48 protein-coding genes (1 of these 48 only partly in view) are annotated in these 57671 nt (G+C 70.4%); 34 read left to right on the plus strand and 14 right to left on the minus strand.

Features of this window, described 5'->3' with window-relative positions; all coding sequences use genetic code 11:
* The first annotated feature begins 17 nt into the window (after positions 1–17).
* Complete coding sequence (gene hflX, locus EDD93_RS22870) at positions 18–1538, plus strand: GTPase HflX (protein WP_123526931.1); 1521 nt, start codon at positions 18–20, stop codon at positions 1536–1538.
* Between the two features lie 79 nt (positions 1539–1617).
* Here the strand turns inward: hflX and EDD93_RS22875 are convergent, their stop codons facing one another.
* The gene (locus EDD93_RS22875) at positions 1618–2784 is read right to left on the minus strand and encodes a serine protease (RefSeq protein ID WP_123526932.1); all 1167 of its coding nucleotides are present in this window, start codon (positions 2782–2784) and stop codon (positions 1618–1620) included.
* Between the two features lie 233 nt (positions 2785–3017).
* Entirely contained in the window at positions 3018–4244 is a 1227-nt protein-coding gene (locus EDD93_RS22880) for a serine protease (RefSeq protein ID WP_185092407.1), read from the minus strand.
* Positions 4245–4615: 371 nt separating this feature from the next.
* Between EDD93_RS22880 and EDD93_RS22885 the strand changes: the two genes are divergently transcribed.
* The 5 genes from EDD93_RS22885 (at position 4616) to EDD93_RS22905 (ending at position 12658) form a co-directional block, all read left to right on the plus strand.
* Complete coding sequence (locus EDD93_RS22885; RefSeq protein ID WP_123526934.1) at positions 4616–5995, plus strand: diaminobutyrate--2-oxoglutarate transaminase family protein; 1380 nt, start codon at positions 4616–4618, stop codon at positions 5993–5995.
* A 29-nt stretch (positions 5996–6024) separates the two neighbouring features.
* Positions 6025–7917, plus strand: coding sequence for an IucA/IucC family siderophore biosynthesis protein (locus EDD93_RS22890; protein WP_123526935.1), 1893 nt, complete (start codon positions 6025–6027; stop codon positions 7915–7917).
* A 65-nt stretch (positions 7918–7982) separates the two neighbouring features.
* A complete protein-coding gene (locus EDD93_RS22895; RefSeq protein ID WP_123527925.1) occupies positions 7983–8681 on the plus strand; it encodes a GNAT family N-acetyltransferase in 699 nt (232 codons plus the stop codon).
* 60 nt (positions 8682–8741) lie between these two features.
* Positions 8742–10637: an IucA/IucC family siderophore biosynthesis protein gene (locus EDD93_RS22900; RefSeq protein WP_123526936.1), complete on the plus strand. Its 1896-nt coding sequence runs from the start codon at positions 8742–8744 to the stop codon at positions 10635–10637.
* 50 nt (positions 10638–10687) lie between these two features.
* Positions 10688–12658, plus strand: coding sequence for an ATP-dependent DNA helicase (locus EDD93_RS22905; protein ID WP_123526937.1), 1971 nt, complete (start codon positions 10688–10690; stop codon positions 12656–12658).
* A 132-nt stretch (positions 12659–12790) separates the two neighbouring features.
* Here EDD93_RS22905 and lexA read toward each other — a convergent pair whose 3' ends face one another.
* Positions 12791–13585 (minus strand): transcriptional repressor LexA, encoded by a 795-nt coding sequence (gene lexA, locus EDD93_RS22910; RefSeq protein WP_123526938.1) that lies wholly within the window; start codon positions 13583–13585, stop codon positions 12791–12793.
* 522 nt (positions 13586–14107) lie between these two features.
* Here lexA and nrdR point away from each other — a divergent pair.
* Both nrdR and EDD93_RS22920 read left to right on the plus strand, forming a co-directional pair.
* Complete coding sequence (nrdR, locus tag EDD93_RS22915) at positions 14108–14620, plus strand: transcriptional regulator NrdR (RefSeq protein WP_123526939.1); 513 nt, start codon at positions 14108–14110, stop codon at positions 14618–14620.
* 159 nt (positions 14621–14779) lie between these two features.
* Positions 14780–17686 (plus strand): vitamin B12-dependent ribonucleotide reductase, encoded by a 2907-nt coding sequence (locus EDD93_RS22920; protein ID WP_123527926.1) that lies wholly within the window; start codon positions 14780–14782, stop codon positions 17684–17686.
* 103 nt (positions 17687–17789) lie between these two features.
* On the opposite strand, the gene EDD93_RS22925 is transcribed toward EDD93_RS22920, so the two are convergent.
* Entirely contained in the window at positions 17790–18326 is a 537-nt protein-coding gene (locus tag EDD93_RS22925; protein ID WP_123526940.1) for a TerD family protein, read from the minus strand.
* A 229-nt stretch (positions 18327–18555) separates the two neighbouring features.
* Between EDD93_RS22925 and EDD93_RS22930 the strand changes: the two genes are divergently transcribed.
* The 4 genes from EDD93_RS22930 to EDD93_RS22945 all read left to right on the plus strand — a co-directional run bounded on the left by EDD93_RS22930 (position 18556) and on the right by EDD93_RS22945 (position 22816).
* The gene (locus tag EDD93_RS22930; RefSeq protein WP_123526941.1) at positions 18556–19161 is read left to right on the plus strand and encodes a YdbC family protein; all 606 of its coding nucleotides are present in this window, start codon (positions 18556–18558) and stop codon (positions 19159–19161) included.
* A 117-nt stretch (positions 19162–19278) separates the two neighbouring features.
* The gene (locus tag EDD93_RS22935) at positions 19279–19938 is read left to right on the plus strand and encodes a histidine phosphatase family protein (RefSeq protein WP_123526942.1); all 660 of its coding nucleotides are present in this window, start codon (positions 19279–19281) and stop codon (positions 19936–19938) included.
* A 10-nt stretch (positions 19939–19948) separates the two neighbouring features.
* Positions 19949–20845 (plus strand): ADP-ribosylglycohydrolase family protein, encoded by an 897-nt coding sequence (locus EDD93_RS22940; protein ID WP_123527927.1) that lies wholly within the window; start codon positions 19949–19951, stop codon positions 20843–20845.
* Between the two features lie 195 nt (positions 20846–21040).
* A complete protein-coding gene (locus EDD93_RS22945; RefSeq protein WP_185092408.1) occupies positions 21041–22816 on the plus strand; it encodes a DUF4153 domain-containing protein in 1776 nt (591 codons plus the stop codon).
* A 111-nt stretch (positions 22817–22927) separates the two neighbouring features.
* Here EDD93_RS22945 and EDD93_RS22950 read toward each other — a convergent pair whose 3' ends face one another.
* Entirely contained in the window at positions 22928–24481 is a 1554-nt protein-coding gene (locus EDD93_RS22950; RefSeq protein WP_123526943.1) for an MFS transporter, read from the minus strand.
* A 235-nt stretch (positions 24482–24716) separates the two neighbouring features.
* On the opposite strand from EDD93_RS22950, the gene EDD93_RS22955 reads away from it, so the two are divergent.
* The 3 genes from EDD93_RS22955 to EDD93_RS22965 all read left to right on the plus strand — a co-directional run bounded on the left by EDD93_RS22955 (position 24717) and on the right by EDD93_RS22965 (position 26878).
* Positions 24717–25343, plus strand: coding sequence for a TetR/AcrR family transcriptional regulator (locus EDD93_RS22955; RefSeq protein WP_123526944.1), 627 nt, complete (start codon positions 24717–24719; stop codon positions 25341–25343).
* A 140-nt stretch (positions 25344–25483) separates the two neighbouring features.
* Entirely contained in the window at positions 25484–26194 is a 711-nt protein-coding gene (locus EDD93_RS22960; protein WP_123526945.1) for a ribonuclease HII, read from the plus strand.
* Between the two features lie 60 nt (positions 26195–26254).
* On the plus strand, positions 26255–26878 hold the full coding sequence (locus EDD93_RS22965; RefSeq protein ID WP_123526946.1) for a hypothetical protein: 624 nt from the start codon (positions 26255–26257) through the stop codon (positions 26876–26878).
* A 145-nt stretch (positions 26879–27023) separates the two neighbouring features.
* Here the strand turns inward: EDD93_RS22965 and EDD93_RS22970 are convergent, their stop codons facing one another.
* Positions 27024–27653, minus strand: a complete 630-nt coding sequence (locus tag EDD93_RS22970; protein ID WP_123526947.1) for a hypothetical protein — start codon at positions 27651–27653, stop codon at positions 27024–27026.
* Between the two features lie 469 nt (positions 27654–28122).
* Between EDD93_RS22970 and EDD93_RS22975 the strand changes: the two genes are divergently transcribed.
* Positions 28123–30282: a RecQ family ATP-dependent DNA helicase gene (locus tag EDD93_RS22975; protein ID WP_123526948.1), complete on the plus strand. Its 2160-nt coding sequence runs from the start codon at positions 28123–28125 to the stop codon at positions 30280–30282.
* A gap of 139 nt (positions 30283–30421) precedes the next feature.
* Here EDD93_RS22975 and EDD93_RS22980 read toward each other — a convergent pair whose 3' ends face one another.
* The 4 genes from EDD93_RS22980 to EDD93_RS40325 all read right to left on the minus strand — a co-directional run bounded on the left by EDD93_RS22980 (position 30422) and on the right by EDD93_RS40325 (position 33071).
* Entirely contained in the window at positions 30422–32035 is a 1614-nt protein-coding gene (locus EDD93_RS22980; protein WP_123526949.1) for an MFS transporter, read from the minus strand.
* A 115-nt stretch (positions 32036–32150) separates the two neighbouring features.
* Positions 32151–32393 carry a hypothetical protein gene (locus EDD93_RS40315; protein WP_260255817.1) on the minus strand — a complete coding sequence of 81 codons (243 nt, stop codon included), beginning with the start codon at positions 32391–32393 and terminating at the stop codon, positions 32151–32153.
* 94 nt (positions 32394–32487) lie between these two features.
* The gene (locus EDD93_RS40320; protein WP_260255819.1) at positions 32488–32676 is read right to left on the minus strand and encodes a hypothetical protein; all 189 of its coding nucleotides are present in this window, start codon (positions 32674–32676) and stop codon (positions 32488–32490) included.
* A 17-nt stretch (positions 32677–32693) separates the two neighbouring features.
* Positions 32694–33071 carry an FAD-binding protein gene (locus EDD93_RS40325; RefSeq protein WP_260255820.1) on the minus strand — a complete coding sequence of 126 codons (378 nt, stop codon included), beginning with the start codon at positions 33069–33071 and terminating at the stop codon, positions 32694–32696.
* A 92-nt stretch (positions 33072–33163) separates the two neighbouring features.
* Here EDD93_RS40325 and EDD93_RS22990 point away from each other — a divergent pair, with 92 nt between their 5' ends.
* A complete protein-coding gene (locus EDD93_RS22990) occupies positions 33164–33778 on the plus strand; it encodes an XRE family transcriptional regulator (protein WP_123526950.1) in 615 nt (204 codons plus the stop codon).
* 113 nt (positions 33779–33891) lie between these two features.
* On the opposite strand, the gene EDD93_RS22995 is transcribed toward EDD93_RS22990, so the two are convergent.
* Positions 33892–34302, minus strand: a complete 411-nt coding sequence (locus EDD93_RS22995; RefSeq protein WP_123526951.1) for a hypothetical protein — start codon at positions 34300–34302, stop codon at positions 33892–33894.
* A 174-nt stretch (positions 34303–34476) separates the two neighbouring features.
* Positions 34477–35034 (minus strand): DUF3291 domain-containing protein, encoded by a 558-nt coding sequence (locus tag EDD93_RS23000; RefSeq protein ID WP_123526952.1) that lies wholly within the window; start codon positions 35032–35034, stop codon positions 34477–34479.
* 469 nt (positions 35035–35503) lie between these two features.
* On the opposite strand from EDD93_RS23000, the gene EDD93_RS23005 reads away from it, so the two are divergent.
* The 8 genes from EDD93_RS23005 to EDD93_RS23040 all read left to right on the plus strand — a co-directional run bounded on the left by EDD93_RS23005 (position 35504) and on the right by EDD93_RS23040 (position 45206).
* Positions 35504–35857, plus strand: coding sequence for a PadR family transcriptional regulator (locus EDD93_RS23005; RefSeq protein WP_123527929.1), 354 nt, complete (start codon positions 35504–35506; stop codon positions 35855–35857).
* Positions 35854–36675, plus strand: coding sequence for a hypothetical protein (locus EDD93_RS23010; protein WP_123526953.1), 822 nt, complete (start codon positions 35854–35856; stop codon positions 36673–36675). Before EDD93_RS23005 ends, EDD93_RS23010 begins: the two co-directional genes overlap by 4 nt.
* 336 nt (positions 36676–37011) lie before the next feature.
* Positions 37012–38322 carry a DUF4192 domain-containing protein gene (locus EDD93_RS23015; protein WP_123526954.1) on the plus strand — a complete coding sequence of 437 codons (1311 nt, stop codon included), beginning with the start codon at positions 37012–37014 and terminating at the stop codon, positions 38320–38322.
* A gap of 153 nt (positions 38323–38475) precedes the next feature.
* Positions 38476–39240: an NUDIX domain-containing protein gene (locus tag EDD93_RS23020; RefSeq protein ID WP_123526955.1), complete on the plus strand. Its 765-nt coding sequence runs from the start codon at positions 38476–38478 to the stop codon at positions 39238–39240.
* A 212-nt stretch (positions 39241–39452) separates the two neighbouring features.
* Positions 39453–41312: an ATP-binding cassette domain-containing protein gene (locus EDD93_RS23025; RefSeq protein WP_123526956.1), complete on the plus strand. Its 1860-nt coding sequence runs from the start codon at positions 39453–39455 to the stop codon at positions 41310–41312.
* Positions 41313–41493: 181 nt separating this feature from the next.
* Positions 41494–42375 carry a FadR/GntR family transcriptional regulator gene (locus EDD93_RS23030; protein ID WP_311318336.1) on the plus strand — a complete coding sequence of 294 codons (882 nt, stop codon included), beginning with the start codon at positions 41494–41496 and terminating at the stop codon, positions 42373–42375.
* Positions 42376–42697: 322 nt separating this feature from the next.
* Positions 42698–44245 carry an RNA polymerase sigma factor gene (locus EDD93_RS23035; RefSeq protein ID WP_123527930.1) on the plus strand — a complete coding sequence of 516 codons (1548 nt, stop codon included), beginning with the start codon at positions 42698–42700 and terminating at the stop codon, positions 44243–44245.
* 130 nt (positions 44246–44375) lie between these two features.
* Complete coding sequence (locus EDD93_RS23040) at positions 44376–45206, plus strand: trypsin-like serine protease (protein ID WP_123526958.1); 831 nt, start codon at positions 44376–44378, stop codon at positions 45204–45206.
* Between the two features lie 103 nt (positions 45207–45309).
* On the opposite strand, the gene EDD93_RS23045 is transcribed toward EDD93_RS23040, so the two are convergent.
* Positions 45310–45543, minus strand: a complete 234-nt coding sequence (locus tag EDD93_RS23045; RefSeq protein ID WP_024489001.1) for a hypothetical protein — start codon at positions 45541–45543, stop codon at positions 45310–45312.
* Between the two features lie 438 nt (positions 45544–45981).
* Here EDD93_RS23045 and EDD93_RS23050 point away from each other — a divergent pair, with 438 nt between their 5' ends.
* The 7 genes from EDD93_RS23050 to EDD93_RS23080 all read left to right on the plus strand — a co-directional run bounded on the left by EDD93_RS23050 (position 45982) and on the right by EDD93_RS23080 (position 54110).
* Positions 45982–48102: a type IIA DNA topoisomerase subunit B gene (locus EDD93_RS23050; RefSeq protein ID WP_123526959.1), complete on the plus strand. Its 2121-nt coding sequence runs from the start codon at positions 45982–45984 to the stop codon at positions 48100–48102.
* A 164-nt stretch (positions 48103–48266) separates the two neighbouring features.
* Positions 48267–48785 (plus strand): CcdC protein domain-containing protein, encoded by a 519-nt coding sequence (locus EDD93_RS23055; RefSeq protein ID WP_123526960.1) that lies wholly within the window; start codon positions 48267–48269, stop codon positions 48783–48785.
* A complete protein-coding gene (locus EDD93_RS23060) occupies positions 48782–49945 on the plus strand; it encodes a sensor histidine kinase (protein ID WP_123526961.1) in 1164 nt (387 codons plus the stop codon). Before EDD93_RS23055 ends, EDD93_RS23060 begins: the two co-directional genes overlap by 4 nt.
* Entirely contained in the window at positions 49942–50619 is a 678-nt protein-coding gene (locus tag EDD93_RS23065) for a response regulator transcription factor (protein WP_123526962.1), read from the plus strand. Before EDD93_RS23060 ends, EDD93_RS23065 begins: the two co-directional genes overlap by 4 nt.
* Before the next feature lie 98 nt (positions 50620–50717).
* Positions 50718–51194, plus strand: a complete 477-nt coding sequence (locus EDD93_RS23070) for a DUF485 domain-containing protein (RefSeq protein ID WP_123526963.1) — start codon at positions 50718–50720, stop codon at positions 51192–51194.
* Positions 51191–52783, plus strand: coding sequence for a cation acetate symporter (locus tag EDD93_RS23075; protein ID WP_123526964.1), 1593 nt, complete (start codon positions 51191–51193; stop codon positions 52781–52783). The genes EDD93_RS23070 and EDD93_RS23075 overlap by 4 nt, the downstream gene beginning before the upstream one ends.
* A gap of 307 nt (positions 52784–53090) precedes the next feature.
* Positions 53091–54110 (plus strand): LacI family DNA-binding transcriptional regulator, encoded by a 1020-nt coding sequence (locus tag EDD93_RS23080; RefSeq protein WP_123526965.1) that lies wholly within the window; start codon positions 53091–53093, stop codon positions 54108–54110.
* Positions 54111–54139: 29 nt separating this feature from the next.
* Here EDD93_RS23080 and EDD93_RS23085 read toward each other — a convergent pair whose 3' ends face one another.
* Complete coding sequence (locus EDD93_RS23085; protein ID WP_123527931.1) at positions 54140–55453, minus strand: citrate synthase; 1314 nt, start codon at positions 55451–55453, stop codon at positions 54140–54142.
* 112 nt (positions 55454–55565) lie between these two features.
* Here EDD93_RS23085 and EDD93_RS23090 point away from each other — a divergent pair, with 112 nt between their 5' ends.
* Positions 55566–56726, plus strand: coding sequence for a citrate synthase/methylcitrate synthase (locus EDD93_RS23090; RefSeq protein WP_123526966.1), 1161 nt, complete (start codon positions 55566–55568; stop codon positions 56724–56726).
* 18 nt (positions 56727–56744) lie between these two features.
* Positions 56745–57671, plus strand: the 5' portion of a protein-coding gene (locus tag EDD93_RS23095) for a GTP-binding protein (protein WP_123526967.1). Its footprint extends 159 nt past the window's final position; 927 of the gene's 1086 nt are visible here — the first part of the coding sequence; it begins with the start codon at positions 56745–56747; its stop codon lies off the right edge, out of view.

Below are 57671 nucleotides of genomic sequence, written 5' to 3' on the forward strand. Positions count from 1 at the left end.
ACCGACGTAAGGATCCAATGACCTCCTCTTCTTCCCTTCCCCAGGACGCGCAGGATGCGCAGAGCGCCACGGAGAACGTGACCGAGAGCCTCACCGAGCCCCTTCGGGCCGACGCCCTGATGGAAGAGGACGTCGCCTGGAGCCACGAGATCGACGGAGAGCGCGACGGCGAACAGCTCGACCGCTCCGAGCGCGCCGCGCTGCGGCGAGTGGCGGGCCTCTCCACCGAGCTCGAGGACGTCACCGAGGTCGAGTACCGGCAGCTGCGCCTCGAGCGTGTGGTGCTGGTCGGTGTCTGGACCTCGGGCACCGTGCACGACGCGGAGATCTCGCTCGCAGAGCTCGCGGCCCTGGCCGAGACGGCCGGAGCCCAGGTGCTCGACGCGGTCTTCCAGCGTCGCGACAAGCCCGACGCGGCCACGTACATCGGTTCCGGCAAGGCCCTGGAGCTGCGCGACATCGTCCTCGAAACCGGGGCCGACACCGTCGTCTGTGACGGTGAGCTCAGCCCCGGCCAGCTGATCCACCTGGAAGATGTCGTCAAGGTCAAGGTGGTCGACCGGACCGCCCTGATTCTCGACATCTTCGCCCAGCACGCCAAGTCCCGAGAGGGCAAGGCGCAGGTCTCGCTGGCGCAGATGCAGTACATGCTGCCCAGGCTGCGCGGCTGGGGCGCCTCGCTGTCCCGTCAGATGGGCGGTGGCGGTTCCAGCGGCGGTGGCGGAATGGCGACCCGTGGCCCCGGTGAGACCAAGATCGAGACGGACCGGCGCCGGATCCGCGAGAAGATGGCGAAGATGCGCCGGGAGATCGCGGAGATGAAGACGGGCCGCGAGATCAAGCGCCAGGAGCGCAAGCGCAACAAGGTGCCTTCGGTCGCCATCGCGGGCTACACCAACGCCGGCAAGTCCTCCCTCCTGAACCGGCTGACCGGTGCGGGCGTGCTGGTGGAGAACTCCCTGTTCGCCACCCTCGACCCGACCGTGCGCCGGGCCGAGACGCCGAGCGGCCGGGTCTACACGCTGGCCGACACCGTCGGGTTCGTACGGCATCTGCCGCACCACCTGGTCGAGGCGTTCCGTTCCACCATGGAGGAGGTCGGTGAGTCCGACCTGATCCTGCACGTGGTGGACGGCTCGCACCCGGTGCCGGAGGAGCAGCTGGCCGCAGTGCGCGAAGTGATCCGCGAGGTGGGCGCGGTGGACGTGCCCGAGATCGTGGTGATCAACAAGGCGGACGCCGCAGACCCGCTGGTGCTCCAGCGGCTGCTGCGCATCGAGAAGCACGCGATCGCGGTATCGGCCCGGACCGGCGCCGGCATCGACGAGCTGCTCGCGCTCATCGACGCCGAACTGCCGCGCCCCTCGGTCGAGATCGAGGCGCTCGTTCCGTACACCCAGGGCGCAGTCGTCTCCCGGGTGCACGCCGAGGGCGAGGTGATCTCCGAGGAGCACACTCAGGAGGGCACCCTGCTCAAGGCGCTGGTGCACGAGGAACTGGCTGCGGAGCTCTCCACGTTCGTACCCGCGGTGCACTGACCGCAGCGCCGCACTGCACAGGCCGACGGCCCGCCCCCTGCGAAGGGGGCGGGCCGTCGGCCTGTGAGGTGCGCGGTCGTTACCGACCGGCGAACTTGTCGCTCATCATCGTGAAGATCTGCTCGGCGCCCTGGCCCAGGTGGGGTCCGGCCAGCCAGCCCGAGGTCACCGGGCCGATGGAGGTGTTGGAGACCAGCGCCAGCTTGCCGTCATCGCCCTCGCTGAACCAGCCGCCGCCGGACGAACCGCCGGTCATGGTGCAGCCGATGCGGTACATGGTGGGGGTGCTGGGGCTGATGGAGAGCCGGCCGGGACGGTCGACGCACTTGTGCATGATCAGGCCGTTGTAGGGCGGGGCCGCCGGGTAGCCCCAGGCGCCCATCGCGCTGATCTGCTTGGCCTCGGGGGCGTCGAAGTCGACCGCGAGGGCGTTGCCCACGGTCTCCTCCAGGGACTTGGTGCCGTTCTCCGGCTTCACGTGCAGCACCGCGTAGTCGTACGGCGCGCCCTCACCGCCGGTGGGGCCGCCGTCGGCCAGCCACTCGCCCGAGGTGGTGGCCCAGTCGGCCCAGTAGGCGCCGTACGGGGCGATCTCCTGGGGCTGCGCGTTCTGCAGGGCGGCGGCGCCCTTGCCCTTGTCGTTGTACGCGGGGACGAAGACGATGTTGCGGTACCAGCCGCCCTTCGAGCCGGCGTGGACGCAGTGGCCGGCGGTCCACACCAGATTGGACCTGCCCGGGTTCTTCGGGTCCTTCACGACCGTGCCCGAGCAGACCATGTGGCCCTCGGGGGAGTCGAAGAAGACCTTGCCGACCGGGGCCGCGTAGTCGTGGTACGGCGTCTTCTCGCGCTCGGCGGTGACCGGCTTCGGCTCGGGGTCGCTGACGCCCTGGCCACCGGAGAGGTCACCGGCGGACATGGTCTTGGCCGGGTCCTTGGCGGACTTCATCCGGTCGGGCTTCCACAGCCCGTCGATGACCGGGTTCACGAAGTCCTTGGCCTCACGCAGCCACGTGTCCTTGTCCCAGTTCTTCCACTCGCCGTCCTTCCACTTCTCCGGGTCGACACCGTGCTTCTTCAGCGTGTCGGCCAGACCGGCGGACAGGCCGCCGTCCCCGGTACTCGCGGACTCGGTGGCGGCGGGCTTGTCGTCAGCCTTGTCCTCGCTCGGACCGCAGGCCGTTGCTGTCAGCGCCAGTGCGGCGACGAGTCCGGTGGCCGCCAGCAGCGGACGTATGGATCGCATGGAAAGAGAGTCCCCCTGAAACCTGTAATTGGCATGAACGTGTCACATGGCATGACCGTGTCATGCGTAACGCCGGTCGTCCCGGCTGTCGGAGATGATGCGGACCACTCTATGGCGGCCCCCTCTGGCGGCCCGGACCGAGGCCCTGCCCCGGTCCGGGCACTGATCGTTGCGAGGGGGCCGTCACCCGCGCCTGTGCGGGGGACGGCCCCCTCGCTACCGACCCGCGTACGTCACTGTCCCGCGTACTTCTTGCTGACCGAGTCGTAGACGCCCTTGGCCTCCTTGCCGAGGCGCGGTCCGGCCAGCCAGCCGGCCGTCACCGGGCCGATGGAGGTGTTCGAGACCAGTGCGGGCTTGCCGTCCTGGCCCGCGGCGACCCAACCGCCACCGGAGGAACCGCCGGTCATGGAGCAGCCGATGCGGTACATCGTCGGGTCGTCCTTGGTGAGCGAGAGCCGGCCCGGCTTGTCCTTGCACTGGAACAGCTGCTGGCCGTCGTACGGCGGGGCGGCGGGGAAGCCGGTGGCCGTCATGTCGGCGATCTTCGGCACGGCCGGGGCGTTGAAGTCGACCGGCAGCGCCGAACCGACCGTCTCCTCGAGGGACTTTCCGTCCGAGCCCTTCTCCGGCGTCACGTGCAGCACCGCGAAGTCGTACGGAGCGCCCAGCCCGCCGACCGAGGCACCCTGGTCGATCCACTGGTCGGAAGTCTGCGCCCACGCGCCCCACCACACGCCGTACGGGGCGACCTTCTCCTTGGGCGGGTTGTTGCGGAGCTCGTCCGCGGACAGGCCGCTGTCGTTGTAGGACGGCACGAAGGCGATGTTGCGGTACCAGCCGCCCTTCTTGCCGGCGTGGACACAGTGGCCGGCGGTCCACACCATGTTGGACTTGCCGGGGTGTGCCGGGTCCTTCACCACGGTCGCCGAACAGACCATGGAGCCCTCGGGGCCGTCGAAGAACAGCTTCCCGGACTCGGCGGCGTTGGCGTGGAACGGCGTCTTCACGCCCACGGCCCGGACCGGCGCCGGGGTCGGGTCGGTCACTCCCTCGTCACCGGAGATGTCGTTGTCGACGGGCTTCTCGGGCGACTTGTCGGCGTCCCGCATCCGGTCCGGGTCCCAGAGGCCCGCGATGATCGGATTGACGAAGTCCTTGGCCTCACGGAGCCACTTGTCCTTGTCCCAGTTCTTCCAGTCGCCGTTCTTCCACTGGTCGAGGTCGATCCCGTGCTCCTTGAGCCGGTCCTTCACATCGTCCGGGACGGTGATCTTGTTGTCCGACGTCTGTCCGGCGGAGCTGCCGCTCGGCTCGGCGCTCGCACCGTCGTCGTCCGGCCCGCAGGCGGTCGCGGTGAGTGCGAGGACGGCGGCGACCGCCGCCGTCGCGAGCACGGGAGAGGGGCGGCGGGCGCGCCCCCCACGGCGTGCGGTGGCTGCTGGTCGAATGAGTCGCATCTGGTGATCCCCCTGGGACTTCGTAACTCAACGCTTCTGTACTGCACTTCCGCACGGCGCACCGCACTTCGTCACGGCACACCGGTTCACTGCCCGGATGGCGCTCCGGGACTGCGTCGGAGGCGCCGCGGCCGCCGGGGAGCTGTCCCGGAGGCTCGGCGCGGCCCCCACTATGCCGGTGCCGGTGTTGACGGTGTACGGCAGGGGCATGGTTCCGCTCCGCAAGGATCTTCGGACTTGCCCGTGATCCTCCGTGTCCGGCGTCGTTGGTACGTACGGGGGACACAGGGACAGAGTTCACCCCCGCAGCCCGTCCCTGCGCAATCGTGCTGACGTGCAACGCAACTGTTACAGCGGGAGGATCAAGAGCCGTGGCCGTGACCGAACCAGCTCCGGCGGCACCGCCCGCGGCGTACGAGGGAATCCTGCGCCGCCAGGCAATGCGCGAATCGGCCGCCCGCACCTACGCCAGGTCGCTGCCGATCGTCCCGGTACGTGCCCGCGGGCTGACCATCGAGGGCGCTGACGGCCGACGCTACCTCGACTGCCTTTCCGGAGCCGGGACGTTGGCCCTCGGGCACAACCACCCGGTCGTCCTGGAGGCGATCAAGAAGGTCCTGGATTCGGGCGCACCCCTGCATGTGCTCGACCTGGCCACCCCGGTCAAGGACGCGTTCACCACGGAGCTGTTCGCCACGCTGCCGCGTGAGTTCGCGGACAACGCGCGGATCCAGTTCTGCGGGCCGGCCGGTACGGACGCCGTGGAGGCGGCGTTCAAACTGGTCCGCGCCGCCACCGGTCGCAGCGGTCTGCTCGCCTTCACCGGCGCGTACCACGGCATGACGGCGGGTGCGCTCGCGGCGTCCGGTGGCGCCGAGGACGTTCGGGTGACCCGCCTCCCGTTCCCGCAGGACTACCGCTGCCCCTTCGGGATCGGCGGCGAGCGCGGCGCACGGATCGCGGCACGGTGGACCGAGACGGTGCTGGACGACCCCAAGAGCGGAACACCAGCGCCGGCCGGAATGATCCTCGAACCCGTACAGGGGGAGGGCGGCGTCAACCCCGCCCCGGACGGCTGGCTGCGCCGGATGCGGGACATCACCGAGGCACGGTCCATCCCCCTGATCGCTGATGAGGTCCAGACCGGCGTCGGCAGGACCGGTGCCTTCTGGGCCGTCGAACACAGCGGGGTCGTTCCCGATGTGATGGTGCTGTCCAAGGCCATCGGCGGCTCCCTCCCGCTCGCCGTCATCGTCTACCGCTCCGAACTGGACACCTGGAAGCCCGGCGCCCACGCGGGGACCTTCCGGGGCAACCAGCTCGCCATGGCGGCGGGCACGGCCACCCTCGCCCACGTCCGGGAGAACCGGCTGGCCGAACGGGCCGCGACCCTCGGCGCCAGGATGCTGGCCTCCCTGCGCGCACTCGCCTCGCACCACCCGTGCATCGGCGACGTCCGGGGCCGGGGCCTGATGATCGGTGTGGAGCTCGTCGACCCCGAGGCCGCCCCGGTGGACGGAGGGAGCGAGGCCCCGCCCGACCCCCTACTCGCCCTCGCCGTACAGCAGGAGTGCCTGCGACGAGGCCTCATCGTCGAACTGGGCGGCCGTCACTCCACGGTCGTGCGTCTGCTACCTCCTCTCACGCTCACCGACGAACAGGCAACCGCGGTCGTCGACCGCCTCGCCGATGCCATGGCAGCAGCGGAGCGCTCACCGCACCGACGGACCCCGACCGGGTCGATCCGCTGACCCCGGACACCATCACAGGAAAGACCGCCGTGAACCCCACCCCCGCGCCCGAGGCCGACGGCCCTCCCTCCGCCCACCACCGAGGAGAGACCGCAACAGCCGGTCACCTCGCCGTCGAGCCGCCCACCGTGCCGCGCCAGATGGAGAAGCCGCACGGTCACTGGCACGCCTCCAGGGCAACGCCCGCCTGCCCGGCACCGGCCGCCGACCCCCTGGACCACCCGGACCCGCTCCAGGCAGCGGACGCCGCCGGCATCGAGAACCTGCTGCGCTGCTGGGTCCGCGAATGCGACCTGCCCCGCCCCGACGGGGAGACCCTCCGCATCCCGCTGCCCGCAAGCGGCACCGCCCTCCTCGTCCCCGTCCGCCACTGGTCCGCCACGGGCTGGCACCGCTTCGGCGCACCCGTCCTGGCGCAGGCCCCCGACGCGGCGCCCACAGCCGACGCCGTCACCGTCGCCGCACTCCTCGGCCGCGAGGCCGACCACAACGAGGGCGCGGACATGGTGGGCCGGGTGGCCGACTCGGTACGGCGAACCGCCGTGTTCATCGAGACACGACGCCGCCGTCCAACGGCACCCGCCGAGGCCGACCTCTTCCTCGGCGCGGAGCAGTCACTGCTCCTGGGGCACCCGCTGCACCCCTCTCCCAAGAGCCGCGAAGGCCTCTCCGACTCCGAAGCACGCCTCTACTCACCCGAGTTGCACGGCTCCTTCCCCCTCCACTGGATGGCCGTCGACCGGTCCGTACTGGCAGCGGACTCCGCATGGACCGACCAGGGCCGTCCGGTACCGGCGACGGAACTCGTGGCCCGGCACGCCAAGGGGCTGCGATTCCCCGAGCACACCGCGCCGATCCCACTGCACCCCTGGCAGGCCAGGGAGCTGGCGAACCGGCCCGAGGTCGCCGCCCTCCTCGACGCCGGACTCGTGCACGACCTGGGTCCGTACGGAGAGCGCTGGCACCCCACCTCCTCGGTGCGCACCGTGCAGCGGCCCGGCGTCGACACCATGCTGAAACTCTCCCTCGGCCTGCGCATCACCAACTCCCGCCGTGAGAACCTCCGCAAGGAACTCCACCGGGGGGTGGAGGTCCACCGTCTGCTGCGCAGCGGGCTCGCCACCCAGTTGCACCTGGCCCACCCCGGCTTCGACATCGTCCGGGACCCGGCATGGCTCGCGGTCGACTCCCCGGACGGCGAGCCCGTCCACGGCTTCGACGTCATGCTGCGCCACAACCCGTTCGGCCGGCACGACGACGCGGTCTGCGTCGCCGGACTCACCGCGCCGCGCCCCTGGCCGGACCGGGCGGGCATGCACTCACGCCTCGCGGACATCGTCTGCCGCCTCGCCGCCGCCACCGGACGGACCACGACCGCCGTCGCCGCCGAGTGGTTCCTGCGCTACCTCGACCGCGTTGTCCGGCCGGTGCTCTGGCTCGACGCGCACGCAGGGGTCGCACTCGAAGCCCATCAGCAGAACACCCTGGTGGTACTCGACGCCGAAGGCTGGCCGGTCGGTGGCCGCTACCGCGACAATCAGGGCTACTACTTCCGTGAGTCGCACCGCGCGGCCCTTGAGCGCCGGCTCCCCGGCATCGGATCGGTCAGCGACACCTTCGTCTCCGACCCCGTCACCGACGAGCGCTTCGCGTACTACCTCGGTATCAACAACGTGTTCGGACTGATCGGAGCGTTCGGTGCCCAGCAGCTCGCGGACGAACAGATGCTCCTCGCCGCCTTCCGCCGGTTCCTGGCAGCGGCAACCGGGCTGGGCTCCCCGCTTCCCGCACATCTGCTGGAGACACCGCGGCTGCGCTGCAAGGCCAACATGCTGACCAGGCTGCACGGCCTCGACGAACTCGTCGGTCCCGTCGACACCCAGTCCGTCTACGTCACCGTCGCCAACCCCCTCCGAGGCTGAAGGAACCCCGCCGGGTGCCCGAAGGAACCTCGTCGTCCGAATTGCTGAGAGAGGAGAGCACCACCGTGCCTCCCGCCGATGCGCACGCCGAACCCGGTACCGGCCCAGCCCCCAGGGCCGGTACGGGTGCCGGGAAAACCCGGGATCCACAGCTCACCGATGAACTCCACGCCTTCCTGGCGCGGGAGATATCCGGCGCGCCCCGCACCACGGCCGGATGGGGACCCGCCACCACGGCGGCCGGTCTGTTCCAGCTCGTCCCCGTGCGACTGGAGCGCGACCTCGCGGTGATCAGCCGCTGGATGAACGACCCTGCCGTCGCGGCCTTCTGGGAACTCGCCGGAGCCGAAACCGTCACGGCGGACCACCTGAGGTCCCAGCTCGACGGCGACGGACGCAGCCTCCCCTGTCTGGGGGTGCTGTCAGGCGTCCCCATGAGCTACTGGGAGATCTACCGCGCCGACCTCGACCCGTTGGCCCGTCACTATCCGGCCCGCCCGCACGACACCGGAATCCATCTCCTCCTCGGTGAAGCCGACGACCGAGGACGCGGAGTCGGCGCCACGCTGCTCCGGGCCGCCTGCGACCTCGTACTCGACAACCGCCCGCTGTGCACGCGAGTCGTCGCCGAACCGGACCTTCGTAACACCCCTTCCGTCTCCGCCTTCCTCAACGCCGGATTCCGCTTCTCCGCGGAGGTGGAACTCCCCCAGAAGCGGGCCGCGTTGATGATCCGCGACCGAGCCCACCGTGCCCTGCTGTGAACCAACTGCCGCCTTGTCTCCACCGCTCGAAGCCCATCGGTTCCATCCCGAGGAGTCCCCGTGCCCACATATCCCGCGAGCCATGATTCAGCGGAGTCGCCCGCGCTGCTCAGCACTCCAGAACTGAACCGGGCGGTGTGGGACCGAGCCGCCGCCCGGATGCTTGCGAAGATGCTCGGCGAATTCGCCTACGAAGAAGTCATCGAGCCGGTCGCGCGGACCGCCGGGGGCGATACGTACACCCTCGTGCTGGACGACGGCGGCAGCCTGGTCTTCACCGCCGGCCGCGGGGTCTACGGCAGCTGGCGGGTCGCCCCCGACTCGATCCGCGAGGTGAGCACCGCCGAGACCGAGGCGCACGCCCTCGGTGAACCCCCCGCCGCTCATCCAGCGCCCGCCGCGACAGAAGCCCCCCTCGGCAACCCCTTCCGCGACCCGCTGCTCTTCCTCGCCCGCGCCCGGCGACTGCTCGGGATCGACGGCGCCACGCTCGGGCACCTGGTCCGCGAGCTCACCACCACGCTCACCGCCGACGCCCGCCTCGATCACAGCGCGCTCACCGTCTTTGAACTGGCCGGCCTCGACTACGCCGAACTCGAAGGACACCAGACCGGCCACCCCTGGATCGTCGCGAACAAAGGGCGCCTCGGATTCTCCGCCACCGACGCGTCCCTCTTCACTCCCGAGGCTCGCAAGCCGGTCAGGCTGCCGTGGATCGCGGTCTCCTCCCGGATCGCCGCCTACCGGGGCGTGAACTCCCTCGCCACCGCCGAGCAGCTCTACGCCACGGAGCTCGACCCGGCGGTCCGCGAGTCCTTCGCGGCGGCCCTGCGCACCCGGGGCCTCGCCCCCGACGACTACTACTGTCTGCCCGTCCATCCCTGGCAGTGGGACGAATGGATCGTGCCGCTGTTCGCCCCGGCCATCGCCGCGGGCGACATCGTCCCCCTGCACGCCGACCCGGACCTGCGGCTGCCCCAGCAGTCCATCCGTACCTTCGCCAACCTGGAACGGCCCGACCGCCACACCGTCAAGCTGCCGCTGTCGATCCTCAACACACTGGTCTGGCGCGGACTCCCGACCGAACGCACCCTCGCCGCCCCCGCCGTCACCGGCTGGGTCCAGGGACTGCGCGACAACGACCCCTTCCTGCGTGACACCTGCGGCGTCATCCTGCTGGGAGAGGTGGCGTCGGTCACGGTCGAGCACCCGCTGTACGACCACCTCCCCGAGACTCCGTACCAGTTCAAGGAGATCCTCGGCGCGATCTGGCGCGAACCGCTCCTCCCGCGGCTGGCGCCCGGCGAGCGCGCCCGCACCCTCGCCTCGCTGCTGCTCACCGACCCGCAGGGCCGCGCCTTCACCGCCGAGCTGGTCGCCCGGTCGGGGCTGACCCCCACCGCGTGGCTGAGCCGGCTGTTCGCGGCGCTGCTCCCGCCGCTGCTGCACTTCCTCTACCGCTACGGCACCGTTTTCTCGCCGCACGGCGAGAACGCCATCGTCGTCTTCGACGGCCAGGACGTCCCTGTCCGGCTGGCGATCAAGGACTTCGTGGACGACGTGAACATCAGTGCCAGACCGCTGCCCGAGCACGACAGCATGCCGGACGACGTGCGCCGTGTCCTGCTGACCGAGGAGCCCGGCTTCCTCACCCAGTTCATCCACTCCGGGCTGTTCACCGGAGTCTTCCGGTTCCTCTCTCCGCTCTGCGAGGAGCAGCTGGGCGTCCCGGAGACCGAATTCTGGTCACTCGTCCGGGCGGAGATCCTGCGCCACCACGCCCGCTTTCCCGAGCTGAAGGAGAGGTTCGAGATGTTCGACATGCTGACGCCGCGCATCGAACGCCTCTGTCTGAACCGCAACCGCCTGCATCAGGACGGATACCGGGACCGGCCCGAGCGACCGCACGCGGCGATCCACGGCACCGTGGCCAACCCGCTCCACCCCTCCGCGTGAGGCCGGGAGTGACCGCCGCTGTCAGTGGCGCCCCGTAGGCTGGTCGGGCTATGACGAAGCCATCCCTCCCCGAGCTCCTGCACGCCGCCGTGACCGCCGTCGGCGGTACGGAGCGACCTGGTCAGGCCGCCATGGCCGACGCCGTCGCCACGGCCGTGGACGACCGATCCCACCTGCTCGTCCAGGCTGGCACCGGCACCGGCAAGTCGCTGGGCTACCTGGTGCCCGCTCTGGCGCACGGCGAGCGTGTCGTGGTGGCCACGGCGACCCTGGCCCTCCAGCGCCAGCTGGTGGAGCGGGACCTGCCGCGTACGGTCGACGCCCTGCATCCGCTGCTGCGCCGCCGCCCCCAGTTCGCGATGCTCAAGGGCCGGTCGAACTACCTCTGTCTGCACCGCCTCCACGAAGGGGTGCCGCAGGACGAGGAGGAGGGCCTCTTCGACCAGTTCGAGGCCGCGGCACCGTCGAGCAAGCTCGGCCAGGACCTCCTGCGGATGCGGGACTGGTCGGACGAGACGGAGACCGGCGACCGTGACGACCTGACGCCGGGGGTCTCCGACCGGGCCTGGGCGCAGATCTCCGTGTCCTCGCGCGAGTGTCTGGGCGCCACCAAGTGCGCGTACGGGGCGGAGTGCTTCGCGGAGCAGGCCCGTGAGCGGGCGAAGCTCGCCGATGTGGTGGTCACCAATCACGCGCTCCTCGCCATCGACGCCATCGAGGGCGCTCCGGTGCTCCCGCAGCACGAGGTGCTGATCGTCGACGAGGCCCACGAGCTGGTCTCCAGGGTCACCGGTGTGGCCACCGGCGAGCTCACCCCCGGCCAGGTCGGCCGCGCGGTGCGGCGCGCCGCGAAGCTGGTCAACGAGAAGGCCGCAGACGCGCTGCAGAGCGCGTCGGAGGGTTTCGAGCGCGTGATGGAGCTGGCGCTTCCCGGCCGTCTGGAGGAGGTGCCGGAGGATCTGGGGTACGCGCTGATGGCCCTGCGCGACGCCGCGCGCACGGTGATCTCCGCCCTGGGCTCCACCCGGGACAAGTCCGTCCAGGACGAGGACGCCGTGCGCAAGCAGGCACTGGCCTCGGTGGAGACCATCCACGGCGTGGCCGAGCGCATCACCCAGGGGTCCGAGTACGACGTCGTCTGGTACGAGCGCCATGACCGCTTCGGTGCCTCCGTACGGGTCGCCCCGCTCTCCGTCTCCGGACTACTGCGCGAGAAGCTCTTCGCGGACCGTTCCGTCGTCCTCACGTCGGCCACGCTGAAGCTGGGCGGCGATTTCAACGGGGTCGGCGCGTCACTCGGGCTCGCCCCCGAGGGCACCGCCGGTGACGACATCCCGCAGTGGAAGGGGCTCGACGTCGGCTCGCCCTTCGACTACCCCAAGCAGGGGATCCTGTACGTCGCCCGGCATCTGGCGACGCCCGGCCGGGAGGGCTCCCGCACCGACATGCTGGACGAGCTGGCCGAGCTGGTGGAGGCCGCGGGCGGCCGGACGCTCGGGCTGTTCTCCTCCATGCGGGCCGCCCAGGCGGCGGCCGAGGAGCTGCGGGGCCGGCTGGACAGGCCGATCCTGCTCCAGGGCGAGGAGACGCTGGGGGAGCTGATCAAGAATTTCGCGGCCTCCCCGGAGACCTGTCTCTTCGGCACGCTCTCGCTCTGGCAGGGGGTGGACGTTCCGGGCGCGAGCTGTCAGCTGGTGGTCATGGACCGCATTCCCTTCCCGCGCCCGGACGACCCGCTGATGAGCGCACGCCAGAAGGCGGTCGAGGAAGCGGGGGGCAACGGCTTCATGGCGGTCGCGGCGACACATGCCGCACTGCTGATGGCACAAGGCGCCGGCCGGCTCGTCCGTGCCACGGGAGACAAGGGCGTCGTCGCGGTCCTCGATCCGCGTCTCGCCAACGCGCGGTACGGAAGCTATCTGCGCGCCTCGCTCCCCGACTTCTGGTATACGACCGACCGCAATCAGACGCGTCGCTCGCTGGCGGCGATCGACGCCGCCGCGAAGGCCGAGGAGAAGTAGCCCCGCACGGTACCCGTCCGAGCCCCGGACGTACGGGTACACCCCCGGGACGTACGGATGGGGCTCGGAGACCGGCTGTACCGGTCTCCGAGCCCCATCCGTGAGCTCCCATCCATTGGTGCGGTGGAGGCGTCACACCCGCCGCAGCACCGCCACGACCTTGCCGAGGATGGTCGCCTCGTCGCCGGGAATCGGCTGGTACGCGGAGTTGTGAGGGAGCAGCCAGACATGACCGTCCTCCCGCTTGAAGCGCTTGACCGTGGCCTCGCCCTCCAGCATCGCCGCCACGATGTCGCCGTTCTCCGCGACGGGCTGGCGCCGGACGGTGACCCAGTCCCCGTCGCAGATCGCCGCTTCGATCATCGAGTCACCGACGACCTTGAGGACGAAGAGCTCTCCGTCACCGACCAGCTGGCGGGGGAGCGGAAAGACGTCCTCCACGGATTCCTCGGCGAGAATCGGGCCACCGGCCGCGATCCGGCCGACCAGCGGCACATACGAGGCCGCAGGCTTCCCTGTGGTGTCCGTGGGCTGCGTGCTGGGCTGGTCCGAACCGCGCACCTCGTACGCCCGGGGGCGGTGGGGGTCGCGGCGCAGGAAGCCCTTGCGTTCCAGAGCCATCAGCTGGTGCGCGACGGAGGACGTACTGGAAAGGCCCACCGCCTGACCGATCTCCCGCATGGACGGGGGATATCCCCGTCGCTGCACGGAGTCCCGGATGACCTCGATCACTCGCCGCTGCCGGTCCGTGAGCCCCGAGCTGTCCGCCCGGATTCCAGGAGGACGCCCGGGAAGCGAGCGCGCTGGGCGCGCCGGCTCGGGCCCCTCCGCGTTCGTGACTGAGTCATTCATGGCATGCACCGGCTCGAGTCGGCTCTGGGAGCGGTCCTGGGCAGTGATGATGGCACTGTCTGCGGTGGTGGTCACGTCGGCCCCTCTCGAATGGTCTCCCTAGCTGCACAACGGTAGTAGCTTTCGAAAGGTTGCGCCAAACACACGTTCGAGTGAAAAACAAATAAAAGTCCGCTGGGTGTTCGTTACTGGGTGTATGAGCGAAGCCGGTAGGTGCGCTGCCCGCTGTCGGGTCGAACGGCAATTCGGACTATTACGGTAGCGGGCGCTGCCTCGCAGCTACCGCGCGGGGGTCGGCGCCCGGCCCTCCGCGCACCCCCGGAAGCCGCCGCCCCGCGATCGGCGGCGCCGCATGCTTCCCGTACCCTCTTGCTCGGTCGTACGCTGCCTTCCGGCCACCCGCGATGCGCGACACGCGCTAGGGCCGAATGCGCGGCCAAACCCAAGATCTAGTGGTTGGATTGTCGCGACCGCCCAGAAGTTGTGGTCCCCGTCCATCGGGGGTGTGGTCATCGCCTATGCTTGAGATCGCTTCGAGGGCCCGTCACCGGGCCTGAAGAGGCTATTCAGTCGTGCTGTGAAGGAGGGTTGGGAGCCATGCACTGCCCCTTCTGCAGGCACCCCGACAGCCGGGTCGTCGACAGTCGCACCACCGACGACGGGACCTCGATCCGCCGGCGTCGCCAGTGCCCCGACTGCTCCCGCCGTTTCACGACGGTGGAGACCTGCTCGCTCATGGTGGTCAAGCGCAGCGGAGTCACCGAGCCCTTCAGCCGCACCAAGGTCATCTCCGGCGTGCGCAAGGCCTGCCAGGGGCGGCCGGTCACCGAGGACGCCCTCGCCAAGCTCGGCCAGCGGGTCGAGGAGGCGGTGCGCGCCACCGGCAGCGCCGAGCTGACCACGCACGATGTGGGCCTGGCCATTCTCGGCCCCCTGCAGGAGCTCGACCTGGTCGCGTACCTGCGGTTCGCGTCCGTGTACCGGGCGTTCAACAGCCTCGAGGACTTCGAGGCCGCCATCGTGGAACTCCGCGAGCGGCAGCCTCCGGTAGAAGAATGCGGGACCGGCGAGACCCTCGAGGTCCCCGTTCCCGCCGTCGCCGCCGACTGAGCGGCGCAGGCCGGCCGCCGCCGGTCCACGGACCGGCGGCCGGGTGGCACACAGACCTGCTCCGGATGCCCCGCGCGGCGTCCGAAGTACCAGACACACACTGTGCCCGGGGAAGTTCTCGGCACTTCAGGGCGTTTTTGCCCACATATGGGAGGCGGCATGACAGAGACGGCGAGCGGCCCGGCACGAGGTTCCCGCAACAAGGGAGCCAAGTCGACTGCGACCAAGCAGGGCCTGCGTATCGAGCGCATTCACACCACCCCCGGCGTGCATCCGTACGACGAGGTGGCGTGGGAGCGCCGTGACGTCGTCATGACCAACTGGCGCGACGGCTCGATCAACTTCGAGCAGCGTGGCGTCGAGTTCCCCGACTTCTGGTCGGTGAACGCGGTCAACATCGTCACCAGCAAGTACTTCCGCGGGGCCGTAGGCACCCCGCAGCGCGAGACCGGTCTGCGACAGCTCATCGACCGGATCGTGAAGACCTACCGGAAGGCCGGCGAGGACTTCAACTACTTCACCTCCCCGGCGGACGCGGAGATCTTCGAGCACGAGCTGGCGTACGCCCTCCTGCACCAGATCTTCAGCTTCAACTCGCCGGTCTGGTTCAACGTGGGCACGCCCCAGCCGCAGCAGGTCTCCGCCTGCTTCATCCTGGCCGTCGACGACTCCATGGAGTCGATCCTCGACTGGTACAAGGAAGAGGGGATGATCTTCAAGGGCGGTTCCGGCGCAGGCCTGAACCTCTCCCGCATCCGCTCCTCCAAGGAGCTCCTCTCCTCCGGCGGCAACGCCTCCGGTCCGGTCTCCTTCATGCGGGGCGCCGACGCCTCCGCCGGAACGATCAAGTCCGGTGGCGCCACCCGCCGCGCGGCCAAGATGGTCATCCTCGACGTCGACCACCCCGACATCGAGAACTTCATCGAGACCAAGGTGAAGGAGGAGGAGAAGATCCGCGCCCTGCGTGACGCGGGCTTCGACATGGACCTGGGCGGCGACGACATCACGTCGGTCCAGTACCAGAACGCCAACAACTCGGTCCGCGTGAACGACGAGTTCATGAAGGCCGTCGAGGCCGGCGGGAAGTTCGGGCTGCGCGCCCGGATGACCGGTGACGTCATCGAAGAGGTCGAGGCCAAGTCCCTCTTCCGCAAGATGGCCGAGGCCGCCTGGGCCTGTGCCGACCCCGGCATCCAGTACGACGACACGATCAACCAGTGGCACACCTGCCCCGAGTCCGGCCGGATCAACGGCTCGAACCCGTGCAGCGAGTACATGCACCTGGACAACACCTCGTGCAACCTCGCCTCGCTGAACCTGATGAAGTTCCTCAAGGACGACGGCAAGGGCAACCAGTCCTTCGAGTCCGAGCGCTTCGCCAAGGTCGTCGAGCTGGTCATCACCGCGATGGACATCTCCATCTGCTTCGCGGACTTCCCGACCGAGAAGATCGGTGAGAACACCCGCGCGTTCCGTCAGCTGGGCATCGGCTACGCCAACCTCGGCGCCCTGCTGATGGCGACCGGCCACGCCTACGACAGCGACGGCGGCCGCGCGCTCGCCGGCGCCATCACCTCGCTGATGACCGGCACCTCCTACCGTCGCTCCGCGGAGCTGGCGGCGGTCGTCGGCCCGTACGACGGCTACGCCCGCAACGCCGAGCCGCACCAGCGCGTCATGAAGCAGCACGCCGACGCCAACGCGGTGGCCGTCCACGCGGACGACCTCGACAACCAGATCTGGGCCGCCGCCACGGAGGCCTGGCAGGACGTCATCCGCCTCGGCGCGAAGAACGGTTTCCGTAACGCGCAGGCCTCGGTCATCGCGCCCACCGGCACCATCGGTCTCGCGATGTCCTGCGACACCACCGGCCTCGAGCCCGACCTCGCCCTGGTCAAGTTCAAGAAGCTGGTCGGCGGCGGCTCGATGCAGATCGTCAACGGCACCGTGCCGCAGGCGCTGCGCCGCATGGGGTACCAGGAAGAGCAGATCGAGGCGGTCGTCGCCCACATCGCCGAGAACGGCAACGTGATCGACGCGCCCGGCCTGAAGCCCGAGCACTACGAGGTCTTCGACTGCGCGATGGGCGAGCGTTCCATCTCTGCGATGGGCCACGTGCGCATGATGGCGGCCATCCAGCCGTGGATCTCCGGCGCGCTCTCCAAGACGGTGAACCTGCCGGAGACGGCCACCGTCGAGGACGTCGAAGAGGTCTACTTCGAGGCGTGGAAGCTGGGCGTCAAGGCGCTCGCGATCTACCGCGACAACTGCAAGGTCGGCCAGCCCCTCTCCGCGAAGACCAAGGAGAAGGAGAAGGAGGCGGTCACCGCCAAGGCCGAGGACACCATCCGTACCGCGGTCGAGAAGGTCATCGAGTACCGCCCGGTCCGCAAGCGTCTGCCCAAGGGCCGTCCCGGCATCACCACCTCCTTCACGGTGGGCGGCGCCGAGGGTTACATGACGGCGAACTCCTACCCGGACGACGGTCTCGGTGAGGTCTTCCTGAAGATGTCCAAGCAGGGTTCGACCCTCGCGGGCATGATGGACGCCTTCTCCATCGCCGTCTCGGTCGGTCTGCAGTACGGCGTCCCGCTGGAGACGTACGTCTCGAAGTTCACCAACATGCGCTTCGAGCCGGCCGGTATGACGGACGACCCGGACGTGCGGATGGCGCAGTCGATCGTCGACTACATCTTCCGGCGCCTGGCGCTCGACTTCCTGCCGTTCGAGACCCGCTCGGCGCTCGGCATCCACTCGGCCGACGAGCGCCAGCGCCACCTCGACACCGGTTCGTACGAGGCCTCGCTGGAGGACGACGAGCTGGACATCGACAGCCTGACCCAGTCCGCCCCCGTGCGGCCGGAGCCGCTGAAGGCGGTCGCCCCCGTGCAGGAGGAGGCCGGTACCCCGGCTCCGAAGACGGCGCACACCTCGGCGGAGCTCGTCGAGATGCAGCTGGGCATCAGCGCCGACGCCCCGCTCTGCTTCTCCTGCGGTACGAAGATGCAGCGCGCCGGATCCTGCTACATCTGCGAGGGCTGCGGCTCGACCAGCGGCTGCAGCTGATCCGGACGGCATGAGGCACGACGGCTGAGCCGCGGACAGCGGCCGGCCTCGGGGCGGGAGGATCTCTTCGGAGGTCTTCCCGCCCCGGCCCGTATCCGGAGGGTTACGCTCCGGACGGGCGGTTCCCCATCGTCGCGGCGAACGAGTCGGCGTCCCCGTCGAAGCCCCGTACCGCGTCGTGGAACTGCCAGGCCCCCGTGGTGTCCCGGACGAACTCGGCGACCACGGCCGCGGTCGCGCCGCCGACCGAGGAGAAGTCGTTCTCGGACAGGATGTCGTAGCCCTCGCGGACCTGTACGGCGGTGTTCTCCACGGCGCCGAAGGTCTTGTGGCCGTCGCGCTGCTGTATCGCCACACCCACGATGACCCGGGTGTACGACTCCGAGAGCCGGTCCAGCTCCAGCGTCATCACCTCGTCGTACCCCAGCCCCTGACCGGTCCGGCTGTCCCGGTCGAGCGTGATCGTGCCGTCGGGCGCGCGGCTGTCGAAGTGGACGTGATAGGCGGGGCTGCCGAACGGCTCCTCGGTCGAGTAGGTCGCCGCGATGATGTCGAGGTCATTGGGGGATTCGCCCTGAGGGCTGGGGTCCCACTTGACCCTCACCTCCACCTTCTCGATGTCCTTGTTGGGCGTGCTCATCGGACTTCCCTCCTTCGCCCGCCGGGCCGTCGCCCCGGCTCTGTCACCAGATCATCTCCGTAACTGTCGGTGAAACCAACCGGCTTGGCCAGGGGCGGCGGAATCGGGCCACCGCCGGAACCGGGCACCCCGGTACGCAACCCCCTGTGGCCGACCGCGCCTCGGCCGGTTCCGGCGCACTCCGCGAGAGCGTGACCCACGCCACGTCCGGCACCCGTACGATTGGGCCGTGCTGGTCAAGTGGATTCGCTGCAATGTGGTCGACCGTCGCGGTTTCGAGCGGGGGCAGCGCAAATGGGCGGGGCTGCTGGGGGAGCCGGGGTTCAGGGGGCAGGGCGGTGGCTGGAGCCGTGGCCGGCCGGAGGTGGCGCACGTCTTCGCGTTCTGGGAGAACCGGGTCTTCTACGACTCGTTCATGGCACGCGGGCACGATGCCCTGGCCGCAGCGCAGTCGGGTACGTGCAACGACATACAGGTCAAGCTCTTCGAGTACCGCTTCGACGTGAAGACCGGCTTCGAACCCGGGTTCACCGACGCGGACGTGGTCAGGGTGGCGCACAGCAAGGTGCACGAGGACCGGGTCGAGCACTTCGCGCTGATGCAGCAGCGGGTGTGGAATCCGGCGATGGCCGGATCGCCCGGGATGCTGCGAGGCGTCTTCGGAGAGGCGCCGGGCCACGAATTCCTGGTGCTCTCCATGTGGCAGTCGAGCGCCGAACGCGGCAAGTACCGTGCGGGGAGTGTCGACCGGCTCGCGCAGCGTGCGCAGACCGAGGACGATGTCGCGGCGCTCTCCGGTGACGTCGTGCAGCTCGAACCGTCGTGGACGGTGTGAACGGACCCGGCACCCGGCCCGGCTGTTTCCGTTCGGCGCGACGGCAGTCACTGGAAGACCGGTTTCCGGCCAATCGCTCGAACGCGGCGACCGGGGGACAGCGCTTAGGGTCGGTACATGGCAAGACCGCAACGCATTGTCCTCGTCCGCCACGGCGAGTCCGAGGGAAATGCCGATGACACGGTGTACGAACGTGAGCCCGACCATGCGCTGAGGCTGACCTCGACAGGGCTGCGGCAGGCGCGCGAGACCGGGGCGCGGCTGCGCCGGCTCTTCGACGGCGAGCAGGTCAGCGTGTATGTCTCGCCCTACCGCCGGACGCACGAGACGTTCAGGTCCTTCGGCCTCGACCTCGAACGCGTGCGGGTGCGCGAGGAGCCCCGGCTGCGCGAGCAGGACTGGGGAAACTGGCAGGAACGGGACGACGTCAGGCTGCAGAAGGCGTACCGGGATGCCTACGGGCACTTCTTCTACCGCTTCGCGCAGGGCGAGTCCGGGGCCGATGTGTACGACCGGGTGGGAGCCTTCCTGGAGAGCCTGCACCGGAGTTTCGAGGCCCCCGACCACCCGCCGAACGTCCTGCTGGTCACGCACGGTCTGACCATGCGGCTGTTCTGCATGCGCTGGTTCCACTGGTCCGTGGCCGAATTCGAATCACTCTCGAATCCGGGCAACGGGGAATCCAGGACGCTGGTGCTGGGAAAGGACGGGCGCTACACACTTGACCGGCCGTTCGAGCGCTGGCGCACCCCTGAGCCGTACGGCATCACCGGATAGAGTGGAACCGATGACCGAATCGGCTTCCGACCAGCGCTTCGAACGCGCCCTTGCCAGCCTGCGCGGCCTCTCCGTGGGAGACGCCCTGGGCTCACAGTTCTTTGTGCCCGCCAACTATCCGCTCCTGAAGGACCGCTCCCTGCCCCCGGGGCCGTGGCAGTGGACCGACGACACGGAAATGGCCTGTTCGGTCGTGTCCGTGCTCGCGGAGCACGACCGTATCGATCAGGACGCGCTCGCCAGGTCCTTCGCGGTGCACCACGATTTCGACCGAGGTTACGGTCCTGCCGTGAACCGGCTGCTCAGGCTGGTCCGGGAGGGCGGGGACTGGCGTCAGCTGGCCTCCGCGCTGTTCAACGGCCAGGGCTCCTGGGGCAACGGCTCCTCGATGCGGATCGCCCCGCTCGGTGCCTGGTACGCGGACGACCCCGAGCAGGCCACGCACCAGGCCGAGATCTCCTCGTACCCGACCCACCAGCACCGGGAAGCGGTCGTGGGCGCCATGGCCGTGGCGGCGGCCGCCTCGCTCGCCGCGTCGCCCGCCGGCCCGCCGAAGCCGGCCGACCTCCTCGACGGCGTCATCGCGCTCGTACCGCGCAGCGCGGTCGGCGCGGGACTGCGCCGGGCCCGCGACATGCTCGACTACAGCGACGCCGGCACGGTCGCCGCGGTCCTCGGCAACGGCCGTCGCACCAGCGCGCACGACACCGTCCCCTTCGCCCTCTGGTCCGCGGCCCGCAGTCTCGGCGATTTCGAGCAGGCCTTCTGGGTGACCGCGCAGGCGGGCGGGGACGTGGACACGACCTGCGCGATCGTCGGCGGGGTCGTCGCGGCGGGCGCGGCCGGTGCGCCACCGGCGGACTGGACCGCTGAGACGGAGCGCCTGCCCGACTGGATGGCCCGGTAGCAGCGGCGCGCCGCACCCGACTGTCACGGTACTGCCACAGCGCTTCTCCCTTCGGCCGACGACGGTGACGGGGGGTTACTCTTTCGGCCACGCCGCCCTCGGTGATCATTACGACGGGCGTGCACCGAAAGAGACGCCGGGGGGCCGCGCGCTGCCCAGGGCTCGCGCGGGCGGACCTCGGTGGGGAGGGGTCCCATGTCCGATCACAGATCTGAGTCGTCCCGGCCCGCGCGCGTGCCGGAACCGGCGGATCCGCCCGGAACGGCCGGGGCGAGAACGCCCGAGCCGGTCCCGGCCGGGGTACAGATGTCCAAGCAGTCCGGTACGCCGGGCGCCGCCGTGCCCGAGCCGCCCAAGGTGCCCGCCTACGCGCGGCAGCCGCATCCGCGACAGCCGCCCTCGCCCTGGGGACCTGCCGGGCGGCAGCCGTCCTCGGATCTCATGAAGATCCGCCCCGCCGCGCCCGGGGTCATCCCGGCGGCCACGCTCTGGTCCGTGCTGGCGACGGCGCTGCTCGGCGCCCTGCTGCTCGGTGACGGCATCGGACTGAACCTGTTCCTCGTAGCGGTACCCGCGGCACTCGCGGCGTACTTCGCCGCGCAGGCGGCCGGGCGCCGGCTGCGGCCGTGGACGGCCGTCTGGGCCGTCGGCGGCCTCTCGCTCCTCGCCGTTCCGGCCCTCCGCGACGCCGGCTGGCCGGTCTTCCTCGCCGTCGTGTCCGCCGTGGCGGTGGGTTCGCTCGCACTGCACGGCAGCCGGGGCTGGCTCGGGATCTTCCTCGGGTCGCTGGGACTCCTCACCTCGGTCGCCGGATCGCTGGGCTGGGGAGCCCACGGGGTGCGCGACCGGATGGCCGACTCCCGTGGGCGCTGGGGCGTCGCGTTCCGCTCCACGGTCGCCGCCGTCGTGCTGCTCATCGTGTTCGGGGCGCTCTTCGCGAGCGCCGATGCCGCGTTCGCCGACGTCCTGGGCAGCCTGATCCCCGATGTGTCCCTGGGCGAGGGCCCGTGGCGGCTGTTCCTCGGCGTGATCGGGCTCGTGGGCGCCCTCGCGGCCGCCTACACCGCCGCCGCGCCGGTGCGCTGGGACGCGCTGACCGTACCCCCGGGCCCGGCACGCGGACGGCTGGAGTGGGCGCTCCCGCTGATCGTCCTGAACCTGCTCTTCGCCGGCTTCCTCGCCATCCAGCTCACCGTGCTGCTCGGCGGCTACGACAAGGTGATGGCCGAGACCCGACTCAGCTATGCCCAGTACGCCCGTGAGGGCTTCTGGCAACTGCTCTGGGCCACCGTTCTCACACTGCTCGTCATCGCCCTCGCGCTGCGCTGGGCACCGCGCGGCGGAGCCCGCGACCGTACTCTCGTGCGGTCCGTGCTCGGCACGTTGTGCCTGCTCACCCTCGTCGTCGTCGCTTCCGCGCTCCGGCGCCTGGATCTGTACGTCGATGCCTACGGTCTGACCCGGCTGCGCATTTCCGTGGCCGCGGTGGAGCTCTGGCTCGGCGTGGTCCTCCTGCTGATCATGGCGGCCGGGGTGTTCGGCGCGAAGATGCTTCCGCGTGGCGTCGCGGTGAGTGCGGCCGTCGGCGTCCTGGCCTTCGGGCTGGCCTCGCCGGACGGTTTGATCGCCGAGCAGAACGTCCAGCGGTACCGCGACGACCACTCGATCGACATCCAGTACCTCCGCGGTCTCTCCGCCGACGCGGTGCCGGCCCTGGACACGTTGCCGGAGCCGCTGCGTTCGTGCGCCCTCGACGAGATCCAGCGGACGCTGCGAGGCTCGGACGCCCCCTGGTATGCGACGAGCTGGGGCGAGGCGCGGGCCCGGGACATCCTCGGTGACTGGGATCCAGGAGCGCGGGTCCGCAACTGCCAGGAGCTGGGGTCGGGCGATCAGGGGAACGAACGGGGCGGCGACGGCACCGGCGGGCCCGGCGGCGATGACTCGTACGATCCGTACGACCCCTACTGATCCGCCCGGCCGACCGCCGACCGGCTGAAGGGCTGACGGGCGGACCTGAGCCGGACACACCGTCCGTACGGGCGGTGTGTCCGGTACGTCCGTCAGCACGACGGCCGCGCGTTACGCGGCCGGCCCTCCCGCCGATGCCTTCCCGCTCAGCGCGTCCAGGTCGCTCTTGCGCACCCGGATCACCAGGGCCGCGGTCAGCAGGGCGAGGGCCGCCATGGCCACCGCCGCCATGAACGCGGTCGAGATGCCCTGGGCGAGCACCTGGTGGCCCCAGCTCCCCGGCAGTTCCCGGGTCCTGGCGAACTCCGCCTTCTGACCGGGCGAGGCCTTCGCCAGGAACTGCGGGACCTGCTTCTCCGCCTCGTTGCGGCTCGCCGTGCCGAAGACGGTGACCAGGATCGAGAGCCCCAGCGAACCACCCACCTGCTGGCTCGCGTTGAGCAGGCTGGAGGCCGCCCCCGCCTCGTGCTGGGCGACGCCGGAGACCGCGGTGAGGGTGAGCGTCACGAAGTTCAGGCCCATGCCGATACCGAAGAGCAGCATCGGTCCCAGGACCCCGGCCAGGTAGGAGCTGTCGGAGGATATGAACGTGAGCCAGCCGAGGCCCAGACCGGTGAGTGCCGCGCCGGTGACCATGAAGGGCTTCGGTCCGAGCACCGGAAGCAGCCGTTGCGAGACCCCGGCCCCGGCGGCGATCGCGACCGCTACGGGCAGGAACGCCAGGCCGGATTCGATCGGGGTGTAAGCCAGTACGTTCTGCACGAACAGCACGATGAAGAAGAACATGCCGAGCATGGCGGCGGCCAGGCTGAGCATGATGACGTAGGTTCCGGAGCGGTTGCGGTCGGCGAACATCCGCAATGGCGTGATCGGCTCCTTCGCGCGCATCTCGATGAGGACGAACGCGGCGAGCAGCACCACCGCGGCGCCGAACGAAGCCAGCGTGAGGGAGTCGCTCCAGCCCGCCTCGGACGCCCGGATGAACCCGTACACGAGCGAGGCCATGCCGAGGGTCGAGGTCAGGGCTCCCGAGATGTCGAAGCGGCCCGGATGCCTCTGCGACTCGTTGATGTACAGCGGGGCGAGTACGGCGATCAGGACGCCGATCGGCACGTTGACGAAGAAGACCCAGCGCCAGTCAAGCCACTCGGTGAGCATCCCGCCCGCCAGCAGGCCGACCGCGCCGCCACCGGCCGAAACGGCGGCGAACACACCGAAGGCGCGGTTGCGCTCCGGGCCCTCCGGGAACGTGGTGGTGATGAGGGCGAGCGAGGTCGGTGAGGCGATGGCGCCGCCGACGCCCTGGAGCGCGCGGGCCGCGAGCAACTGCCAGGGCTCCTGGGCGAATCCACCGAGCAGCGAGGCCAGGGTGAAGAGCAGGATGCCCGCCATGAAGACCCGGCGGCGGCCGAGGATGTCCCCGGCGCGGCCACCGAGCAGCAGCAGCCCGCCGAAGGTGAGTGTGTACGCGCTGAGGACCCAGGAGAGGTCGGTGGTCGAGAAGCTCAGGGCGTTCTGGATGTGTGGGAGTGCGATGTTGACGATCGTGGCATCGAGCACAACCATCAACTGACAGGCGGCGATGACGGTCAGGGCGATCCCCGGGCGGCCCTGCCGGCGTGCCGGGCTCGGTGCGTCCTGAATCGCTAACTGAGAGGTTGTCACTATGGATCCCCCACAAGTGAATTAGTGAACGGATCCGTTCACTGTCCTGGTAACGGTAGTGAGTCCCCTCCAGTGAACGCAAGCGTTCACTGGATCCGCTGTTGCCCGGTCGTGCCCGGATCCGCCGACCCGGCCGGGGGCCGCCCGGTCCCGTCCGGCCCACGTGCCGCCCTGTTCCGCCGTGCCCGTCCGGCCGGTGCGGGTGCGGCGGACCCGTTTCGATGGAGAGAAGCCCATGGACAGTTCGCGATCGGCAGCCGCCGCTCGGCCGCCGGTGGTGTCCCTTCGCCGCCGGGGATCCGTGCTGGAGCGCGCGATCCTCGAAGCCGCCCTGGAGCGGCTGAGCACGGTCGGCTGGAACGGGCTCACGATGGAGGGAGTCGCCGCCGGTGCCCAGACCGGGAAGGCGGCGATCTACCGGCGATGGCCCTCCAAGGAGGATCTGGTCGCCGACGCGTTGCGCCGTGCCCTGCCGGCGATGGGGGACGCGCCCGACTCCGGCAACATCCGTGACGACCTCTACCAGCTGTGCCGGACGCTGCGGGACGGCATGCTCTCCAAGTCCGGCGCCGCGCTGCGGTCGGTCCTTCACGAATGTGACGCGAGCACGGCCGAACGGTTCCAGTCGGTGATCCTCAACGGCGTGATCGCGCCGTCGACCGAACTCATCAGAGAGGTGGTGAGCCGTGGGGTCGACCGGGGGGAGGTCCGATCCGACGCCTTGCGGGGGATGGCCTTCGACGTGATCCCCGCGATGATGATGTATCGGAGCAAGGTGTGCGGCAGCGAATGGAGCGACGGTGACATCGCCGAGCTGATCGATGAGGTCGCGATGCCGTTCTTCCGCTCCGGCGCCCACTGAACCTCCCCGCCGCAGACGGTTCGGGGCGCCTCCCCGCGACGGCGTCGTGACCTGTTCTGCGGTACGGCGCCGGACGGCGGCGGCCGGCATGAGCCCCGGGGTGTTCCCGGCCGCCGCATCGGCGTACGCTTGCTGGCGCCATGCCGTATGAACCACCCACGCACACCGTCGAGCGCTCACTGCGCGCCACCACCGGTGCCAGGACCGTCGCCGGTGTCGACGAGGTCGGGCGCGGAGCGTGGGCGGGTCCGGTCACCGTGTGTGCCGCCGTCACCGGTCTCCGCAAGCCGCCCGCCGGGCTCACCGACTCCAAGCTGATCAGCCCCAGGCGCCGCGCTGAACTCGCGCCGCTGCTGGAGGGGTGGGTCACCGCGTTCGGTCTCGGCGACGCCTCACCGCAGGAGATCGACGAGCTCGGGATGACCGCCGCTCTGCGGCTCGCGGCCGTCCGTGCCCTGGAAGCGCTGCCGGTACGTCCGGACGCGGTGATCCTCGACGGCAAGCACGACTACCTGGGCTCGCCCTGGCAGGTCCGTACCGTCATCAAGGGCGATCAGTCCTGTGTGGCGGTCGCGGCGGCCTCGGTGATCGCGAAGGTCCGCAGGGACACGATGATGGCCGAACTCGGCGCGGAATCCGGTGAGTACGAGGACTTCGCGTTCGGTGCCAATGCCGGCTATCCGTCCCCCGTGCACAGGGCCGCACTGGAGGAGCGGGGCCCCACGGCCCATCACCGCCTCTCGTGGTCCTACCTGGACGCGCTGCCCAGGTGGCAGCACCTCAAGAAGGTCCGCTTCTCCGCCGAGGCGGCCGCACTGGAAAGCGGGGGCCAGCTCGGCTTCGACTTCTGATCGCACACACGTACCCACCCACTGGCGTCTTGTGCGTCAGTGTTTGATAGACAAACACCCATGCCTCTCATCCCCGAGGAGCCTCAGATTCACGAGAGCGCCCAGGGTCCCCGCGTCACTCCGGCCACCGGCCGCACCGCGTCGACCCCTCGTCCCGTACCCGGCCCGCGTACAGCGGCCACGCCGCGCCCCGGTCGTCCGGGTCCCGGCCCCGCGAGGCCCGCGCCGCAGGCGCAGCGTCCGCACCCCACTCCCGCAGCCCGGCCCCAGGCCGCCGCGCCGGAGAATCGTTCCGCACCGCAGCTCCAGGTGATCCCGGCCCCGGCCGACGGCGCGCTCGCCGCCGCCGACGAGGCGGTCGACCTGCTGCTCGACTCCGGTCGGGCTCCCGGCGACATCCTGGTGCTCACCACGGCCGAGCAGCACCCGTGGGCGACGCACGAGCTGTCCTTCGGCGAGGCCGCCTACTGGGCCCAGCACGAGGCCGGCGACGACGTGTTCTTCGCCGGAGCCGCAGCCGTTGACCGGTTGAAGTCCCGGCCGGTGGTGATCATCGCGGTCAACGGTGCCGTGGATGACGCCGCCACTCGCGCGCTGCACACCGCGCGGCAGAACGCCGGAGCCCTGCTGATCGTCTGCGGTGACCCGCAGCCGGTCAACGCGGCGCTCGGCGCGAGCGTCTGACGCAGCACCGGCGCGAACCCGTGGTGCCGCGGTCTGTCGGTGACGGCGGCCGCGGTGCCGCGGCCGGTCCGTGACCGGTCCTGCGGCGAACGGCTCCTGTGGCGACCCGGCTGCCCGAGAGGGCGGCCGGGGCCCACGGCCGGGGTCAGCGGGCCGCGCTGCGGTGCAGGGCCTGGGCGGCCCCGCCGCCGGTGCGCGACGGGGCCGGATCCTGGTCCAGTGCGGTGTCCGCGAGGGCGGTCGGGCGCGAGGTGGAGCTGGGGCGGCGTCCGCCCCGGCCCTCGCCCAGCACCTGCCAGCCACCGGTGGTCAGCGTGATGTAGGCGCCGCACCTCAGGCCGTGCAGGGTGCAGGCATCCCGCAGCCCCCACATCCACGCCCCGTCCTCCTCCGTCCAGCGCTCGTCCCCCTCGCGGCAGTAGAGAAGCACCGCCGTACGGACGGGGGTACGGCGACGGAGATCGTGCGGGATGACCCGGCGCAGGTGTGCCAGCAGCGAATTACGGAACTCCCAGCCGTCCGCCGTCACCGAGCGGCGGGCGAACGAGGCACTGGCCGTCAGGCGTTCCTCGTGGTCGAGCACGGCCACGACGGCGGTCGCCGGAGTCGGACGGTGTCGGGCGTGCAGGCCGCTGACGACCTCGCGCGGGCTGCGCAGCAGCGGTATGCCCGCCGCGGCCCACTCGGCCGGTTCGAGTATCCGGGCAAGGCGGTTGGCGGAGTCGGCGGCTGCCGACATCGAAGTGGCTGCGGACGGAGCGAATCCGAAGGTCACGGTCCTCCCTTCGCATACGCGCCCACGATGCGGGCAGGGTCGGGTGAGGGCGCGCCGCGGCACAGCCCTTCCGGGCCGCGAAAGAACTGTGCGGGGAGCGAGTCCAATTCTCCCTGGCGTATCGGCAGGCGGCAACGAGCAATTGGGGCAGCTGACGGTAATCAGCTGGAATGACACGGATATCCCTGCCCAGTCGGGCCCCGGATGACGCCACCTGTCACGCCTGAACCAGCCAGGACCAGCAGAAACACCGCGTCAGCCCCAGGGCCACGACGAACGTCTCGTGCGGCGCCAGGACGCGATGCGCGCTGCCGGCCGGGGACATCCGGATTCCGTCGGCCCCCGGCACACGGCGCTGAGGGCCGGGCCCCGGCACCCTCGATTCACGCAGCGATGCGCACCCTTGGTGAGCCCGCCGTCACGGTGGGTGGATTCGCTGATTGTCAGTGCCATCGGGTTGCATGGGGGTATGGACGCACTGGAGCTACGCACCGAAGCCGACGCCATCCTCGCCGAGCTGATCGGCGCCCCGGGAAGTTCGGCGCGGTTGCGGGAGGACCAGTGGCAGGCGGTGGCGGCCCTGGTGGAGGAGCGGCGTCGCGCGCTGGTGGTGCAGCGCACCGGGTGGGGCAAGTCGGCTGTGTACTTCGTGGCCACCGCGCTGTTGCGCCGGCGCGGGGCAGGCCCGACGGTGATCATTTCTCCGCTGCTGGCGCTGATGCGCAACCAGGTCGAGTCGGCGGCGCGGGCGGGTATCCGGGCACGCACCATCAACTCGGCCAATCCCGAGGAATGGGAAACGATCTACGGAGAGGTGGAGCGCGGCGAGACCGACGTTCTGCTCGTGAGCCCGGAACGCCTCAACTCGGTGGACTTCCGTGATCAGGTACTGCCGAAACTCGCGGCGACCACTGGTCTGCTGGTCGTCGATGAGGCCCACTGCATCTCCGACTGGGGTCATGACTTCCGGCCGGACTACCGGCGGCTGCGCACCATGCTCGCGGAGTTGCCTGCGGGAGTACCGGTGCTGGCCACGACGGCGACCGCGAATGCGCGGGTGACGGCGGATGTGGCGGAGCAGTTGGGCACGGGGGGCGGGGACGCTCTGGTTCTGCGTGGCCCGCTGGACCGGGAGAGCCTTCGGCTGGGTGTGCTGGAGTTGCCGAATGCCGCACACCGGCTGGCGTGGCTGGGGGAGCGGCTGGGGGATCTGCAGGGGTCGGGGATCATCTACACGCTGACGGTCTCCGCGGCGGAGGAGGTCGCCGCGTTCCTGCGGCAGTGCGGATATCCGGTGGCTTCCTACACGGGGAAGACGGAGAACGCCGAGCGCTTGCAGGCGGAGGAGGATCTGCTGGCGAACCGGGTGAAGGCCCTGGTCGCCACGTCCGCGCTCGGGATGGGCTTCGACAAGCCGGACCTCGGTTTCGTGGTGCACCTGGGGTCACCGTCGTCTCCGATCGCCTACTACCAGCAGGTGGGGCGTGCGGGGCGTGGTGTGGACCATGCGGATGTGCTGTTGCTGCCGGGCAAGGAGGACGAGGCGATCTGGGCGTACTTCGCCTCGGTCGGTTTCCCGCCCGAGGAGCAGGTGCGTCGCACGCTGTCGGTGCTGGAGGAGGCCGGTCGTCCGTTGTCGCTTCCGGCGCTCGAGCCGTTGGTGGATCTTCGGCGTTCGCGTCTGGAGACGATGCTCAAGGTCCTGGACGTGGACGGGGCGGTCAAGCGGGTCAAGGGCGGCTGGACGTCCACGGGGCAGCCGTGGGCGTACGACGCGGAACGGTACGCCTGGGTTGCGAAGCAGCGGGCTGCGGAGCAGCAGGCGATGCGGGACTACGTGGCCACCACTGGATGCCGGATGGAGTTCCTGCAGCGGCAGCTCGACGACGAGAAAGCGGTGCCGTGCGGTCGCTGCGACAGGTGCGCCGGTCCTTGGCTGGACCCCGCTGTCTCTTCCGCCGCCCTGGCGACGGCGACGGGCGAGCTGGACCGGCCCGGGGTCGAGGTCGAGCCCCGCAAGATGTGGCCGACCGGACTCGCCTCGGTCGGCATGGACCTCAAGGGCCGTATCCCCGCAGGTCAGCAGGCAGTCACCGGGCGTGCGCTGGGCAGGCTGTCGGACATCGGCTGGGGCAACCGCCTGCGGCCGCTCCTGTCGGCGCAGGCAGCCGATGGGCAGGTTCCCGACGATGTGCTGAACGCCGTCGTCACGGTGCTGGCGGACTGGGCCCGCTCCCCGGGCGGCTGGGCGAGCGGCTCTCCCGACGCAGTGGCGCGGCCCGTGGGCGTTGTCGCTGTGCCGTCCCGCACCCGCCCGCAGCTGGTCGGCTCGCTGGCCGAGGGCGTGGCCCGGGTCGGCAGACTCCCGCTTCTGGGCAGTCTGGCGTACACCCCGAACGCCGATGAGTATGCGGCGCACCGCAGCAACTCCGCCCAGAGGCTGCGCGCCCTGGGCGACTCGTTCGCCGTGCCCGCTGAACTCGCCGCCGCCCTGGGCGGGACCCCCGGCCCGGTCCTGCTCGTCGACGATTACACCGACTCCGGCTGGACCCTGGCCGTTGGCGCACGTCTTCTGCGCCAGGCCGGTGCAGCCCAGGTGCTGCCGCTCGTCCTCGCCCTGGCCGGGTAGCCGCAGCCACCCTGGTGCCGGTCCGGGACCTGGGGCGCTGTGCGGCCACCGGGCACACCGCGGTGTCGCGGTGTGCCCGATGGCCGTCTGCTGTGCGGGCGACGGCGTCGTGCTCCGCCCGCACGGAGTCGGTGCGAGGTCAGCCGGCGGCGACGTCTTCCGCGACCCCGGTCTCCGGGGCTGCCTCGTCACCGGGCCGGCTGGATGCGGCGTTCCTGGGGCCGCGCAGGGCGACGTAGACGACCAGTACGGCCATGACTGCGGCACCGGTCCACATGGCCTGCTGCCAGCCGTCGACGAAGGACTGCTGCGCGGCGTCGACCAGGTCGTGTGCGTGCGAACCGGTGCCGGGTGCCACCTCGACGGCGGTGGCGATGCCTTCGCGGGCGGTGTCCGCGGCGCCTGCGGGAATGCCGTCGAGCCTGCTGTCGATGGCGCTGCGGTAGCCGGTGGCCAGGAGCGCGCCGAGCATGGCGACACCGAGAGCGGTGCCGAACTCGCGGGTGACATCGTTGAGCGCGGACGCAACGCCTTGCCCGGCTCGGGGCAGGGAGCTGGTGATGGCCTCGGTGGAGGGCGTCATCGACAGACCCATGCCGATGCCCATGGCGAGCATCCCGGCCAGGATGGACGGGTAACCGCCGTCCACGGACACGAACACGGCCATCAGGACCAGGCCGAGCGTGGCCAGTGCGACGCCCACCGTCATGGTGGAGCGGGCGCCGATCCTGCCGCCCATCTTGGGCGCCAGGCCGGAGGCCATCATCATCATGACGGCCATCGGCATCATCGCCACGGTGGACAGCAGCCCGGACCAGCCCAGTACGGCCTGGAAGAACGGGAAGAGGACGACCGCGATACCGGCCTGGACACCGAAGACGACGAGCAGGGTGACGGAGCCGCCGGCCAGGCCGCGCTCACGGAAGAGGCGTACGTCAAGCAGCGCCGCGTCGCGGCGGCGCAGCTCCCAGGCTACGAAGGTGACGGCGGCGATGACACCGACGGCCAGGCTGATCAGAGTGACGGGGGAGGTCCAGCCGCGTTCCGGGCCCGTCTGCAGGACGAGGATGAGGCCGATCACGGCGATCGTGGAGACCAGTGCGCCGATGGTGTCGAAGGAATGGGGGGAGCGTTCGCGGGAGTTGGGCACTGATTTCAGTGTCATCACCAGCGCGATGACACTCAGGACCACGGGCAGTACGAACAGCCGGCGCCAGTCGGCGACGTCGACCAGCAGGGCGGAGAGGAACATGCCCAGAATGCCGCCGCCCCCGGCGACGCCGGTCCACACGCCGATCGCCTTGCCTCGTTCCTTCTCGGGGAAGGTGGACGTGATGACGGCCAGCGTGATCGGCATGATCATCGCGGCGCTGATGCCGGCGGCCACGCGAGCGCCGATCATCACCGCGGCCGACGGGGCCAGTCCCGCGACGACGCCGGCGGCACCGAAGATGATCAGCCCGGTGATCAGCATGGGCTTGCGGCCCAGACGGTCACCGATCGCGCCGAGCGGCAGCAGCAGGGCAGCCAGGGCGAGGGTGTAGATATTGATGATCCACAGAACAGTGCTCTGCGAGGCGCCCCATTCGACTGCCATGTGCGTCTGGGCGACATTCAGCCCGGACACCGAGGCGATGACAGCCATCAACGCGATGGAGACGGCGATGAGGATCGCGCGGAGCTGACGCGCATCCGGCGCGCCTGCGCCGTCCACTGGCACGTCCGATGCCTGGGGAGGCTGATTGGTGCTCATGGTTTCCTTCCGAAAAGGGCATGGGGAATCAGCGCCGGGACAGAGCCGGTCGCCAATCCGGTGAGACGGGAACTTGTTCAGCGCCCGGACCGCTGAATGCCGGGCGCGCGGATTTTCAGCAGCGGAGGCCGGGTGTCCAGCGGGTGGTCTTCTGTGCGGCGGCGAGCGCGGCATCGGTGTCCGCGGTGGCCGGCAGGGCGTTGTTGTGGGAGCCGGCCGCGCCGACCTGAGCGGTGAGGTCGGCGGCGTTGACTGCCACCCACACGCCGGGGATCTCGGTGGTGCCTGCCATGGCGGGGGTGAAGTGGCAGCCGATGTTGTCGGGCAGGTCCTCCAGCGGCAGCTTCAGACCCTCCAAGCCCTCGGTACGGGCTTCCAGTCGTGCGGCCGCAGCCAGAACCCGCCGCGCCACGAACGTGCCGCCGGACAGGCGGACGCCTGCGGGACAGCCCTTAGGTGCCGCGCGTGAAGTAGATGAGGTCATCCGTCAACTGGCGCAACAGCCAGGTGTGATGGACGGAGGCGGGGCCGGTGGTGAGGATGCCGATCGGCTCGTCGCCGACCTCCCAGCCGTGGCAGTACGGGCAGCGCACCACGCTGTGACCCCAGTGCTCGGCGAAGGCCGGTATCTCGGGCAGCACGTCGCGCAGGACCGTGGCTACCCGCTCGCGGCGAGCCGCCGGCGTACGGCCGTCGGCCAGGGTGAGGGCGAACCGCAGATCACCGTCCGCTGCGAGGGCGCCGGCTCGGGCCGTGGCCACGTCCCGAGGACGACTCGGCCGCCGTGCTCGCGAACCTGTCGGCGTCCGCACTCAAGGATGTCGGAGGGCACGGTGCCTTCCAGGACGATGTAGCCGTGCATGGCGGCGACGGGGGCGTTGCGCGGGGTGCCGCTGTCGATCACGACGACGGAGCGGCGCGAGCGGGCCGGCATCAGTGCGCCGTTCAACCCTGCGGCGCCGCCGCCGATCACCACCGCATCCACGGTCTCGGTGGGCAGTGCGTCGCTCTCGTAGTGGGAAGTCCGCGCAGACATGTCGCGCCCTTTCGTCGTACGTGGTCCCCCGTGCCAGACCATCTGAGTTCGACGTTAGGACCGCTTTGCATCAAGGGCATATCATTTTGCCTATGACGCAAGACGATGGACAGCTGGACAGCCTCGTACGCAAAAGGATCCGCGCGCTGCGCATCGCGCATGGCTGGTCACTGGAGGAGCTGGCCACCCGCGCCAACCTCAGCCAGTCCTCACTGAGCCGTATCGAGAACGGTCCCCGCCGCCTCGCGCTCGATCAGCTGGTCACCCTCGCCCGCGCGCTGGACACCACCCTGGACCAGCTCGTGGAGAACGCCGCCGACGACGTCGTCGTCAGCCCGACGATCGATGGCGCGCACGGTCTGATGCGCTGGCCCGTAAAGGGCGACCCCGGTATGAGCGTGATGCGTCAGCGGATGACCGACCCGCCGCCCGACAACCCGGCCCGCATGCGCGCCCACCCCGGCCGCGAATGGCTGGTGGTGCTGTCCGGTACCGCCATCCTCATGCTCGGCCACCGGCGCTTTCGCGTCGAGACCAACCAGGCCGCGGAGTTCCCCACGATGATGCCGCACGCCATCGGCGCCGAAGGCGGACCGTGCGAGATCATGGGCATCTTCGACCGCGATGCCCGCCGCGGCCATCAGAAGGATGCCGGTGCCGACGGCTCGGAAGCCGATTGCGGCGGCGCCCGCGGTCCCCGCGAGTAGGGGGCCGCGGTCGGCGGCAAGCATCTGAGCGGTGACGGTCTCGGTGCAGGACCGGCAGCCCGCTGACCACGGACGCGGGGCCGGAGGGAGTCCACGCCCAGGCAGTGCTGGGCCTACGGGTGCACCTGCTCCCAGCGAGCCGACTCGGCGCGAGCCACTTCGGCGTCGTAGTGACACGCGTCGAAATGGAACTCTGGTGGAGGGGAGTGGTCGCCGGTGTGGGCCGCCCTCGGAACCACCCAGTCCGACCACGTCACGATCCCCCCGAATCGCTGCACGGCCATGGACAGGAAGCCGCAGCAACCGCCGGTGCACTCCGGTTCTCCCAGCTCCAAGCGGCGAGCCTCGTCGGCCGCCCGCAAAGGGCTGGGCCGCCCCGCAGGGAGCAGATCGGCGGCGTACGTTCCGCGGCCGCCCTCACCGATGGCCCCTTCGACGATGTCCTCGCTGTTGACCCGGAACCGCACCTGAGCGGCGAACCGGCTTCCCGGCGGCAACACCTTGATCTCCAGACGATCAAACATCAGGCCACCCTAGGGTCTTTCGTTTGGATCAGGCCGGATCAGGGTGCGTGCCGGACACCGCGAGCCCGGCATGATCCAAACGAAAGACCCTAGGGGTGCGCTGATGTCTGCGTGCCGCCCAGTCGGCGTCCGATTCCACCCGTCGCACGCTGGGCCGACCTGCGGGCGTCCTTGTCAGTGAACCCGGTCGCTCCTCGGTGCGACGTCTTTGATCCTCATCGGAGTTCCGTCCGGGGCGAAGGGGTGCTGGAAGGCGAAGGCGCGCGGTGCGGAGCCGTGCTCGTCGAGGTGTTCCAGCCTGGAGACCCCGTCCTGCCAGGTGGGGATCACGCCGTCGGAGACCCACCAGAACGCGTAAGGCGGGTGCCCGGTCCTTTCGAACCAGTCGTAACGCCTGTTCAGTGCCTCACGGTGCAGACCGGTGTAGATGGCGTCGAAGGCGGGGCGCAGACCGGTCCAGAGGGAGAGGGTCGCGGCCAGGGCGGTGGTTTCCGCGGTACGGCCCTTGCCGTACCAGGTCGGTACGGCGAACTCTCCCCATGTACCCCAGTCCAAGTCGAAGTGCGAGCCCTGATCGCCTTCTGCCGCTTGCGCATGAGCAAGGTATCCGTGGTGCTGGCTGATCTTCTGGTAGATGGCATAGGCGCCGTCGTGGAACTCGCGTGTGAGGGGTGCGGGGTCGGCGAGAGGTGCCTTCAGGACGCCGAATGTGTACAGAACAAGATGGGGCATGCGTCTCTCCCTGGTCGGGTGTGCCTGCTGTGGGCCCGGTTCGGTCGCCTATGCATGGGGCGAGGACGGGTGGGGCGTGAGCAACTCCTCCCGGGCCTACCTGAAGTAATCTCTCTGCGACCGTGTGTGACCGCCGAAGCCCAGGAGAAGGTAGCTGCCTGTGCGGGCGATGTCGAAGTTGTGTTTTTCCCGTCCAAGTGGCCTCTTGCGCAGGCCTCGCTGGGGCCGGGGCGGTTGCGCTGTCTGCCGTCGTCGAAGTCCGCATAGCCCGGCGACCGTGGAGGGGTGGCGTCGAAGGCCGGTGTGCCGTGGTGACGTCGGTGGCGTCGACCGGGGTGGATGAAGCGAGCTCGTCGACGCCAGGTCGCTGTCCACTGTTTGGATCGTCGTGCGGTGCGGACTGTTCGGAGGGAGACGGTGCTGGTCAGCCGCTTTTCAATAGTCCGGTGAACGTACTATGGTCGCTCGCATGGTTGATCGCAGCACAACCGTGCGGGAACCGACCCTGCTCATACTCACCGCTCTGGCCGGCACGCCCCGACACGGCTACGCGCTGGCTCAGGAAGTGCTGACGATTTCTCAGGGCCGCGTGCGGCTGCGCACCGGGACGCTCTACGGGTCCCTCGAGCGCCTCCAGGGGGAAGGCGTGATTGAGGTCTTCTCGGAGGAGCGGATCGCGGGGAGGCTCCGGCGCACGTACACGCTCACGCGCACCGGCCGAGACGCCCTCGCCGCGGAGGTTCGGCGTATCGATGCCACCGCCCGCGAAGCCCCCCGACGCTTCAAGCAAGCCACCATCGAACCGACCGGAGCCCCCGCATGACCGACGCCCGGCACTCCTCCCGTGTCCTGTCGCTCTACCCTCGCCGATACCGGGCAAGGCATGGCCCCGAGATCCTGCAGATGCACCGGGATGCCGTGGAGGGCGCCTCAGCGACTGCCGTACGTCTGGAGCAACTGGACATCGCGGCACATGCGTTGCGCGTGAGAACCCATACCGGCTCCAGCCACCGGGCCGGCCGCTTCCTGGTGGTCACGGCCCCGTACGCCCTGGCGGCTGCCGGGTCGATCGCTGCCGCCGGGCTGACCACCGCCGTGGCGGACGCAATGCGTGGCGGGAGCCCGGCCGGTTTGGACGCCCTTGGCGCAGCGGTCTGCATGACCGTGCTGGCAGCCGGCGCGGTTGCCTGCCTGGGGCGTTGGACGATGTCCCGGGCACTGGCGGCGCTTTCCCTCACGGCGCTGATTGCAGGAGCCCAGGGATCCGCCTGGCTCATCCCGCTGTTGGCCCTCGTGGCGGTGATGCCTGCGGGGACCGTGCCAGGCAGAGATGACCGCCGTCCGGCTGTGGCCTACGCCGTCATTACCTGGTTGCCTTCCCTCTGTGCGGCGCTTTCGGACGACCGGCACTTCTTTCTCGGGGCGATCCAGCAACTCGGTCCCGTCATGCTGCTGATCGCCATCCGCACAGCGGCCCCGGACGCCCGCCCCCGACACATCCTCGCGATCCTGGTGGCCGGGGCCCCATGGGCCACGTCAGCTGCGGGCTCACCGATCGGTGGTGCCATCGTCATCACAGCCCTCACCATCGCCTGGGGAGCCGGCCGCCTGTCCCGAGGGCGGGTTCCTGTCGCTACCTAGAGCGGCCGTCTCGTTCGGTCACGGAGCCGACCACGGGGGAGAGGCCTGCGATATGCACTCCGGCCGGGTGGCCTGCGATATGCACTCCGGCCGGGTTGATCGTGCGAAGCCGGCGCGGGCCCTGCACCAATCCGGCCCGCTCGGCTCGGGCCCGCCACCGGTCCTCAGGCCTCGCACACGGAGGCGGCCGAAGCCCCCGCACTCTGCACGGTCTGCGTTGGTCATGAACCCATGCAACCCGATGGGTACGACAAACCGCGAACGGCCGTACGGCCCCTGTGGATAACTTATCCACAGGGGGTCGCGGATTCTTGCCCGGCACGAGACCGTCATCGCATGAACAAGCACCACGAATCCACCGGCCCGTCCGACGAGCAGCAGATCACCCTGCGAGGCCCGGCCGAGCTGGCCGACGCACTCCCGTATCTCATGGGATTCCATCCGAACGACAGCGTGGTCATGGTCGCTCTGCACGGCGGCCGGGGGCGCTTCGGCGGGCGGCTCAGGCTCGGCATTCCGCAGTCCGCGCAGGAGTGGCCATCGGTTGCCGAGCAACTCGCGGAGTGTCTGATCAAGGGGAGCGAGCGGCGTGGCGACCGGCCCGACGCGATCGTCATCTTCCTCTGCCAGGATCCTGCCGGCGCAGAGACCGGCAACCAGATCATGGAGCGGCTGCGGCCCTTCGCCCAGCGACTGCGCACGGCCTGTGGCGCACTGGATGTGCCGGTGCTCGAGGCGCTCTGCATCTCCGGCGACCGCTACTGGTCCTATTGCTGCCCCGACGCCCGGTGCTGTCCGGTCGACGGCACTCCGCTGGCCGTGCCAGGCACCTCGGTCATGGCGGCGGCAGCTGCGTACGCGGGCATTCAAGTGCGTGGTTCGCTGCGTGAGATGGAGGCGAGGCTGGCGCCCCTGGCGGCCGCGGCGGGCAGGGAACAGCAGCAGGCGCTCGACCGGGTGGGGGCCGTGCTGCTGCCGAAGCTGCTCGACGAGGAAGGCCGCAAGGAGCTCGGCGGATCCACCTTGAAGCTCGCCCGGGAGCTCATGAAGCGCCTCGGGGCGACGCCTGCGGCGATGCCCTCGCTGTCCGACCTCAACGACGACCGGCTGATCAGCCATGAGGAGGCCGCCGCGGTGATTCTCGGCCTCCAGGACCGGGAGGTCCGTGACAGGGCCGCGGAATGGATGGAAGGCCCCGAGGCGGAGTCGGCGCTGAGGCTGTGGCGAGCGCTGGCCCGCCGTTGTGTCGCGCCGTACGTGGAGCACGCGGCGGCTCCGCTGACCCTGGCGGGCTGGGTCGCGTGGTCCACCGGTGACGAGCCGGCCGCGCGGGTCGCGCTCGGCCTCGCTCTGCGGCTGGACCCCGGGTACACCTTCGCCCAGCTGCTGCACGAGGCCTGCAACCAGGGCCTCGACCCGGAGACGCTGCGGCGCTGCCTGCGCGGCGAACGCGCCACGCGGACGGTACGGCGGGGCCACCACCGCACGGGACGGGTCGCGGGGGCCCGTCCCGTACGCGCTCAGGCGGCCGGGCAGCGCGGGACGCGGCAGGGGCCCGCCCGGCCCGGAGCGACCGGCCGGCGCCGCGCCGGACAGGGCCGCCAGCCCCGGACGCTCGGCCGTCGGGGGGCCAGGACCCGCCGATGACGGCAGGCGCGGTAAGGGCCCCGGCCCCTGGGCCCCGAGGCGCGGGGGAGCGCGGGGCGGCGTGCGGCCGGGGCGCTGCGAGCCGGTGTCGGGACGGATGAAGAGCGCGACGAAGGGAGTGTTTATCGTCAGGCAGACGACTATGATCACGACATGCCGCCCTACGACCCGTCGACCTTCCCGCCCTTCGCCGTCACAGTCGACCTGGTCGTGCTCACAGTGCGCCGTCACGCGCTCTGCGCGCTGGTGGTGCGACGAGGTGAGTCGCCGTTCCAGGGCAGGTGGGCGCTGCCCGGCGGCTTCGTCAGAGCCGATGAGGACCTGGGCGCCGCCGCGGCGCGTGAGCTCGTCGAGGAGACCGGGCTCTGCGCACACGACGCTGCGGTTCCGGCCGTCGGGAACGGTGCCCATCTCGAACAGCTCGCCACCTACGGGGACCCCGGGCGCGACCCGCGGATGAGGGTCGTCAGCGTCGCCCATCTCGCGCTGGCACCTGACCTGCCGGCCCCCCGGGCGGGCGGGGACGCGAACAGTGCGCGCTGGGCACCCGTCGGGGACCTGCTCGGGCCCGAGGGCGGATTCGGCCGCGACGGCGAGCACCCGGCGCCGTTGGCCTTCGATCACGCGCGGATCCTGGCCGACGGGGTGGAGCGGGCCCGCTCCAAGATCGAGTACTCCTCGCTGGCCACTGCCTTCTGCCCGCCGGAGTTCACGGTCGGCGAGCTGCGCCGGGTGTACGAAGCGGTCTGGGGCGTCGTGCTCGACCCGAGGAACTTCCACCGCAAGGTGACGGGCACCCCCGGCTTCCTGGTGCCCTCCGGCGGCACGACCACCAGGCAGGGCGGACGTCCGGCGCAGCTCTTCCGGTCGGGCGCGGCCACCGTACTCAACCCGCCGATGCTCCGTCCCGAGGTCTGATCCCGCGGCGTCGGGCTCGTCCGCGCCGGTGCCGTACAAGCGTGCGTGCCTGAATCCGGGATCGGGACAGGGGTGCGGCAGCTGCCTCCGGACGCGCGCAGGCAGGGCCGGAACGCCGTGGATACCGCATTCCGCAAAAAGTCCTATATGTCGGGTTATCTTTCTGCGGTACCCACTGCCGTCGAGCGGTCTCACCTCGTGCGAGAGAAGCGATGCTCCAGGCCATCGGACTCACCAGCGCCCGCCACCGCGGACTACCGCCCGCCGTGGACGACCTCACGTTCGAGGCCGGCTCCGGCTGCGTCACCGCCCTCCTGGGCGCGCGGGGTTCCGGCAAGACCTCGGCCCTGCGGCTGATGCTCGAACTCGACCCGGGCCGGGGGATCACCTACTTCCGCGGCAGAGCCCTGCACCGCGTCGCACACCCTGCCCGTGAGGTGGGAGTGGTCCTCGGAGACGTGCCGGGCCACCCGGTCCGCACCGCCCGGGGGCAGCTCCGCATGCTGTGCGCCGCGGCGGGCGTCCCGGCGTCCAGGGCCGACGAACTGCTCGACACCGTCGGCCTGGCCGGGCTCGGTGACCAGCGCATCGCGTCGCTCTCCCCGGGCATGGACCGGAGGCTGGCCCTCGCCTCCGCGCTGCTCGGCGACCCGCACACGCTCATCCTCGACGAACCCACGGAGGGCCTCGACGCGCGGGAGGCCGACTGGCTGCACGGGCTGCTGCGGGCCCATGCCGCCAGGGGTGGCACAGTGCTCTACACCACCAGCGACGCCAAGGAGGCCGCGAGGTCGGCGGGGCAGGTGGCCGGGCATGTGGTGTCCATCGACGCCGGGCGGCTCGTCGCCGACCAGGATGTCGCGGAGTTCGCACGCACCCGGCTCCGTCCCCGCGTCGCGGTCCGTTCCCCGCACGCCGCCCGCCTTGCCGCGATCGTGAGCCGGGAGGCACGGGCGGCCCGGCGCTCCGTCGAGGTCATCACCGAGGCGAGCAGCAGCCGGCTCTCCGTCTACGGCAGCAGTTGCGCGGAGATCGGTGACACGGCGTTCCGGCACGGGCTTCCCGTTCACCAGCTCGCCGACGAGACCGGGGACACCGGCCCGGCCGCAGGCCACACGGCTCCGCCTCGCCCGGCCCACGGCACGACCGGGCGAGGCGGCACGGAGACCGCCCCCACCGCGCAACCCACTACCCCCACCGAGAAAGCCGCCGCCCCCACCGCGCACCCCGTCGCACACCTCGCGCACCCCGCAGCCCCCGCCGGGCCGGGCCTTCCGCCGCCGATCAAGCGGCGGCCCGCCCGTGGTCCGCTGCGCCCGGTGCGTTACGAACTGCGCCGTCTCTTCGGGGTCAGGACCACGACCCTGATCATGGCCGTCGCCCTGATCGCATCGGCCGGGATCTCCGTACTGCTCGCCCGCGACGGCCGTACGCCGCTGCCCAACGTGCTTGCCGCCTGGCCCTCCCTGCTCCCGCTGCCGCCCGCCGCGATCTGTGCGGGTCTGCTGGGGGCGCTGTCCTTCGGCGACGAGTTCCGCTATCCCGCGCTCGCCGCCGGACGCGGAACCGTGCCCCGCCGCCTCGGGCTGCTCCTCGCCAAGCTGGCGGTGTCCGCAGGTGTCGCCGTGCTGCTCGCCCTGCTCGTCGTACTGGCCTCCGCGGCATCTCTTCGCCTCGTGTACGGCGGCGACTTGCTCCGGATTCCGCCGAATGTGATGTCGCTCGCCGTGAGTTGGTCGGGCCTGACCATCGGCTGCGCCTGGGCCGGGCTGCTGGCCGCCGGGGTGTTCCGGGTGACCGCGGCAGGCGTGGCCGCGGTGCTCGCCGTTCCGGTGCTGATGGTTCCGCTCGTCCAGAGGATGCCGAAGGCGCCGACCGCGCGTTCGACGACCGGACTTCCGGGGCGGCTGCGGGAACTGGTCTGGCCGCAGTGGCCGCACGAGACGGACCGGTGGGTACTGGCCGCGATGCGGGTCGCGGCGCATCCGGTGGGAACCGCATTGGCCCTGTCGTTGTCAGTCCTCATCTGCGCGTATCTGTTCACCAGCGTTCGCGGCAGGGTGCGTTGGTGATCACGGGGTGGCGCCGGAACGCCAAAAGTCTCACAACTCCAGTTGAAATGCCCGTTTTGAGCCGATAAGGCGTCAATTGAGAAGCGGGTGCCGATCACCCTTTCGTGTGCTTTTCACCAAAGACCTCAAGGGGTGGCTGAGCCGCGCCGACAAAGGATGCGTGAGTACCCTTGCGCACACCATGATGACCGCCGCCCGCACTGCCGACTCCGGCCTCGCCGGCTCGGGCGAACTCGACCGATACCCCTACGCGGAGACGCCGGCCGGCGAGCGTGCCGCCATTCGTTCCTGGGGCGGTACCGACAATGAGCTGGGCAGGGTGGGCCGGCGGGGATCGGCCAGCCGTGGCCGAGGCCTCCACGGCCAACTTGTCCAGCAGCTGGGACAGATGATCGTTTCCGGGGACCTGGGCGCGGACCGCCCTCTGGTGCCGGAGGAGATCGGCCAGCGTTTCGAGGTCTCCCGCACCGTCGTGCGGGAGTCGCTGCGCGTGCTGGAGGCGAAGGGGCTGGTGAGCGCCCGGCCCAATGTGGGTACCAGGGTCAGGCCTGTCAGTGACTGGAATCTGCTCGACCCCGACATCATCGAATGGCGCGCCTTCGGCCCGCAGCGCGACGACCAGCGTCGCGAGCTCAATGAGCTCCGGTGGACGATCGAACCCCTCGCCGCCAGCCTCGCCGCGGGCCACGGCCGGGATGACCTTCAGCAGCGCCTTGCCGACATGGTCGAGATCATGGGGCACGCGCTCGGACAGGGGGACGTGATCACCTGCGCCCGCGCCGACGCGGAGTTCCATGCCCTTCTGATCCAGGCCGCGGGCAACCGCATGCTTGAGCACCTCTCCGGGATCGTCTCCGCCGCCCTGCATGTCTCGGGTGGCCCGGTGACCGGTTGCGACCGTCCGAACGAGGGATCGCTCGGCCATCACGCGCGGATCGTCGAGGCCCTCGCGTCCGGCGACTCCGCGGGCGCCGAATCGGCCATGCGCCAGCTGCTCACGGTCCCGCTGGAGTCCGAGTCGGCCGAACCGGTGGTGCCGGCCCCGCGCGAGCGCGAGCACTGAGCACTGCACTTGGCGGGTGTACCGGCCGTGTGCCGCCGGGCCTCCGCGGTCCGGCGGCATAATTGTGAGGGGATGCCCCTCATGGTCGCGTTCGTCGGAATTGGGGTGTGACTCGGGCCACGCGGATTGGGCGTAACACTCCTCGAAACAGCGCGATGACTTAAGAGGTGACCGCCGCGGAAGGAATACAGCAGCCATTCAGTGCGCTGTGCAGTTCTGAGGCATAGCCCGCGCCGTCGGCACATTCCCAGCCGACGGTCGTCGGTTCAGCCCTCTCCGGGGCCGGGCCGGAAGCCGTTTCCATCGTTCCGAGAGGTTGTTCGTGTCGGCCAGCACATCCCGTACGCTCCCGCCGGAGATCGCCGAGTCCGAATCTGTGATGGCGCTCATCGAGCGGGGAAAGGCTGATGGGCAGATCGCCGGCGATGACGTGCGTCGGGCCTTCGAGGCTGACCAGATTCCGCCAACCCAGTGGAAGAACGTTCTGCGCAGCCTCAACCAGATCCTCGAGGAAGAGGGTGTGACGCTGATGGTCAGTGCCGCGGAGCCGTCCAAGCGCGCCCGCAAGAGCGTCGCAGCCAAGAGCCCGGTCAAGCGCACCGCCACCAAGACTGTCGCGGCCAAGACCACCGTGACGCGTACCGTCGCGGCCACCGCCGCCCCGTCCGCCGAGACCGTGGACGTGGTGGCCGATGACGCCACCGCGGCCGCCCCCGCGAAGAAGGCGGCAGCCAAGAAGACGGCTGCCAAGAAGACCGCCGTGAAGAAGACCGCGGCCAAGAAGACCGCGGCCAAGAAGGCCGGCAAGCAGGACGACGAAGCCCTCGACGGCGACGACGCAGCCGAGGAAGTCAAGGCCGGCAAGGGTGAGGAAGAGGAGGGCGAGGGCGAGAACAAGGGCTTCGTCCTCTCCGACGACGACGAGGACGACGCACCTGCGCAGCAGGTCGCCGTCGCCGGCGCCACGGCCGACCCGGTCAAGGACTACCTGAAGCAGATCGGCAAGGTCCCGCTCCTCAACGCCGAGCAGGAGGTCGAGCTCGCCAAGCGCATCGAGGCGGGCCTGTTCGCCGAGGACAAGCTGGCGAACTCCGACAAGCTCGCGCCGAAGCTCAAGCGCGAGCTGGAGATCATCGCGGAGGACGGCCGCCGCGCCAAGAACCACCTGCTGGAGGCCAACCTCCGTCTCGTGGTCTCGCTGGCCAAGCGGTACACCGGCCGCGGCATGCTCTTCCTGGACCTGATCCAGGAGGGGAACCTCGGTCTGATCCGCGCGGTCGAGAAGTTCGACTACACCAAGGGCTACAAGTTCTCCACGTACGCCACCTGGTGGATCCGTCAGGCGATCACCCGCGCCATGGCCGACCAGGCCCGCACCATCCGTATCCCGGTGCACATGGTCGAGGTCATCAACAAGCTCGCCCGCGTGCAGCGTCAGATGCTCCAGGACCTGGGCCGCGAGCCCACCCCGGAGGAGCTGGCCAAGGAACTCGACATGACCCCCGAGAAGGTCATCGAGGTCCAGAAGTACGGCCGCGAGCCGATCTCCCTCCACACCCCGCTGGGTGAGGACGGGGACAGCGAGTTCGGTGACCTCATCGAGGACTCCGAGGCGGTCGTCCCGGCCGACGCGGTCAGCTTCACGCTCCTCCAGGAGCAGCTGCACTCGGTGCTCGACACCCTGTCCGAGCGTGAGGCCGGTGTGGTCTCCATGCGCTTCGGTCTCACCGACGGACAGCCCAAGACGCTGGACGAGATCGGCAAGGTCTACGGGGTGACGCGTGAGCGCATCCGGCAGATCGAGTCGAAGACCATGTCGAAGCTGCGTCACCCGTCGCGTTCGCAGGTGCTGCGCGACTACCTCGACTAGGTCGGGGAGTATCCGGAACGAGGGCCCGCATCCCAGAGGGACGCGGGCCCTCGGCCTATGTGGGGGTGCGGATCGGCGTCGGCGGAATGACTCTGGGTAGGCATGGTCCATCACAGAGTCAGGAGTACGTATGTCCCGTACCGTCGTCCGCACCATGACGGGGGCGCTCGCCCTCACCGCTGCCGCGGCCGTGATACCGCTCGCCGCCCCCGCCTCGGCAGTCGCGGACAGCATCGTCATCGGGGGGCAGCCCGCTCATGTCAAGGACAGTCCGTGGGTGGTGGCGCTCTCCAGCCGCAGCCGGTTCGGGGATGCCCGCGCCGGCCAGTTCTGCGGCGCCGTGGCAGTGGGGCCGAAGAAGGTGCTGACGGCCGCGCACTGCCTCAGCAGTGAGGCGCTCGGGAGCGATGTCAGCCAGGTGAGCGATCTGCGGATCATTTCCGGACGGGACGAGCTGAACGGTTCCGGCGGCAAGGAGATCGCGGTGAGCGGTACGTGGGTCAACCCCGGGTTCGACGCCACCACCAACAGCGGGGACGTCGCGGTGCTGACCCTCGCCGAGGCGCTGCCCGAGCAGGACGTGATCCCGATGGCCGAAGCCGGTGACGACGGCTACCGGGCGGGGACCGCCGCGGTCGTCTACGGGTGGGGGGACACCACGGGCAACGGTGACTACGCCTCGTCACTCCGGTCCGCGAATGTGAGCATTCTGCCGGACAGCTCGTGCGAGGAGGCCTACCCGGGCGGCAGGAGCGGCACGTACGAGGCCTCAGCGATGCTCTGTGCGGGCGAACCGCAGGGCGGGTACGACGCCTGCCAGGGCGACAGCGGAGGGCCTCTGGTGGCCCATGGGCGGCTTGTGGGGCTGGTCTCCTGGGGGGCGGGCTGCGGCCGGGCCGGGAGCCCCGGGGTCTATACGCGGATCTCCGCCGCCATCGGGTGGATGGCGGACGCGGTCTGACCGTCGCGGCTCCGAGTACGAGAACGGGCGGCTCCCTCCTGTGGAGGGAGCCGCCCGTCGGTCGGTACGGGACCGGCCCCTGGCTCGTCGTGGATGCGAGGTGTCAGTGTTGTTCCTCTTCGGCGGCTTGGGCCTGCACGGCCGTCAGCCGATCCGTCTCATCCTGTATTTCCGCGGCGATCTTCTTGAGTTCCGGCTCGAACTTGCGACCGTGGTGGGCGCAGAAGAGCAGTTCACCGCCACTGATCAGGACGACGCGCAGGTATGCCTGGGCGCCGCAACGGTCACAGCGGTCTGCTGCGGTCAGCGGGCTCGCGGGGGTCAGAACAGTAGTCACGTCGCCTCTTCTCTAGCTCGACGAGCTGTCGTACCAGGGTCAACATCCAACCAGGCCGAAAACGTTCCCGCTCGTGGCTTTTCTTCGAAACTTCTTCTCGGGATGGCTGTCTGTTGCCGGTTCGCGGCGAATGTGCCGTATTGCGTGGCGCTACGGTTTCGCGTTGCTTGTCTTGGTGGGTCCGTCCGGACGGCTGGCTTGCCGACTTGTTCATGAGGACGTGCCCGGAGCCTAAATGGTTCATGCCTGGAAGGGAACGTGATGTGCACGTCACTCAGACGAGGGATCGAACGTGTATGCGAGGCTGGACTACTGTGAGGGTTCTCCTGGGGTGGCGTTACACCCGCTCTACCAGGCCTCGGTACCCTCTCAGCGGCAACCGAAGCCGAGCCCGTTACCCACTGGGCCCCAAATGAAATTCAGCGAGGAGCGAACCGCGTGACCGCCGATACGTCCGTGCCGTCCACTGCGCTGCTGACCGGAGCAGACCAAGACGGTTCCAACTACACCGCGCGGCATCTGCTCGTACTCGAGGGGCTCGAAGCGGTTCGCAAGCGCCCCGGTATGTACATCGGGTCCACCGACAGCCGCGGCCTCTTGCACTGCCTCTGGGAGATCATCGACAACTCCGTCGACGAGGCTCTCGGCGGTTACTGCGATCACATCGAGGTCATCCTCCACGACGACAACTCCGTCGAGGTCCGCGACAACGGCCGAGGCATCCCCGTAGACGCGGAGCCCAAGACCGGCCTGTCCGGCGTCGAGGTCGTGATGACCAAGCTGCACGCCGGAGGCAAGTTCGGCGGTGGCGCGTACGCCGCCTCCGGCGGTCTCCACGGCGTGGGCGCCTCCGTCGTGAACGCCCTCTCCGCCCGGCTCGACGTGGAGGTCGACCTCCACGGCGCGACCCACTCGATCAGCTTCCGCCGCGGGGTCCCCGGCATGTTCACCGAGCAGGGGCCGGACAGCCCCTTCGACCCGGCCAGCGGGCTGCTCAAGGGCAAGCGGGTCCCGAAGGCGCGCACCGGTACGAGGGTGCGGTACTGGGCCGACCGGCAGATCTTCCTCAAGGACGCCAAGCTCGATCTGGACACGCTCCACCAGCGGGCCCGCCAGACCGCCTTCCTCGTCCCCGGTCTCAGCATCGTCGTGCGCGACGAGCGGGGTCTGAACGGGGAGGGCAAGACCGAGGAGACGTTCCGCTTCGACGGCGGGATCAGCGAGTTCTGCGACTACCTCGCCCAGGACAAGGCCGTCTGCGACACCCTGCGCCTGTCCGGGCAGGGCACGTTCAAGGAGACCGTGCCCGTCCTGGACGAGCGCGGCCACATGACGGCCACCGAGGTCACCCGGGAGCTGGTCGTCGACATCGCCATGCGCTGGGGCACCGGCTACGACACCACCCTCAAGTCCTTCGTCAACATCATCGCCACCCCCAAGGGCGGCACCCACGTGACCGGGTTCGAACGCTCGGTGACCAAGACGGTCAACGAAGTGCTCCGTTCGGCGAAGATCCTTCGCGTCGCCGAGGACGACATCGTCAAGGACGACGCCCTGGAGGGCCTCACCGCGGTCGTGACCGTGCGGCTGGCCGAGCCCCAGTTCGAGGGGCAGACCAAGGAGGTGCTCGGGACCTCCGCGGCCAACCGGATCGTCGCCAACGTGGTCACCAAGGAGCTCAAGGCCTTCCTGACGTCCACCAAGCGCGATGCGAAGGCCCAGGCCAGGGCGGTCCTGGACAAGGCGGTGGCCGCCGCGCGCACCCGGATCGCGGCCCGTCAGCACAAGGACGCGCAGCGCCGGAAGACGGCTCTGGAGTCCTCCTCGCTCCCCGCGAAGCTCGCCGACTGCCGCAGTGACGACGTCGAGCGCAGCGAACTGTTCATCGTGGAGGGCGACTCCGCGCTCGGCACCGCCAAACTGGCCCGGAACAGCGAGTTCCAGGCGCTGCTGCCGATCCGCGGCAAGATCCTCAACGTTCAGAAGGCGTCCGTGTCGGACATGCTGAAGAACGCCGAGTGCGGCGCGATCATCCAGGTCATAGGAGCGGGGTCGGGGCGGACCTTCGACATCGACGCCGCCCGCTACGGCAAGATCGTCCTGCTGGTCGACGCCGATGTGGACGGCGCCCACATCCGGATCCTGCTGCTGACCCTCTTCCAGCGGTACATGCGGCCCATGGTCGAGGCGGGGCGGGTCTTCGCCGCGGTGCCCCCGCTGCACCGGATCGAGCTCGTCCAGCCGAAGAAGGGCCAGGACAAGTACATCTACACGTACTCGGACAACGAGCTGCGCCAGCGGCTGCTGGAGCTCCAGCGCAAGAACGTCCGGTACAAGGACTCGATCCAGCGCTACAAGGGGCTGGGCGAGATGGACGCCGACCAGCTCGCGGAGACCACGATGGACCCGCGCTTCCGCACCCTGCGGCGGATCAACATCGGCGACCTGGAGTCGTCCGAGCAGGTCTTCGACCTGCTGATGGGCAACGAGGTGGCCCCCCGCAAGGAATTCATCACCAGTTCGGCCGCCACACTGGACCGCTCGCGCATCGACGTCTGATTCCGCGGCCGGCGCACGACCGGCCCGCACGGCACCGGAGCCGTCGTCTCCACCCCTGGGTGGAGACGACGGCTCCACCCGCGTTCAACCCCTGGGCCGATCCCCTGACCTGGCAGTTTCCGTAGCGTCGGAGTCGTAGAACTTCCCGCCATTCGGAGGCTCCCATGTCCGGGCTCGTCAATGTCCTGGTGATCGTCGCGGTCATCGCACTCGTAGTGGTCCGCCAGTGTTCGGCCCGACGGATCTCCGGCGACCGCCGCTGGTGGGTCCTGCCCGGTGTCCTGTTCGTCATGGCGCTGCGCGAGCCCGGACTCGTGGACCAGCACCACGAGACACTCTCCGTCCTGGTCCTGGGGGCCGAGCTCGTCGTGGGGCTGGTCATGGGTGCGGCCTGGGGATGGACGGCCCGGCTCTGGCGTGCGGAGGACGGCTCCCTCTGGAGCAAGGGGACCAGGGCCACCGTCTACGTCTGGACCGGGGGCCTGCTGCTGAGGGCGGCCCTCTACGGGGCGGCGGCGGCCCTGGGCGTACATCAGGGCAGCTCCGCCCTGATGATGGCCCTCGCGGTGACGCTGCTGGTGCGCGGCGGGGTGCTGGTGCGGCGGGCCGCCGGGATACCGGCGACGTACGGTGTGACCGCTGACCGCGCGCCGTTCCGGCAGGCATGGAAGGACCGTGTGTGACACCCGCATCGTGGACGAGCTGGCCTTCGCGGGAGGCTCTCTCGCGGGAGAAGCGCACCCGCTCAAGGAGCGTCATCGCGTGGTCCGTCCGGGCCGGGCTGCTCACCCTGATGCTCTGGGGGGCCTTCACCGGCGGCCTGTTCGAGCCCTGGGAGATCGCGGTCGGCCTGATCGGGGTGCTCGGCTGCGCGGTGCTCGCGGTGGCCTTCTTCCGGACGAGTCTGGAGAACCGGCTCCGGCCCTCCCTGGGCGCGCTCGCCCTGCTGATGCTGGCTGCGTTCGGGGCACAGGAGGCCGGCGCCACCGTGCCGGCGGTGGTGCTCTGGTGCGGCTGCGCGGTCACGGCTCTGGAGCGGCTGCCGCTGGTGGCGGGAATCCCGTCCACGGCGGTGGCGCTCGGCGCGTACGCGGTGGTGAACACCGACAACTGGCCGTCCACGGCCGTGACCACGGCGGGGCTCTGCCTCGCGGGCTACGTGCTGCGCCTGGACGCCGAGGCCCGGGGCAGCGCGCGGCGGCTTCTCGCGCAGGAGCGGGCCGCTCGGGTCGCGGAGGCCGAGACGGCGGCTCTGGACGAGCGGTCCAGGATCGCCCGGGAGATCCACGACGTGCTCGCCCACAGCCTCTCCGCTCAGCTGGTCCACCTGGAGGCGGCGCGGCTGCTGATCGAGAGGGAGCCTGCGGGGGAGTTCCGGGACAACGTCCTGCAGCGGGTCGTCGCGGCCCGCTCCATGGCCCGTGAGGGGCTCGCGGAGACCCGTCAGGCGCTCTCCGCCCTGCGCGGCGAGGTCTCGCCGGTGGAGGACTTCCTGCGGCAGCTGGTGGTCGCCGAGCCGGCCGAGGTCAGGGTGGAGGGGGAGCGCCGGACGCTGACCGCCGAGGCCTCGCAGGCGGTCCGGCGCGTCGTACAGGAGGCGCTGACCAACGTGCGCAAGCACGCGCCGGGGGCCAGGGTGCGCATCCGCCTGCAGTACCTGCCGGACGGGATCGCGCTGGAGGTCAGCGACCGGGGCGGGAGAAGTCCTGAGGCCGGCCTCGCTGTCAGTGGCTCCGGATACGGTCTGCTGGGAATGCGCGAGCGTGCCGAACTGCTCGGCGGCACGCTGGAGGCCGGTCCCGGCGAGGAGGGGTTCGTGGTGAGTCTGCGAGTGCCCGCGTGAGCGCGCGGGTGGTGGTGGCCGACGACCAGTCGGTCGTGCGTGAGGGAATCGTCATGCTGCTGGGCCTGCTCCCCGGGATCGAGGTGATCGGTTCGGCGAGGGACGGCGAGGAGGCCGTCGCCCTGGTCGCCGAGCATGCGCCGGACGTGGTCCTGATGGACCTGAGAATGCCCCGGTGCGACGGTGTGGAGGCAACGCGCCGGATCCGCAAGGACTATCCCGCCACCCAGGTCGTGGTGCTGACGACCTTCGCCGAGGACGACTCGCTCTTCCCCGCACTCCGGGCGGGCGCCCGCGGCTATCTCACCAAGGACGCCGGCGGCGACGAGATCGTGCGGGCCATCGAGGCGGTCCTCTCGGGCGAGGCCGGGCTCTCGCCGGCCGTGCAGCGCCGCCTGCTGGAGCAGGTCACCACGGGGCCGCTGCCACCGGCCGGGGGCGGCGAGCCGGAGCTTCCCGACGGGATGACCCCCCGTGAGGCGGAGGTGCTCGTCCTGATCGCCGAGGGGATGTCCAACGCGGAGATCGCCCGCAGCCTGCACATTTCGCAGGCCACCGTGAAGAGCCACATCAACAATCTGTTCGCCAAGGCGGGGCTCCGCGACCGGGCCCAGGCGGTCCGCTATGCGTACGTTCGAGGGCTCGCACGGCCGCCCGGCACATCCTTCACCTGAAGAGGTGAAGTCTCGCGAATGAAGTGCCCGGGATCTTCCCGATCTGCCCATTCTTGGGTACGCGGCCGAAGTGGTCCGTGGACAAGGGGAGTTGTTCGGTGGAGAAGGAAGCAGGGCGCGAGTCCGCAGCGACGCGGCTGGACGACCCGTGGTACGACGCGCTGGCCTCCGGCTGGGGGGAACTGGACGGTACGGGAAGCTTCGCGCCTGCCGGAGCGCCCGACCCCGTGGTGCCGCAGCGCGGCCACAGTGCGGCGGACATCTATCTGGAGGTACAGCGGAGCGAGGCCTTCCAGGAGGTGCGACGCCGGTACCGGCGCTTCATCGTGCCCGCCACCCTCGCGTTCTTCGTCTGGTACCTCGCCTACGTGGTCATGGCGGTCACCGCGCCCGGCCTGATGGCCAGACCGGTGGCCGGGGCCGTCAACGTCGCGATGGTCGCGGGACTCGGGCAGTTCCTCACGACGTTCCTGCTCACCGGCGCGTACGCACGGCACGCGCGGCTGCGCAGGGACCGGGCAGCGCTCGATCTGCGCTGGGAGACGCAGGAGATGACCCGGGGGGCCGGGCGTTGAGCGGCAATCACCAGACCCTGGCGCTCGTGCTGTTCAGCGTCTTCATCGCCGTGACGCTCGGCATCACCACCTGGGTGAGCCGCAACCGGCACGGTTCGGCCGAGGAGTTCTACGCCGGCGGCCGGCTCTTCTCGCCCATGGAGAACGGTTTCGCCATCGCGGGCGACTACATGTCGGCCGCGTCCTTCCTCGGCATCTCCGGCCTGATCGCCCTCTTCGGCTACGACGGCATGCTCTACTCGGTCGGCTTCCTGGTGGCCTGGCTCGTCGTGCTGCTGCTCGTCGCGGAACTCGTCCGCAACTGCGGCCGGTTCACCCTGGCCGACGTGGTGGCGGCGCGGATGGCGGAGCGTCCGGTCCGGATCGCGGCGGGCACGTCCTCCGTCACGGTCTCCGTGCTGTACCTCGTGGCGCAGATGGTGGGCGCGGGCAGCCTGGTGGCCCTGCTCCTCGGCGGCACGAGCGGTGCCGCCCGGTCCTGGACCGTCATCGGCGTCGGCGCGCTCATGGTGATCTACGTGTCGCTCGGCGGCATGCGCGCCACCACCTGGATCCAGATCGTGAAGGCCGTCCTGCTGATGGCGGGCACGATCGTGCTCACCGTGCTCGTACTGGTCCACTTCCACGGCAACATCAACGAGTTGCTCAACTCCGCCGCCGACCGCAGCGGGAACGGGAAGAAGTTCCTCTCGCCAGGCCTCCGGTACGGCGGCAGCTGGACGGCACGCGTCGACTTCATCAGTCTCGGCCTGGCACTCGTGCTCGGCACGGCCGGACTGCCGCACATCCTGTCGCGGTTCTACACCGTGCCGACCGCCCGTGCGGCCCGCCGCTCGGTCGTCTGGTCCATCGGCCTCATCGGCAGCTTCTACCTGATGACGATCGTGCTCGGATTCGGGGCGGCGGCGCTGGTCGGCACGGCGGACGTCCGGGCCTCGAATCCCGCCGGCAACACCGCTGTTCCCCTGCTCGCACTGGTGCTCGGCGGCGGTGAGGGATCCACCGGGGGAACGATCCTGTTCGCCGTGGTCGCCGCCGTGGCCTTCGCGACCATCCTCGCGGTCGTCGCCGGAATCACGCTGGCCTCCTCGGCCTCCGTGGCCCACGACCTCTACGCCTCCCTGCGCCGCCCGGGTTCCAGGCAGCGCAGCGAGGTGGCCGTGGCCCGGGTCGCCGCCGCGGGGATCGGGGTGGCCGCCATCGGGCTGGGCCTGCTCGCCCAGGACCTCAACGTGGCATTCCTGGTCGGCCTGGCCTTCGCGGTCGCCGCGTCCGCGAATCTGCCCGTGCTGCTCTACTCGCTGTTCTGGCGGAACTTCACCACGCGCGGCGCGGTCTGGTCGGTCTACGGAGGGCTGATCCCCGCCGTGCTGCTCGTCGTGTTCTCCCCGGTCGTCTCGGGCAGCGCCACCTCGCTCTTCCCCGGTGCGGACTTCCAGCTCTTCCCGCTGGAGAACCCCGGCCTCGTCTCCATCCCGCTGGGCTTCCTGGCCGGCTGGCTCGGCACGGTCACCTCGCAGGAGCCGCCGGACGCGGCCAAGCACGCCGAGACGGAGGTCCGCGCACTGACCGGCGCCGGCGCAGTCTGAACCCCGACTCGCTCAGGTGCAGCGGGAGCGCGCCCGCACAACCAGGAGCAGTGTGGCGAGTTGCGTGTCGAGGGGTCCCGGAATGAGACTGGCGACGAGTACGGTGGCGCCGTCGGCGATGGTCGGTCCGCATGAGCTGTACCTGCGGGAAGCACCGCCGGTACCGCCGAGGGGGCACGGCGTTCCGGCAGTGCGCGAATAGCACGCCCGGCGTGGAAATGGTGCACGGCATTCCGGGGTTTCGCGAGATTGTCTCGTTTCCCACTCCACGCAATCCGCTTGCGCTTCTTGCGCTAATCTTGCACACATGACGCGACGACTTGCTCAGGTGGCACAGAAGGTTGGAGTCAGCGAGGCCACGGTCAGCCGGGTGCTCAACGGCAAGCCAGGAGTCTCCGATGCCACGCGACAGGCCGTCCTGTCCGCGCTGGACGTGCTCGGGTACGAGCGGCCGACGCAGTTGCGCGGCGAGCGGGCCCGGCTGGTCGGGCTGGTCCTGCCCGAGCTGCAGAACCCGATCTTCCCCGCCTTCGCCGAGGTGGTCGGGAGCGCGCTCGCCCAGCAGGGCCTCACGCCCGTCCTGTGCACCCAGACCAAGGGCGGCGTCTCCGAGGCGGAGTACGTCGAACTGCTCCTCCAGCAGCAGGTCTCGGGCGTCGTCTTCGCCGGTGGGCTCTACGCCCAGACCGACGCCCCGCACGACCACTACAAGGTGCTGGCCGACCGGAAGATCCCCGTCGTCCTCATCAACGCGGCCATCGACCACCTCGACTTCCCGGGCATCTCCTGCGACGACACCGTGGCCGTGGAACAGGCCTGGCGCCACCTGGTGTCGCTCGGCCACGAGCGCATCGGTCTGGTGCTCGGCCCCTCGGACCACGTGCCCTCGCAGCGCAAGCTGGCCGCGGCCCGGGTGCTCGCCGAGGAATCCGGTACGGCCATGCCGGACAAGTGGGTCGCCAGGGCGATGTACTCGCTGGAGGGCGGGCAGGCGGCCGCCATGCGACTGCTCGACGAAGGGGTCACCGGGTTCATCTGCGCCAGTGACGTCCTGGCCCTGGGAGCGGTGCGCGCGGCACGCCGCCGCGGCCTCTCGGTGCCCGCCGACGTCTCCGTCGTCGGGTACGACGACTCGGCGTTCATGAACTGCACCGAGCCGCCGCTGACCACGGTGCGCCAGCCGATCGAGGCCATGGGGCGGGCGGCGGTCGAGCTGCTCTCCGTGCAGATCGGAGGACGTGCCGTGCCGTCCGACGAGCTGCTCTTCGAGCCCGAGCTGGTGGTGCGCGGCTCCACGGCGCAGCCCCCGCGCAACGCTTCCCGCTGACCGTCGGGAATTTGCGCCCGGTGAACGGTCTATTGCGAAGGTGACTCCGTGGCATCGGGCAGCGGCCGCGGCGGCCGCGGTCCGGTGTACTGGCCGATGGGGCGCATCCGCAGCGGTCGCTCCCCGTACTCCTCCAGGGCGTGCGCGATCCACCCCGCCGTGCGGGAGATCGCGAACACCGTCTCGCCCGCCTCCGCGGCCATGCCCGAGGAGACGGACAGCACCGCGAGCGCCATGTCGACATTCGCGTGCAGCGGGGCGTGGCGCGCGGCCGTGGTGACCACGTCACGGGCCGCGGCCAGCGCCGGCGCCGCCCGAGGGATCTCCGCGAGCAGGGCGAACAGCGAGGTGGCCCGTGGGTCCTCGCCGGTGTAGAGCCGGTGCCCCAGCCCCGGTACCCGGCGGCCGGTACGGAGGTGGTCGGTGACCACCGGAGCGGCGCCGCCCCGCTCCAGGGCCTCGGCCAGCATCCGGTGCGCCAGTCCGCTGGCCGCGCCGTGCAGCGGCCCCTCCAGGACCCCGAGCCCCGCCGATACCACCGCGTACGGGTGGGCCCTGGCCGAGGCCGCGACCCGGGCCGCCAGGGTGGACGCGGCCAGGTCGTGGTCGATCAGCAGCCCGAGTGCGGTGTCCAGCACCTCGAGTGACGCCTCGTCGGCCGGTCGCGCGGTGAGTCTCGGCCACAGTTGACGCGCCAGCCCGGAAGCGGCCGACGCGCCCGCGTCCCCGCCCTGGCCGCCGCCGTCCCGCGAGCCGCCTGCCGTCGGCAGCGCGCCCACCAGGGTCGGGATCAGGCTCCGCGCGCCACCCAGCACCGCCTCGCGAGACAGGTCGAAACGCAGGGGATCCGCCGCGGCCGCCGCGACGACCGCCACCCGCAGCCGGTCCGTCGAGCCGCTGTGCGCCGGCAGCGCGCCGACCGCCCGGCGCGCCGCGGCCAGCGCCTCGGTCGGGGCCGTGAAGCGCGCGCCCGTCCGCAGCTCACCGGTCCAGAGCCACTCGGCGATCTCCTCGTAGGTATGACGCCGGGCCAGCTCCGTGGCGTCCACGCCCCGGAAGCAGTAGCGGTCGCCCTCGATGAGCGTGATGCCGGTCCGGAAGGCGAACTCGCCTGCGGGGGAGGCCATTTCCCTGCGTCCCGTGCGCCGCGCCAGGGCGTCGACCTCCGCCGCGTCGAACGTGCTGCCCCGGCCGCCGGGCGCACGGTTGCTGCTCAGCTGGCCCCGGCTCACGTACGCGTACACCGTCTCCGGCTTCACGCCCAGGCGCTCGGCCGTCTCCCGAGTGGTGAGTCGATGCGCCGTGCGCCCCGAACCGTCGCCCTCGCCCGCTTGATCCGTCATGGTGCTCACCGTATCCATATTGATTCAATCAACATTGACAGATATCGAGTCAAGCATGGACAGTCGAATCAATGTCAAGAGTCGCAGCATCGGAATGTCCCTGGAGGAAGCAATGACGACCATGACCGGCTCAGCCCCGCTCGACGTCCCTCGAGGCCTGGCGGGTGTCGTCGTCACCGACACGGCCCTCGGCGATGTCCGGGGCCGCGAGGGCTTCTACCACTACCGGCAGTACTCGGCGATCGAGCTGGCGCAGAACCGCAGCTTCGAGGACGTCTGGTACCTGATGACCGAGGGCGAGCTGCCCGGCCCGGCCGCCCGCGCCGGCTTCGCCACCCGCACCGCCGCACTGCGCCGGCTGCCCGCGGAGGTACGCGACGCCCTGCCCGGCATAGCGCGCGCCGGCGCCGTGTCCGGACCGCTCGCCGGACTCCGCACCGCGCTCTCGCTCCTGGGCGCCTCGGCCGGCTTCCGCCCGGTGTACGACATCGACGCGGACCGGCGCCGTGCGGACGCGCTGGCCGCGTGCGCCGCGGTCCCCACCGTGCTCACCGCCCTCCACCGGCTCGGCCAGGGCCTCCAGCCGGTGGAGCCGCGCGACGACCTGCCGTACGCGGCCAACTACCTCTACATGCTCACCGGTTCCGTACCGGACGACGCCCGGGTCAGGGCCGTCGAGCAGTATCTGATCTCCACCGTCGACCACGGCTTCAACGCCTCGACCTTCACCGGCCGGGTCGTCGCCTCCACCGGTGCGGATATCGCCGCCTGCCTGGTGGCGGCCGTCGGCGCGCTCTCCGGACCGCTGCACGGCGGTGCGCCGAGCCGGGCCCTGGACACCCTGGACGCCATCGGGACCCCCGACCGCATCGACGGCTGGATCCGCGAGCGGGTGCTCGCCGGTGACCGGATCATGGGCTTCGGGCACCCCGTCTACCGCACCGAGGACCCCCGCTCGCGCATGCTGCGCTCCATCGCCCAGAGCTTCGGCGGCCCGCTCGTCGACTTCGCGGTCGAGGTGGAACGGCAGGTCGAAGCCATCCTCGCGGAGCTGAAGCCGGGGCGGGAACTGCACACCAACGTGGAGTTCTACGCCGGAGTGGTCATGGAGCTGTGCGGGCTGCCGCGCGAGATGTTCACGCCGACGTTCTGCTCGGCGCGGGTGGTCGGCTGGAGCGCCAATATCCTGGAGCAGGCGGAGGACTCCAAGATCATCCGCCCGGCGGCCCGCTACGTCGGCCCGCCCCCGCCGCAGCCGGTCCCGGCCGCCTGACATCCCCGGAAGGCTCCGTTGAACCCGTCGTCACCGCCCCGCAGCCGGCAGATCCCGGTCATCGTCCTCGCCGGATTCCTGGGATCCGGCAAGACGACGCTGCTCAACCACCTGCTGCGCCATCGCGCCGGAAACCGGATCGGCGTGATCGTCAACGACTTCGGGTCCATCGAGATCGACGCCATGACCGTGTCCGGACAGGTCGGCTCGACCGTCTCGCTCGGCGGCGGCTGCCTGTGCTGCGCGGTCGACGCGAGCGAACTCGACACCTACCTGGAGACCCTGACCAGGCCCGCCGCCCGCCTCGATGTGATCGTCATCGAGGCGAGCGGCCTCGCCGAACCCCAGGAGCTCGTACGGATGCTGCTGGCCAGCGACAACCCGCACATCGTGTACGGGGGACTGGTCGAGGTGGTCGACGCCGCGGAGTTCGCCGCCACCCGGGAACGCCATCCGGAGATCGACCGCCATCTCGCCGTCGCGGACCTCGTCGTGCTGAACAAGACGGACCGGGCCGGGGAGGCCGACCGGCAGCGCGTGCGGGAGGCCGTCGCGGCCGGCGGCAGCACGGCGGCCCTTGTCCCCGCCTGCTACGGACGCATCGACCCCGAACTGCTCTTCGACCCCGCGCTGCGGCCGGACAGCGAGGAGAAGGCGCGTCAGCTGACCTTCGAGGACCTGTACCTGGAGGAGCGGGCGGCGGAGTCGGACGAGGAGCACGGGGACCATCTGCACGCGGCGTACGAGAGTGTCGACTTCACCTCCGACGTGCCCATGGACCCCCGCCGGCTGATGGCCTTCCTGGACTCCCGGCCGGAGGGCCTCTACCGGATCAAGGGGTACGTCGACTTCGGCGCGGGCGACCGTGACAACGCCTACGCGCTGCACGCCGTCGGCAGGTTCCTGCGGTTCGCCCCGCAGCCCTGGGCCCGCCGCGGACCCCGG

This window comes from Streptomyces sp. 840.1 (assembly GCF_003751445.1).
Lineage (GTDB): Bacteria > Actinomycetota > Actinomycetes > Streptomycetales > Streptomycetaceae > Streptomyces.

What these genes read in the sequence shown, in the direction of transcription:
- hflX (WP_123526931.1), top strand. Translation starts at nt 18, where the DNA reads ATGACCTCCTCTTCTTCCCTTCCCCAGGACGCGCAGGATGCGCAGAGC.
- EDD93_RS22875 (WP_123526932.1), bottom strand. Translation starts at nt 2,784, where the DNA reads ATGCGATCCATACGTCCGCTGCTGGCGGCCACCGGACTCGTCGCCGCA.
- EDD93_RS22880 (WP_185092407.1), bottom strand. Translation starts at nt 4,244, where the DNA reads ATGCGACTCATTCGACCAGCAGCCACCGCACGCCGTGGGGGGCGCGCC.
- EDD93_RS22905 (WP_123526937.1), top strand. Translation starts at nt 10,688, where the DNA reads ATGACGAAGCCATCCCTCCCCGAGCTCCTGCACGCCGCCGTGACCGCC.
- nrdR (WP_123526939.1), top strand. Translation starts at nt 14,108, where the DNA reads ATGCACTGCCCCTTCTGCAGGCACCCCGACAGCCGGGTCGTCGACAGT.
- EDD93_RS22920 (WP_123527926.1), top strand. Translation starts at nt 14,780, where the DNA reads ATGACAGAGACGGCGAGCGGCCCGGCACGAGGTTCCCGCAACAAGGGA.
- EDD93_RS22925 (WP_123526940.1), bottom strand. Translation starts at nt 18,326, where the DNA reads ATGAGCACGCCCAACAAGGACATCGAGAAGGTGGAGGTGAGGGTCAAG.
- EDD93_RS22935 (WP_123526942.1), top strand. Translation starts at nt 19,279, where the DNA reads ATGGCAAGACCGCAACGCATTGTCCTCGTCCGCCACGGCGAGTCCGAG.
- EDD93_RS22940 (WP_123527927.1), top strand. Translation starts at nt 19,949, where the DNA reads ATGACCGAATCGGCTTCCGACCAGCGCTTCGAACGCGCCCTTGCCAGC.
- EDD93_RS22945 (WP_185092408.1), top strand. Translation starts at nt 21,041, where the DNA reads ATGTCCGATCACAGATCTGAGTCGTCCCGGCCCGCGCGCGTGCCGGAA.
- EDD93_RS22955 (WP_123526944.1), top strand. Translation starts at nt 24,717, where the DNA reads ATGGACAGTTCGCGATCGGCAGCCGCCGCTCGGCCGCCGGTGGTGTCC.
- EDD93_RS22960 (WP_123526945.1), top strand. Translation starts at nt 25,484, where the DNA reads ATGCCGTATGAACCACCCACGCACACCGTCGAGCGCTCACTGCGCGCC.
- EDD93_RS22965 (WP_123526946.1), top strand. Translation starts at nt 26,255, where the DNA reads ATGCCTCTCATCCCCGAGGAGCCTCAGATTCACGAGAGCGCCCAGGGT.
- EDD93_RS22975 (WP_123526948.1), top strand. Translation starts at nt 28,123, where the DNA reads ATGGACGCACTGGAGCTACGCACCGAAGCCGACGCCATCCTCGCCGAG.
- EDD93_RS22980 (WP_123526949.1), bottom strand. Translation starts at nt 32,035, where the DNA reads ATGAGCACCAATCAGCCTCCCCAGGCATCGGACGTGCCAGTGGACGGC.
- EDD93_RS40325 (WP_260255820.1), bottom strand. Translation starts at nt 33,071, where the DNA reads ATGTCTGCGCGGACTTCCCACTACGAGAGCGACGCACTGCCCACCGAG.
- EDD93_RS22990 (WP_123526950.1), top strand. Translation starts at nt 33,164, where the DNA reads ATGACGCAAGACGATGGACAGCTGGACAGCCTCGTACGCAAAAGGATC.
- EDD93_RS22995 (WP_123526951.1), bottom strand. Translation starts at nt 34,302, where the DNA reads ATGTTTGATCGTCTGGAGATCAAGGTGTTGCCGCCGGGAAGCCGGTTC.
- EDD93_RS23000 (WP_123526952.1), bottom strand. Translation starts at nt 35,034, where the DNA reads ATGCCCCATCTTGTTCTGTACACATTCGGCGTCCTGAAGGCACCTCTC.
- EDD93_RS23005 (WP_123527929.1), top strand. Translation starts at nt 35,504, where the DNA reads ATGGTTGATCGCAGCACAACCGTGCGGGAACCGACCCTGCTCATACTC.
- EDD93_RS23010 (WP_123526953.1), top strand. Translation starts at nt 35,854, where the DNA reads ATGACCGACGCCCGGCACTCCTCCCGTGTCCTGTCGCTCTACCCTCGC.
- EDD93_RS23015 (WP_123526954.1), top strand. Translation starts at nt 37,012, where the DNA reads ATGAACAAGCACCACGAATCCACCGGCCCGTCCGACGAGCAGCAGATC.
- EDD93_RS23020 (WP_123526955.1), top strand. Translation starts at nt 38,476, where the DNA reads ATGCCGCCCTACGACCCGTCGACCTTCCCGCCCTTCGCCGTCACAGTC.
- EDD93_RS23025 (WP_123526956.1), top strand. Translation starts at nt 39,453, where the DNA reads ATGCTCCAGGCCATCGGACTCACCAGCGCCCGCCACCGCGGACTACCG.
- EDD93_RS23030 (WP_311318336.1), top strand. Translation starts at nt 41,494, where the DNA reads ATGATGACCGCCGCCCGCACTGCCGACTCCGGCCTCGCCGGCTCGGGC.
- EDD93_RS23040 (WP_123526958.1), top strand. Translation starts at nt 44,376, where the DNA reads ATGTCCCGTACCGTCGTCCGCACCATGACGGGGGCGCTCGCCCTCACC.
- EDD93_RS23055 (WP_123526960.1), top strand. Translation starts at nt 48,267, where the DNA reads ATGTCCGGGCTCGTCAATGTCCTGGTGATCGTCGCGGTCATCGCACTC.
- EDD93_RS23080 (WP_123526965.1), top strand. Translation starts at nt 53,091, where the DNA reads ATGACGCGACGACTTGCTCAGGTGGCACAGAAGGTTGGAGTCAGCGAG.
- EDD93_RS23085 (WP_123527931.1), bottom strand. Translation starts at nt 55,453, where the DNA reads ATGACGGATCAAGCGGGCGAGGGCGACGGTTCGGGGCGCACGGCGCAT.
- EDD93_RS23090 (WP_123526966.1), top strand. Translation starts at nt 55,566, where the DNA reads ATGACGACCATGACCGGCTCAGCCCCGCTCGACGTCCCTCGAGGCCTG.